Below are 57,671 nucleotides of genomic sequence, written 5' to 3' on the forward strand. Positions count from 1 at the left end.
AGCCCCCCTCAAGATGAGATTTCCCAATTAGTAAGACCCCTTGAAGACGACGAGGTAGATAGGTTGGAGGTGGAAGCACAGCAATGTGTGGAGCTGACCAATACTAATCGGTCGAGGGCTTATCCTATTGATTCAGAGCATGACACTTTCGCATTCAGTTTTCAAGGTTCAAACCTTGAACTTCATATTGGCTTTAGCCAATGCTGTTTGGTGGCGATGGCGGAGGGGTTCCACGCGTACCCATCCCGAACACGACCGTTAAGCCCTCCAGCGCCGATGGTACTTGGACCGCAGGGTCCCGGGAGAGTAGGACGTCGCCAAGCAATTAAAGACCACTGTTGAGACATCTCGACGGTGGTCTTTTTTTATATTTCTTGCTGATTAGGTGATGAATGGAGAATAACAAACAATCTCATACTATCCATAATAGTAATAAAATTGTTCGCCTGGAGTGGACATTTATTTGTTTGTACATGAATAGGAATCAAATGAATTACGAATTACCAAAACAAGACGCTTATCCTTGACAGCCTCATACCGCTTTGCTAAGATTGCAATAATATATTTTTAGAGACGACGTTAATCAGAGGACAAGCCCTGTATGATAAGGAGTTTGGACAATGAATGCGCCAATACAATCAAGGGAGGAACTTTCTGGTGTGGGAATCTAAGTTTGTGAAGGAAGGCTTAACTTTTGACGATGTGCTGTTAGTACCTCGTAAATCGAGTGTACTGCCACGGGAAACAGACGTATCGACAATTTTGAGCGATAAGGTTAAATTGAACATTCCATTTATGAGTGCAGGTATGGACACAGTTACCGAGGCTCCATTGGCAATTGCAATTGCTCGCGAAGGCGGTATCGGTGTTATTCATAAAAATATGTCGGCTGAGCAACAAGCCGAAGAAGTGGATCGCGTAAAGCGTTCAGAGAGCGGCGTTATTACTAATCCATTTTCGCTTTCTCCAGATCATACTGTAGAAGACGCGGATCGTGTAATGGCGAAGTATCGCATTTCTGGTGTCCCTATTGTGGATGCAGAAAATAAGCTTATAGGTATTTTGACGAACCGGGATCTTCGTTTTGTTCATGACTACAGCATTCAGATTAAAGAAGTGATGACACATGAGAACTTGGTAACAGCTCCTGTCGGCACTACGCTTCAAGAAGCAGAAGTGATTTTGCAGCAGCACAAGATCGAGAAGCTTCCATTGGTTGATGAAAGCAACACGTTGAAGGGACTTATCACGATTAAGGATATTGAGAAGGCAATCCAATATCCGAAAGCTGCGAAGGATGCTCAAGGACGTCTTCTGTGTGGTGCAGCAATCGGTATTTCCCAAGATTCATTCGAACGTGCTGAACTGCTTGTACAAGCTGGTGTTGACTTAATCGTTGTTGACTCCGCTCATGGCCATCATATCAATATTATTGAAGCAGTACGCAAGCTACGCGGCTTGTACCCTGAGTTGACTATCGTAGCAGGGAACGTAGCTACTGGTGAAGCAACTCGTGATTTGATTGAGGCAGGAGCTTCTGTAGTTAAGGTTGGTATTGGACCAGGTTCCATCTGTACGACTCGGGTTATTGCTGGTATTGGCGTACCACAAATTACAGCTGTATACGACTGTGCGAGCGTAGCTCGTGAGTACGGCATTCCTGTTATTGCGGATGGCGGTATTAAGTACTCTGGTGATATTACAAAAGCAATCGCTGCAGGTGCAAGTGCGGTTATGCTCGGAAGCTTGTTTGCAGGTACAGAAGAAAGCCCTGGTGAATCTGAAATTTATCAAGGCCGCAGCTTCAAGGTATACCGCGGTATGGGCTCGCTAGGCGCAATGAAGCAAGGCAGTAAGGATCGTTACTTCCAAGACAGCAGCAATGAGAAGAAGCTGGTTCCAGAAGGTATTGAAGGCCGTGTAGCTTACAAGGGGCCTTTGGCTGATACGATCCATCAATTGCTTGGCGGATTGAGAGCAGGTATGGGTTACTGTGGTACGAACACTCTGAAAGAGCTTCAGAATGATACTCATTTTGTGAAGATATCTGGCGCAGGATTGCGTGAAAGTCATCCGCATGATGTACAAATTACGAAGGAAGCTCCTAACTATTCCATGTAATTGTGTTGCATTTACGGAAAATGTCGACAAGGAAAGACAGGGTATTACAACCCTGTCTTTTTTTTGCGTGTCTGGCTATGTTAGAATAGCTATGGGACTCAACAGGAGAGGAGTTGTACGTAGTGTCTAAGCAACATACAACATTGAAACATAACAAATGGAAACGAGCGGTCGCTCTGGTTACCGCATGTCAAATATTAAGCTTCGCCTTATTGCCATCAGCAGGAATGGTGGCAGCTGAGGCAGCTGCTCAAACTCAAACGCAAACGAATCAAGTAGCGGCAACGAAGGGGAACAGCAATCAAGTTATTACGGATAAGTCTAAGCTTGATTTGAAGCTTCGCTCCGCGGTTCTTATGGAAGCCTCAACGGGTAAGATATTAGTCGATATTGACTCGGAGATCTCGTATCCTCCAGCAAGCATGACGAAGATGATGACAGAGTACATTGTCATGGAGAAAGTGAAGAATGGCGACTTGAGCTTCGACGACGAGATTGTAACGAAGAAGAATGCGTCCGAAACAGAAGGATCCCGCATCTTCTTGGCAGAAGGGGATACGCATAAGGTTCGCGATTTGTATATTGCGATGGCAATCGGTTCTGCCAACGATGCAACGGTAGCTCTAGCGGAGCATATTGCTGGCTCTGAGGCTGAGTTTGTAAAAATCATGAACGAGACAGCAAAGCGTCTTGGTATGACGAAGACACACTATATCAACTCTACTGGATTGGATTGGGCAAGCATGCCTGAAGGCTTCCGCCCAGCTGAAAAGGCAGAGACGATGATGTCAGCAATGGATGTGGCCAAGCTGGTGCGTGCAATCGTTAATGATCACCCTGAATTCAGTGAGTATACGAAGATTCAATCCTATAAGTTTAGAGAACGTGACAAAACGCCAATCTCCAACTTGAACTGGATGCTTGAAGCCAATAAAGATGTCGTGAACTTCAAGCGTTATGCTTATCAAGGCTTGGATGGAATGAAAACAGGATTTACTGATATTGCGCAATATTGCTTCGCAGGTACGGCAGTACGCGATAATATGCGACTGATCTCGGTTGTAATGGGCGCGAAAGATAAAGGAGCACGGTTCGAAGAAACAGCGAAGCTGCTTAATCACGGTTTCGAGCATTTTGAAATAAAGAATGAGATTGCACCGAAGAAGACTGTAGCAGGTGTAGAGACAGCTCCAATCAAAAAAGGTGTAGATACGGAAGTGCCAATTGTTGCTGAAACAGGCGTTTCGTTCGTAATTCCAAAAGGAGCGACCACAGAAGGAAAAATTACACAAGAAGTGAATCTGAAGCCGGCAAATGAGCTTGTTGCCCCTATTAAGAAGGGTCAGCAAGTGGGAACAGTGACGTTCACTTACAAGGACAATGGTGCCGAGCAGAAGAAGACTGTGAACATGATTGCAACAGAAGAAGTGGAGAAGGGCAGCTGGTGGCGTCTATTCTTCCGTGCAATTGGGGAATTCTTTGCAGATTTGTTCAAATCTATCAAGAATTTGTTCTAGTTTCGCAGTATTGGTCATAGGAATTGGCTTTCGTCTGTGACAAAATCAATTGTCTATTCGAATGACGATCATGTAAAATAGAGGGATGAAACTGTAACAATCGAAAATGACTGACTAGTGGCGGGGGGCAATCGAAAATGGAAACAGGTACAGCTCGAGTAAAACGTGGTATGGCAGAGATGCAAAAGGGCGGCGTCATTATGGACGTCATGAATGCAGAGCAAGCGAAAATTGCTGAAGCAGCAGGCGCAACAGCAGTTATGGCGCTTGAACGTGTCCCATCTGATATTCGTGCAGCTGGTGGCGTAGCTCGTATGGCAGATCCAACAATCGTAGAAGAGGTTATGAAGGTTGTATCGATTCCAGTTATGGCGAAGGCACGCATTGGTCATTACGTAGAAGCCAAAGTATTGGAATCCCTTGGCGTAGATTACATCGATGAATCGGAAGTACTGACTCCAGCAGACGAAGTATTCCATATTGACAAAAATACATTTACCATCCCATTCGTATGCGGCGCTAAAGACTTGGGTGAAGCACTTCGCCGTATTAGCGAAGGAGCAGCAATGCTTCGTACGAAGGGTGAACCGGGAACAGGCAATATTGTTGAGGCTGTTCGCCACATGCGCTTGATCACTAGCCAAGTTCGCAAAGTTCAGAGCTTGTCGAAGGACGAGCTGTATGCAGAAGCGAAAAACTTGGGTGTAGCGTATGACTTGCTGTTACATGTTCATGAGACAGGTAAGTTGCCAGTCGTGAACTTCGCTGCAGGCGGCGTTGCAACACCAGCAGATGCAGCATTGATGATGCATCTGGGCGCTGACGGCGTATTCGTTGGCTCTGGTATTTTCAAATCCGACAGTCCTGAGAAGTTCGCTCGTGCGATTGTGGAAGCGACAACTCATTATGAAGATTATGCTCTAATTGCGAACGTATCCAAGAACCTGGGTACACCGATGAAGGGGATTGAAATCTCCAAGCTTGCGCCATCTGAGCGTATGCAGGATCGCGGCTGGTAATTATAGAAGCAGGGCAGCTGAGGAAGCACCGTGACGGTGCTTCCTAGTCGGCGTTAAGCGCTCTGTATCCTATCTATAGGTGTTAGTATAGCCTCAGGGGAAAGAAGGGACTTCACGGATGAACATCGGAGTATTGGCGCTGCAAGGCGCGGTAGCAGAACATATGCGCAGCTTGGAGGCGGCAGGAGCCCATGCGGTAGCCGTGAAGCGGCCAGAACAGATTGATGAGCTTCAGGGGCTTGTCATTCCCGGTGGAGAGAGTACAACCATTGGCAAGTTGATGCGGAAGTATGGCTTTATCGAGGCGATTCAGGCATTTGCAGCAGCTGGCAAGCCGATCTTCGGCACATGTGCGGGACTGATTTGCTTGGCGGAACGAGTGGAAGGTCATCAAGGCTCAGAGGAGCCGCATTTGCAGCTGATGGATATGACGGTAATGCGCAACGCATTCGGACGGCAGCGTGAAAGCTTCGAGGCAGATTTAGATGTGAAAGGGATCGAGCAGCCTGTACGTGCGGTTTTCATTCGCGCACCGCTTATCCAATCGGTCGGTGAGTGTGTTGATGTACTCTGCGAGGTGAACGGTGAGATTGTAACAGCAAGACAAGGCTCGCTTCTAGCTTGCTCGTTCCATCCGGAGCTGACATCAGATGTTAGCCTGCACAGCTATTTCGTTGATATGGTTAAACAGGCTGCAAATGTAGCAGGATAAAGAATAACAAACACTTTGACTCTCCTGATGCTAGGAGAGTTAAGGTGTTTTTCTCGGATATACGGTATAATAGTGAAATAGTATGATACGGATCGAATCAAATCAGCCCAGCGTATATCGTGAGGGGTGTTCATCCGTTTCTGGCAGGAGGGTCAATCGGTGCTAGATATCAAATTGTTAAGAAGTGATTATGGACGTGTAGTAACAGCACTCCAAAATCGAGGCAAATCGGAAGAGATGATCGCGGACTTCCCGGAGCTTGACGCACGTCGCCGCGAAATGCTGCAAGAGACCGAGCAGTTGAAAAATCAACGCAATGTCGTGTCTCAAGATGTAGCGAAGAAGAAAAAAGCAGGCGAGTCAGCCGACGAACTTATTGCGCAAATGCGTGAAGTAGGCGATCGGATTAAGGAGCTCGATGAAGAGATTCGTGGTATTGAAGTACAAATGGAGCAGATTACATTATCCATTCCAAATGTACCTCATGAAAGTACACCAGTAGGTAAATCAGAGGAGGATAACGTAGAAGTTCGCCGTTGGAGCGAGCCTACCGCATTCTCCTTCGAAGCAAAGGCGCATTGGGATATCGCGCAGGATCTCGGCATCTTGGACTTCGAATCAGCTGCGAAGGTAACAGGCTCTCGCTTCGTATTCTACAAGGGGGCAGGAGCTCGCTTGGAGCGTGCCCTAATCAGCTTTATGCTGGACGTGCATACGATGCAGCATGGATATGAAGAAGTGCTCCCTCCGCTTATCGTGAACCGTGACAGCTTGATCGGTACAGGTCAACTGCCGAAGTTCGAGGAAGATCTATTCAAGCTGGAAGGTACGGAGTATTACCTCATCCCCACGGCAGAAGTTCCTGTAACGAACCTCCACCGCGATGAGATTCTGACGGACGAGCAAGTTCCTCGTTATTATACAGCTTACAGCTCTTGCTTCCGTTCTGAAGCAGGCGCATCTGGCCGTGATACACGCGGACTTATCCGTCAGCATCAATTCAATAAGGTTGAGCTGGTGAAGATGGTTAAGCCAGAGGATTCTTATGCTGAACTGGAATCACTGACGAACCAAGCAGAGAAGATTCTACAGCTGCTTGGCTTACCGTATCGTGTGATGGCATTGTGCACAGGAGACATTGGATTCAGCTCTGCGAAGACGTATGATTTAGAAGTATGGCTGCCGAGCAGCGGTACGTACCGTGAGATTTCGTCCTGCTCGAACTTTGAGGACTTCCAGGCGCGTCGTGCGAACATTCGCTTCCGCCGCGATACGAAATCCAAGCCTGAGTTCGTGCATACGCTGAATGGCTCTGGCCTTGCGATTGGACGTACTGTCGCTGCGATTATGGAGAATTACCAACAAGAAGACGGTTCCATTGTGATTCCGGAAGCATTGCGTCCTTATATGGGCGGATTGGAATCCATTCGCCGCAAATAATTGAAAGATCATAGTTGCATTGTTGTAATGCCTATGATATAATAAAGACTGTCCGACTCGAATCGGGCAGTCGAATATGGAGAGGTACCGAAGTGGTCATAACGGGGCGGTCTTGAAAACCGTTAGGGTGCAAGCTCACGTGGGTTCGAATCCCACCCTCTCCGCCATAACTTTTACATGTAGAACCCGCATCCTTGGTGATGTGGGTTTTTTGCTGTATAAAATGCCTCTGCTGGCCGCAAACTGTAATTGAATAGTGGAGGTGTAGCTCTTATGAATCAGGAAGAACAACCGCAAGTCGATCAATCGAGGCTTGTGGATGCATGGCAGCAAACGTTGCCGGCGAAGCTTGAGCCTGGCGATAAAGCCACAGTACTGCCTGACGGCGCCAATCCACAGGCACTCGTTATTCATATCGATACAGCCGGCCGCCAAATGTACTCATTCGATTTCCATTGCGCTTATGTGGATTCGCGCGAGGTAGAGCTCAATCTCATCGATGTCGAGAAGAGTGGGGTTCATATCGATGAGCGGACTGAGGTTGTGCAGGAGCTTGTACAGAATTATGTGCGTCATATTCATGAATGCGCGCAAGCGCTGCATGATGTAACCCATCACGGCTTACAGTAGGAGGGATGAAGGTGACGAAAGCAAAGGATGGTCTGGACAAAAATTTGAGCAATGTCGTCAAGGACTTGGAGCAGGCACCGGTCAATAGTCATCATGCCCAGCAGTTACAGCAGGATCACAATGATCGACGCCATCAGGATGCACTGAATCATGATAAGCCGACGGACTTAGAACACTTATAATGACGGAGGAGTGTGCGTGCAATGAGCAAGCCAAGAGCAGTCCCTGTACCTAACCAGGAGCAATCCAGCCGGCATCAAGCAGGTAATGAACGGAATGCGATGCAAGAGCCATTGTCAGGGTCTAAGAAGACGAAGATGGCGAATCACGTCAGCCACAACAATCCTGAGGGATAAGATAACCGGGTACAAGCAACACGGATTTTCCTTGCAAGAGTGAGGAGAGTCTGTGTTTTTTTATGCAAATAAATAGGGTATGTTGAAGTTCGAATTAGTACTATTATTATTAATATTTACCAATAGGGTCCAACAAGGAAGTGAATTCCGATATAATAATGAGTGTAGTGTATTTAAGGCTTATATAGAGAGGTGAACGCGGTGGAGCATCTGACAACGAACACCAGTGCAGACAGCAACAGTTCTAAGGGGAATCATGCATCGGCTTCGCAGGATATGGATCAGTTTGAGGCAATTGCCCAATTGGGAGCACTCGATTCTGCAGCTATTGCCAGTGTGCAGCAGTATCAGCACACGAAGATCGGCCTAATCAAGCTTCTCAAGCGAATTATCTTTATTGTCATTGGGTCAGTCTTAATGGGTGTCGGACTTGAGCTATTTCTTGTTCCGAATCAAATTACAGACGGTGGAGTAACCGGCATTTCGATTATTTTGTCTTATGTAACCTCAGTGCCACTCGGTGTTTTTCTATTTCTACTTAACTTGCCCTTCCTGATTATCGGCTACAAACAAATTGGCAAAACCTTTGCCCTATCCACATTACTCGGCGTCCTAGTGATGTCGCTCAGCACGACGCTGCTTCACGATGTAAGTGCATTTACAGAAAATACGTTCCTGGCTGCCGTATTTGGCGGGATTATTCTCGGTATTGGCGTGGGGCTCGTCATTCGCTATGGTGGTTCTTTGGACGGTACAGAGATTATAGCAATTTTGCTTAACAAACGTTCTCCCTTCTCCGTCGGCGAGATCATTATGTTCTTCAACTTGTTCATACTCACGAGTGCGGGCTTCGTATTTGGCTGGGATCGTGCGATGTATTCCCTCATTGCCTATTACATTGCATATAAAATGATCGATATTACCGTTGAGGGATTGAACGATTCGAAGGCGGTATGGATTATTAGTGACAATCACAAGGAAATCGGCGATGCGCTGCTTAGACGTCTCGGTCGGGGCGTTACGTATATGAAAGGCGAGGGCGGCTTCTCCGGAGATGAGAAGAAAGTGATTTTCACCGTCATTACCCGATTGGAGGAAGCGAAGCTCAAGGGGATCGTAGAGGAGCATGATGAGCATGCGTTTCTTGCAATCGGCAACATTCATGACGTTAAGGGTGGCAGATTTAAGAAAAAGGACATTCATTAAGCAGTGAAAGATAGGACGAAGTTCATAATTCTATGTACAGGGTCGCGAAATATGTTTCAAAGGAACTATTTTCATTATCATACGTATAAGTTAATATATACTGGGTAATTTTAGCTCACTTATTATGATGAATAGGGGTTGAAGAGATTGAAGAGAGGTTTAAAAGGGGCATTAGCACTCATATTTGCTTTAGCACTAATTATTACGGGTTGTGGAGCCAAGTCTAGTCCGAAGGAATTAATTGAAGGTTCTCTAGGCAAGTCCTTCGATATGAAGTCCTATGCATTCAATACATCGATTAAGCTTGAAGATCTTCAAATGGATAATGGTGGAGCAATGGATCCAAATGCACAGATGGTCTTGAACATGCTGAAAAATGCTGAGCTTAGTGTAAATGGTGTAGTTCAACAAGAGCCTATGAAGATGGAAGCGAATCTCGAAATCAGCCTTAAAGGCGATATGGAAATGAAATTTTCTCTCCCATTGACTATGGATGAAAATAAAATGTGGGTAAAAATCCCGAATATTCCGATGTTGGCTGGCCAAATTCCAGATGAGTTGATCGGCAAAACAATTGAGATCGATTTAAAGAAAATGGCAGAGCAATCCGGCCAAGAGCTTCCTTCCGCGAAGGATATGAAGGCAATGCAGAACCTCTCGAATGATATGTTCAAAGTATTCCTCGGCAAGTTCGATGAGAAAATGTATTTCTCTACAGTAGAGAAAAAAGACGCTGGTCTTCCTGAAAATGTAGATGCAAAGCAAATTGTGAAGTTCAATGTTACCAATGAGAACTTGGAGCAATTCGTTACAACCCTTGTTAAAGAGGCATTGCCTGCACTAGCAGATGTAATGGGTAAGGAAGAGTACAGCAAGCTGTTTAAATTGGAAAAAGACCAAGTTGAGAAAATGAAGCAAGAAATGAAAACAGATGACAGCGAACTGAAAAAGGATATCGAAGAAATGAAAAAGTCGCTGAAGATTAACGAACTGAGCGTCACTACTGCGATCAACAAAGATCAATATCCTGCATATCAAGTAATTGTAGCTAACTTGGATGTGACTGGCGACGATGGTGTGAAATCGAAGGTTGCCGCTCGCTTTACGACTGAGTTGAGCAAGATCAACGAGAAGGTTGAATTCAAGCCTGTACCAACCGATGTTCTGACAATGGAACAATTGCAGCAAATGTTCGGTGGATATTAAGATATAGTCATTTGCAAGACCGCCGCTCCTAGAGAGTGGCGGTCTTTTGTTATGCGCGGAATAGTTAGAAGAAGCGGAGGAGGTATGCAAATGGGATCTATTATGGGCAAGACATGACTTGACGCTTCATTCTGTAATGTATATGGTTTACATATACAATATATAAGGTGTGTGGCCACAATGATTCACATTCGTATCGAATCATCGACTGACGAGCCGATATACGAGCAGATTGCAAGACAAATACGAACTGGTATATTCAGTGGTGATTTTAAGCCTGGAGATGCGCTCCCTTCTATACGACAACTGGCTAAGGATTTGCAAATTAGTGTCATTACAACGAAGCGTGCTTATGAGGAACTGGAGAGGGAAGGGTTTATTGACAGCATGGTTGGCAAGGGATCCTTCATCTCGGGCGCAAATCCACAGCTGATACGTGAGCAGCGTCTGCATCAGATGGAGATGATGATCGAAGAAGCGGTGAAGGACGCTAAGGCACTGAACGTATCCTTGTCTGAATTAATGGAGCATATTCGATTGGTCTATGAGGAGAGTGATTGAATTGTAAAGGAGAGAGTGACAACAAATAGAATTTGTTAGAAAGGACTTATAATCGTGAGCAATAGGAGCTTTATCAACCGTGCAGATTTCATTCTAGAACGGAAGCAGTGAAGCCGCATTGCTCAACTTCGTTGATTCTGCGGCTTCTTTATGCGTATTGATTAAGCTTTGCCGCGCAGACGGCGGAAGAATTGCGTTAACATTGATGCACATTCTTCTTGCAGCACGCCCTCAATGACTTCTGCACGATGGTTGAAGCGGGGCTCTTGAAGCAGGTTCATCAGTGTGCCTGCGCAGCCTGCCTTCGGGTCGGTCGTGCCGTATACAACGGTAGGCACTCGGGATTGAACGATTGCCCCGGCACACATCGGGCAAGGCTCCAAAGTAACATATAAAGTGCAATCAAGCAGCCGCCAAGCTTGAAGATGCTCACTCGCCTCTCGAATCGCGATCATCTCGGCATGTGCAGTAGAGTCAAGCGATGTCTCTCGCAAATTGTAGCCGCGTCCAATAATCTCATTCTGATGGACGACAATAGCGCCAATGGGAACCTCTCCAATTGCCTCGGCCTTGAGGGCCTCTTCAATGGCCCTACGCATCCAGTATTCGTGCTGGCTGATTTGTTCAGGTTCAATCGATTGTATTTCCAACTTCAGCTTCCTTTCTCGTATCCCTGCCTCTATGGTATCCAGCGATCTTGTATTAGACGCAAATATGTGTAAAAGTCTAGTCGTTATTCATCGAACAAATATTCGTTGTTAACAGTGTGTGTATAAAATTGTGGATAACTATATGGATGTACACAGTATTATACACATCTTATCCAAAACTGTTCACATTATGTGCATAACCTGTTGATAACCATATGTTATACACATGAAGCAGGGGTCCGAACTTAATCGATATTATTATACCTTCTTCCCACAATAATCGCCAAAACAATGGACAAATCGCCCTATATTACGATATGATTCGAAGAGATACTCCAACGAAATCCAACATTTGTCAGGATATCCGACATTATCTCCGTATGTTTACTCTGATACTGATGGATAGGCCTGATAGAGGTGAAGCATGAGACTTTCCATCAAAGCGAAATTATCTATTTCTATAGCTTGTATCGTGTTTGTCGTCCTTCTGCTTCATATGATCCTCACTTACAACATAACCAAGGATAAGCTTGTTGAGGAAATTCAGCAGCGAATGAATGCGATTGCTCAGCAGATCAACGTGTCCGTACAGCAATCCCGCATGGCGGCGAATTCATTCGAAGAGCAGTTGGCAGAGAAGCTGCACATTGCGTCTATGTATGCTGCGGATAAGCTCCCGCCTCGAATTGATAGCATAACGAACGAGCAACTGCAGCAAATAAGCGCTGATATTGGAATATCCCACATTTCCCTCTTGCACAAGACGCCGAACGGTGACGATATCACGATTAATCGATCCTCTGATCCGAAAGAAATCGGCATGTCGACGAGACAGTGGGGGTATTGGTATCAAGCTTTCATTCAATTATTTGAGGATAAGCAAGTATGGATTGCGGAAGGGCAGAAGCGCAAGTATTTTTGGTCAGGTCCGTTTGATGTGTCTTCATCCAACCCTGAACATCTTGATAAATGGGGATATTATTACGATGGTAAGCGGGATTATATAATTAATCCGTTTATTCGCGATGATAAGGTTGAAACCTTCTTCGAACTGACAAAGCCGAATATCTTAATTGAGCAGACATTGAGTGCTCAATCCAATATTGTGGAAATCGCAGCTCTTAATATTAATAATTTTAAAGATGAACCCACATTCAAAGTTCGCAGCGATGGTGTACAGGTGGTTGACGAGAGCAAGAGCCGTGTCTTATACGGTGAATACACCTTGAATCATGAGCGTGATGAAGAATATATTCGAAATGCGCTGGAGCGGAGAAAGCCTCTGTTCTATGAAAGTGATTTTGGCAGTAGAACCATCATTAAAGGGTTCATTCCAATCAGCGGGGCGACTTCCTATGTATTGAACATATCCATGGATGCAAGAGCGGTCGTAGAGGCACTCCATGACCAGTTGATGCGCAATGTCGCGGTAGGCATTGTGCTATTGGAGATTGTTCTTATCGGAAGCTATATGCTGTCCGGCATATTGATACGTCCACTTCAATCGATACTGAACAAAATCAATATGATTTCGGTAGGCCATTTCAATACGCAATTGAATATTGATCGTAAGGATGAGCTTGGAATACTGGCTCAGCGAATTAATACGATGGCGCGGAATTTGGATGCTTCAACAGAGCGGCTGCGCATGTCGTATCTGGAGAACCGCGCCATGAAAGAGCATCTGGAATCATTCATTAACCAATCGAATGATGCTATTCATGTGACAGATCTGAAGGGACAAATTGAGCGAGTGAACCAAGCGTTCGTTGATATGTTTGGCTGGACCTCGGAAGAGGTGCTAGGCAAGCAACTATGCAATATTCCAGAGGACAAGGTGGATGAAGAGCACCAAATTCATGAAGCACAGCGTCATGGCGAATATGTGAGCAACTGGGAGACGACGCGTCTAACGAAGGACGGGCGAATCCTGGATGTTAGTGTCAGTACCTCACCAATGTACAACGAGGGCGGGGATTGCATCGCTTGGGCAAGCATTACGCGAGATATGACCAGCCGCAAGCGGATGGAAGAGCTGTTGCGACGTTCTGAGAAGCTGACGACGGTCGGTCAATTGGCGGCAGGTGTTGCGCATGAGATTCGCAATCCACTAACGACGTTGAAGGGATTCTTACAGCTGCAGCAGCGTACAAGAGCTCTGAATGACAATCACATGGATATGATGCTGGCGGAGCTGGAGCGCATCAACTTAATTGTAAGCGAGTTTCTCGTATTGGCTAAGCCACAGGCAATTCAGTTTCAGCCGAAAGATGTACGCCGAATTGTTACGGACGTCGTCGCTTTATTGGACAGTCAAGCGAAGTTGAATAATGTATATTTTGCAACCCAGTTCGATGAGTTCGTGCCCTTAGTGAACTGTGAAGAGAACCAGTTGAAGCAGGTATTCATCAATGTGATGAAGAATGCAATGGAAGCAATGCCGGAAGGTGGCATGGTCGAAATTGCTGTGCAATCGCGGTACAAGGGGCAGGTCGTCGTGGTGATTCGGGATCATGGCATCGGTATACCAGCGGAGCACTTGTCGCAGCTAGGTGATCCATTCTTCACGAGCAAGGAATGCGGAACAGGTCTTGGACTGATGGTGAGTCAACGAATTATTCACAATCACCGGGGGTTGATAGACATTGCAAGTGAGCAGAACTGTGGAACAGAAGTAACCATCTCGCTACCCGCCATTGGGATGGAGGACGCAGGTGGCGGAGATGATGCTGCGTCACAGCCAGCACTAACCGCAATCTCCTCATAAGGATTATAATAGTAAGGGGTGCCTTGATCAGTGACATTTACGTCTAGATCAGGGCACCCCTATTTGCAGCCTGCGTTATCCTATCTTCCACCGATCAGTTTTGATCGGTAAGTTCATTTGCGTTTGCAGCAGCATTATTTTTGTCTGTATACTTGCGAAGAATAGATACCTCTACACGGCGATTCTTCGCTTGACCTTCGGCACTATCATTGTCGGCTACAGGGTGGTATTCACCCATCCCAACTGCCTGGAATTGCTTTGGATCGATTCCAGAACGCTCAAGAACAACCTTCATGAAGCTGAGTGCCCGTGCCGAGCTCAAGTCCCAGTTGGAATCGAACCGGCTGTTGCGGATAGGGCGATTGTCTGTATGCCCACTAATGACGACGGAGAAGCCTTGATACTGCTTCATCATGTCGCCGACAGTAGCCGCCAGCTGTTTGGAATCTGGTTTTAAGTCCGCTTTACCGGAATCGAAGAGTGCGCTGTCTTTGATCGTAATCTTCAATTCAGAGTGATTGAGCTTCGTGTTCAACTGATCCGTTAAGCCATTGTTGGCGATATACTGGTTCATCTTGTTCTGAAGCTGTTCAAGCTGCTGCTGCTCCTGCTTGGCATGCAGCATATACTCATCTCGTTCACGATTGCGAGATTTCGTGTAATTATTAGGCGTCGCATCGACCATGCTGGATTTTGATCCATCTGATCGAATGACTGCTGACTCATTTAAGATTCCAGCCCCCCCACCGCCAGAGTTCAGCGCTGCGCTGAAGGCTTGGCTCATTTGCTCAAACTTCTTCGCGTCAACGGCTTGCATGGCGTACAACACAATGAAAAGGGCGAGCAGCAGTGTCAATATATCGGCATAAGGAATGAGCCATGTCTCATCGGTATGCTCTTCCTTCGGCGGGGTACGCAGTTTCTTACTCAACGCTTGCCCCCTCCTTAGTACTCATAAGAGAACGCTCTTGTGGAGTCAAGAAGACAGAGAGCTTCTGATTAATTGCAATCGTGGATACACCCGATTGAATGGACAAGAGCCCTTCAACCATCATGAGACGGATTTCAATTTCGCTGTGCGACAAGCGCTTCAGCTTATTGGCAATTGGATGCCACAGCACATAACCAGAGAAAATACCCATCAGAGTAGCAACGAAGGCCGCAGCAATCGCTTTTGCCAGATGTTCCATCTCAGACATTTGCGATAAGGCAGCAATCAGACCGATAACGGCACCTAATACCCCCAGCGTTGGAGCATACATGCCGGCTTGGGAGAAAATAAGAGCGCCAGAATGATGTCTTTCCTCAGTTGCGTGAATGTCTTCCATGAGCACGTCACGAACGAAGTCCTGATCATTACCATCAATAATCATCCGCATTCCGTTGCGGAGGAATTCGTCTTCAATTTCGTCAATGCGCGTTTCCAAGGCAAGCAAGCCTTCGCGACGTGTAATCGACGCCCACTCCATGAAGAGCGAGATCAATTCGACACGGTCAACTAAATCTTGCTTCTTGAAGAGAAGGCCGATTAGCTTCGGAAATTTCTTCAGTTCCTTCATCGGAAAGGCAATGAACAGGGAGCCCGCAGTACCAACGAAAATAATCATAATGGCTGCTGGGTTGGCGAGATTAGAGATAGGCGCGCCCTTAAAGTACATCCCTAGCGTGACGGCAGCAAGGCCGAGCACGAGACCAATGATCGTAGATTTTTCCATAATTCCATACACACCTCATCCATGAGTATAATGGTGCTTCCTGCGTGCGTATTCGACAGCGTGAGCCGAAATACGTGAAAAAAAGATGCAATATTCTTTTTATCGGCAAAAGAGGTCATTTTATTTAATGAACGATATATCTCTAGTCCAAAAGGTGGAGGGAAAAATAGGATTGACAGGAAAGAGGCGTGCAGAATAGAATGTCTTCTAAATACTTAGTAAATTAATCGGATTATATGGTTATTTGGAGTGAGAGGAGGTAATCTACCATCGCGGGCGCCCGGTATCGTGGGGAAAAAGATGGCGTGTGGTTCATGATACAGCCTGTTCATTCAAACATCATTGAAGTGATATTCGTCGAGAAGGAATTGCTGCTTGCTGAATTTCATTATGAAAGGGGGACTTACGATGTCTAAAACCCAATTATATGCATTGGATAACTTGGCTATCGGGACTGAGGCGAAGTCATCTGAGTATCATGCCAATGGGCATCCTCGTTTACAAGCAATCAAATTTTTTATTTCATGGATCTGCCTGATGGCGATACTGGCAGGATGCACTTCGGGTGGAACTGGGACAGTAGGCGGCAATGGAGCAGAAGCCAATGGTTCTGCCAGCGATAAGGGGAAATCTCATCAAGTGATTCGCATCGGCTATCAGAAGGGCAACACGCTGAACGTACTCAAGGTGAACGGCAATCTGGAAAAGCGGCTGAAGGCAGATGGCTATGATGTCGAGTGGAAGGTATTTGCTGGAGGGAACTTCTTGCTTGAGGCATTGAGCAGCGGCAGCATTGACTTCGGGCATGCAGCGGATGGCTCTGGTGTCTTCGCTCAAGCGGGCAATAAACCATTTGTGTATGTAGGCAATGATCTTCCGAATCCTGAAGGGATAGGCATTGTGGTGCATCCGGAGTCAGGAATCAAGTCGATTGCCGACTTGAAGGGGAAGAAGCTCGCAGTGGCCAAGGGAGGCAATCATCACTACTTGGCAGTGCTGGCGATAGAGAGGGCGGGGCTGAAATTGGAGGATGTCCAATTCGTATACGTCAAGGATGCCTCTGAAGGGCGAGCTGTATTTGAGACGAAGCAGGTGGATGCACTTGGCTCCTGGGATCCCTTTTTTGCAGCAATACAGACGGATCTGAAGCCGCTCACGCTCACGGATGGCCAAGGTTACTCTCCGAATCGTACTTTCTATTATGCCAATGAACACTTTGCCAAGGAGAAGCCTGAAATAATCCGTACCATTCTTGAGGAGATCCAAGTGTCTGATGAATGGGCGAACTCACACAAGGACGAAGTGATTAAGCTATTGTCGGAAACACAGGGAATTGAAAAAGAGGCTATCGAACTCGTCGTTAAGCGCCGTACGTACGGAGTGGAACTGTTCAATTCTGCTATTATCGACGCACAGCAGCAGCTGGCGGATACGTATTATCGGATTGGATTGATGCCGAGTCCGATCAAGGTGGCGGAACGGATGCCACTGGATGCACCGTGGGCTGTGAAAGGCCCTGTTGCCAGCAAGTGATGAGGAGGAAATTACAATGCGCACGACAGATGCGGCTTCACCCATCAATCCGGCCAATCGAGATGTAGAACCTTTAGGGACGAATATTGTTGGCACCGATGCTGCTCGGTCAGTGGGGTCAACAAGACGTGGACAGTCTTCACGTACCGTTCGATCAATATCCCCTGATGTGCGGGGCACAGCGGATACGAAGCGGGTGAGCCACTTGGATGGAGCGGATCAGCGGCGTGGAGGGAGATGGGGGAGTAAGCTCGCCTCTGCCATTGTGCCATGGCTGCTGCCCCTATTATGCCTAGCGCTCTGGCAATGGGCAGCCTCGTCAGCGATCGTGTCGGCGCAGCTGCTGCCTACACCCATGAAGGTGCTGAATACCTTATGGGAGCTGACCTCAAATGGAACACTTGCCTATCATATTGGTGTTAGTTTACAGCGGGCACTTATAGGCTTCCTTATTGGGGGAGGGATTGGTTTTCTATTTGGCGTACTTAGCGGCAGGTATTTGGCTTTCTATCGATTATTCGATACATCGATACAGATGCTGCGCAATATTCCTCATTTGGCACTTGTCCCACTCGTTATCATTTGGCTCGGTATTGATGAAGGGGCTAAGATCTTTCTCGTCTCTCTAGGCGTCATGTTCCCGATTTATGTGAATACGTACCATGGCATTCGCAGTGTTGATCCAGGCGTTGTGGAAATGGCGAAAGTGTATGGGCTGCGATCTGGCTCATTATTTCGGCATATTATACTGCCCGGTGCACTGCCATCCATATTTGTCGGCTTGCGGTATGCGCTTGGCGTAATGTGGTTGACGTTAATTGTCGCAGAGACGATCGCTACGGATGCTGGTATAGGTTATCTGGCGCTCAACGCACGAGAGTTCATGCAGACAGACATCATTATTCTGAGCATCATGCTGTATGCGGCATTCGGTAAAGCAGCCGATGTGATTGCGAAGCTGTTGGAGCGCAAGTCGCTTCGTTGGAATGCAGAGCAACGAACGTGAGGTTGAACGAAGCAGCCCCGCTTGCAGTAGGTATCGGAAGTAAGGGTGATGAGATTCATTAGGTGTGGAGCATGCTTGAATGTGGAGGGAAGGAGGCGTTTAAGAAATGGGAGGATATCAAGCTATGCGCCCGTTAGCGCAAACAGGATGGCCGCTCCAAGCGAATGAGACCGCACCTGATCAAGCTGTTGCAGTAGGGGCAGAGATTAGGATTAGTGGGGTCAGTAAATTTTTTGGAGAACATCAGGTTCTTGATCATATCGATGTAACAATTACGGAGGGGCAGTTCGTTGCAGTTGTTGGTCGCAGTGGCTGTGGAAAGAGTACGCTGCTTCGTCTCCTGGCAGGGCTGGAGACAGTGACGGAGGGCGAACTACTGATTGATGGTGAGCCAATCCATGGCATTCAGGGCAGCACTACGGTGATGTTCCAAGAGAGCAGGCTCATTCCGTGGAAGACGGTGATCGATAATGTTGGAATTGGCTTGCAGGGGGATTGGAAAGGAAGAGCGGAGCAAGCGCTGCAGCAGGTCGGACTCGATAGTCGCCAGAACGATTGGCCTAGCACTCTCTCTGGCGGGCAGAAGCAGCGTGTAGCGCTGGCAAGAGCGCTGGTACGGAAGCCAAGGCTGCTGCTGCTCGATGAACCGCTCAGTGCACTTGATGCGTTGACGAAGCTGGAGATGCAGCAGCTGATTGCCTCCCTCTGGGGAACCCAGCGGTTCACAACTCTGCTTGTTACGCATGATGTGAATGAGGCTGTACGGCTTGCAGATCGTATCGTGCTTATTGATCAGGGGCGGATTGCGCTGGATGTTGCCAATCCATGCGCAAGACCGCGACAGGTAACCGATCAGGAGTTTGGAGCATTGGAGCGGCGAGTATTGGAACGGATTTTTGCTGGCAATTGTTTATGAGGGAGTTAGAGATAAGGTGACGGAGGGGGAACAAGTGTGGCACAAGGTGCAGGACATACGCTAAGAGAACGGGGAGATGAACAAAATGGCGTGGAAACGGAGCAACAACATCTCCAGAAGCAGACGGTGGCTCCGGATTGCAAAGTAAAGCGTGGTTTGCTGCAGGTGGAACAAATTGTGAAGCATATGCATGAGGATGCAGCAGAGCTGGATGCGAAGCACGGGCTGCCTGCGCATCATGTAGCGAAGCTGAAGGAAATCGGCTATCCAGCTTGGAATGTGCCGGAAGAGTATGGCGGTCAGGCCATGCCGCTTACCGCATGGCTGAAGGCTCAGGAGCTGCTTGCTCAGGCAAATCCTTCTGTAGCGCTTGGCATGGGATGGCATATGAGTATTGTACATGAGTTGGCAGAGCGCCGAACTTGGCCGGAGGCAACCTTTGCAGACGTATGCCGCCGCATTGCTCTTGAGGGAGGGCTGTTGAATCGCGCCGTCATGGAGGTGGGGGGAGGCAGTCCTTCCCGTGGGGGCAAGACGCGCACAACAGTCAAGCCAATCCCTGGTGGTGGTTATGTGGTGGACGGACGCAAGACGTTCACAACTTTCGCGCCGCTGCTGGAATGGTTTATTGTGACGGCAACACTTGAGGACAGTGAGGAAGTCATTGAACTGCTTATCCCGCACGACAGTCCGGGTGTGTCCATTGAATGGACATGGAATATGGCGGGTATGCGGGGAACAGCAAGCCATGATCTTGTGCTGGAACAGGTGAGAGTATCAAAGGATGCGTTCCTATATAAGCATAATCAGCGTGATCGTTCGCTGCCGAACCCTTATTTGCTTCATATCCCAGCTTGCTACCTGGGCATTGCAACAGCTGCCCGTGACGAGGCGATTGCCTTCGCTACCTCGTATACGCCTCCGTCGTTGTCGGAGCCTATTGTGAGTACGCCGAACGTGGAAAGGCATTTAGGAGAGATAGAGCTTGAATGGATTGCAGCCAGAAGATTGCTATATAGCGTTGCGAAGTCATGGGAGTCGGGCGGAACTGAGAGAGCGGAATTGCGAGCTGCCGACCTTGCGGCTGCCAAGGTATTCGTCGTGCAGGCTGCACAATCGATTGTCGATAAGGCGATGCGAATCGTCGGTGCACATAGCCTCCGATTGGATCATCCGCTGCAGCGGATGTACCGCGATGTACGATTCGGACTCCATAATCCCCCGATGGAGGATGTCGCATTGACCCAGCTTGCGCGTGCATCGGTTCAACAATGGCAAGCGAGAAATCAGTCTTAGCTGAACCGCTGGATGGATCACGATATGAACGTGAACGGTGATGACTTTTTGAGCAAGGAGAGGTGATTGCCATTGAGATATGCATCAGTATCGGCAGGAGCAGATCGAATAGGTCTGCTCCTTGTTCTGTTGCTGATTGGGGGGAGGAGGAATGTGTTCTTGCAGCAGAATTGCCGAGACAAGCGTACTTGGATACGCCATGTATTACTTAATTAGGCCAGCAGTTGAAGCTTCCGCATACCGCTCTGACAGCGGAAGAACTGATTGAAGCAGTAGCCAGTTCGTGGGGGAATAATTAAGTTTCAACGATATTCTTCCTTTCCAAGTCTGGATCTTAATGAAATAACAAGAGCGCGCTTATTCTGCAAAGATGGGTGCGCTTGGTACAATCGCTATTCGAGTGAATAGACGTTCTATGCTACAATACGGAATACATAGTTGATTCGAGAGGGGCAGCGTAGATGGGCGTTTCATTCGGGAGACCATATGATGATATTTTAAAAGAATTGACGAACGCAATAGGACTGATTCCGGACGGGTATACGTTTTTCGAAATGACCGAAGAAGACTGGGCTGAGCTTGGACAAGCAGAACGCCAAGAAGTGTTGGAAGCGCTCGCAGATGATGTGTTCTATGGGCTGGGAGAGGATCGGCTGTTGTTCATCGGAAGCGGCAGCGTACAGTATGATCCCCAGTTCCACAACATCGAGATTGTGGTGGAGAGCGATACGGTGGCCACGATTTCTCTAATCTAAAATTTCGCAAAAAAACGAAGAGCTGCCCGTACCGGGCAGCTCTTATTGTTCATAGGTAAAGGATTGCTCATGGAACAGCCAAGCATCATATAGGTAGACTACTCTGCTGGATTCGCTTCGGGCTGATACACCATGCAGTGGAATTCCCCCATTCCTTCTGGCGTAGGCCGTTCATACGTATCTGTAATGAGGAATCCAGCTGTTTGATAGGCGCGAATTGCGCGATGGTTCCAGGTAAGCACCTCGAGGTCGATTTCATCCTCGGGGTGACGGCGTGCGGCATCACTCACGATGGCTTGTACGAACGCAGCCCCCTTTCCATGACCAAGCAGATCAGGGCGCATGCCTAATCCGATGCGTGTTACTCCGACCAGCGGAAAATACTGTGCGAAGCCGATAAGTTCCTCGTTCCGGTTCTTGACGGATACATATTGCTTGCGGCGAATGTCGGAATCACCCATCTCAATCCCCAGCGCCTTCATCTGTTCCCACGGAAGGAATCCATACAGCTGATACGGCGGTTCGTATTTCCAGGTGCAGATATCCTGCGCCTCTTCCTCGGTCATGGGGTGGACGTGAAATAATGGTTCTGGCTGTGCAGGATGGTGATGGCCGGACATCGAATGATTATGATTAGGTGATGATGATGGATCATGAGGCGAACTCATTGGTCTGTTCTCCTCCTTCGCGGCGATACAAGACGTTATCGCGTGGATTTCCTCCCATTGTGACATGGGAAGGAGAGTTTGGCAAACGGGTGTCTTACGATTTGAACGACAATGGCTGGATTACATAAGCAAAGTACAAATGGATTCGGGAGGTATAGGGACATGCAGGAGTATACGGTAATTGTATCTGTGGAAGAAGCAGCGAAGCTGATTGAAGAAGGGCAAGCGGCAGTAGCGGACTGCCGGTTTTGGCTAACAGAGCCGGAGCGTGGACAGGCAGCGTATGAGGAAGGACATCTTCCGGGGGCCGTTTATTTTGATTTGGATCGGGATCTGTCATCACCACGTGGGGTACATGGCGGACGTCACCCATTGCCAGAGATTAGCGAATTGCCACAGAAGCTTGGTGCAAGCGGCATTGACCGTACTACGACGATAATTGCTTATGATGATCAAGGTGGAGCCATGGCTAGCCGCCTGTGGTGGCTGCTGCAATATATCGGTCATGAAGGCTATGTTTATGTAATGGACGGCGGATACAGTGCATGGGTGGAAGCGGGACACTCTGTGTCGGCAGAAGTCCCTGAAATTGCAACACGCAGCTATGAACCACAGGTTCGTCCGGAGCTTGTTCTACATGTTGATGATATTCGGGAGCGACTCGGAAGACCGGGTGTCGTCATGGTTGACTCTCGTGAGGCTGACCGCTATGCGGGACGCATTGAACCTATTGATGCGAAGGCGGGGCATATCCCAGGCGCGGTGAACCACTTCTGGCGCAATCACCTCGATGAAGTAGGACAGTGGCTGCCTGTGCAAGCACAGCGCGAGCAGTGGGAGCCGATCGTGCAGGGTGCGGAGGAAGTCATCGTCTATTGCGGATCTGGCGTAACGGCATGCCCGAACCTCTTGTCCTTGTGGCAATCGGGAATTAAGGGTGCGAAGCTGTATGCAGGAAGCTGGAGCGATTGGAGTTCTTACGCGGACAATCCGATTGCAACGGTGGAGGAGTAAGAGCTGGGGGCCGCGTCGGACGTAGGTTTTGGGGCTGCGACAGGTTTTAGGCAAGAAACCGTTGTAGCCCTATTTTGATTTTCCGAGGTACTGCTTGCAAACAGAACCCATCGAAAGCCGTTCCAGAAACCCCGGAGCCAGTCACAGCAGAGCAGTCGGGTCTGGTGGTTGTCGAAGGATTGCCCCAAGGTCCATTTAAAAAAAATGGGTGTTGTTTTATTCTGAAATTGACTGATCCAATCAATCAAAGAAATATATTAAAGTCATTCAAAAGGGGGGGCTGGATCTTAAGGGTTCAATTACTCGTTCGACAGTTATTTCGCATGACGGAACAAAGCTTGGTTACCAGAGCATTGGCCGTGGCCCAGGACTTATTGTAGTTCCCGGAGCGCTTACGACTTCGGAAGAATTCAAAACATTCGCACGTCATTGTTCAGATTCTTTAACGGTCCATATCCTGGACCGCCGGGGGCGCGGGGGGAGCGGGCCAAACATTCTTATCGCGAGTACCCAAATGGTTTGCTAAACGTAATTTACGCATAGGAATACGCGGGGAGCATTGGAATCGAATTTTGCACCTTTTACCTGAAAATCTGAATGAGCATAGGGAAGTGCAACGTCTGGCGTCCACTTACCGTAAATACGCGGCAGTTCATGCGGACGTACTCTTAATGTCTGGCTATAAGAGCTCGGAGTCCGTGCATCAAATGATCCGTGAATGGAATCAGACGATAATGGGGTCACAAATGTTGGCGATTCCAAGATTGTACCATCTATCTCCAGAGAACGGTTATTCGGCCATTCAAGTGGCACAGCCAGTTAGGAGTTCTTCTTAAGCAAAACTGAAAAAGGGAGTGAAGATGATTGTCACCTTTAAGTGGAGAGCAGTTGCATTAAATACGCGATGAGCGCAGAGGACAAATTATTCAAGCAGCCGTTAACGTATTTTCCAGGCGGGGGATTATCGGAACGAAGATGAGTATGATCGCTGCTGAAGCCGGGGTCAGTCACGGTCTGGTTTACCACTATTTTAAAACGAAAGATGAACTGTAAGGTTATCGGATTCCTAACGCTGATTTTGTCTTGCGGACAATTATCAATTATAGCTCATGATAAGTTTTGATTTTTGCAAACAAGCCGTCAACAAGCTGCAAACAACAGCGTTGTATCCAACCCGGCCCCGCCCTCCACGGTTTTATTGCTTCACAAGTCCTCTCAAGCGTTACCAAGGCTAAGGAGGCGCAGTAACTGATTCATACTTCATCTCATTCGTGGAAATAAAGTAAAGAAAAATCCTCTTTACAAGCGGAGGAGGTCTTTCAGCTTTGTTAAACCAGAGTAGTTCTATTTCTCACCACCTCGGTATGTTCACCATAGAGACTATTTTAGGATATCTATTGGATTATCTGGGGCAAATAAATTCAGCTTGTTTCGACATTCGTCCATTTCGAATAGCACCTTCTGCCGCATATTGAAGAACGCCCAGATCGGACCTCTGTCAGTCTTGTTCTGTTTTCCGTTTACAAATGTTCTGTACAACTACAAGATTGCATCTTAGCAGCTCTACGAGGGAGATGCACAAATATGCTGATAACGGATGAATCTACCGCTAGTCGTATTGTAGAAAATAAACATTTAGGGGAGTACCAGCGACATTAAGTGGGGTGAGTACTATGGTTATCTTTAGAACTGCTACAGTAAAAGATTTGAATAAAATAGTTCAAATGCTTGCCGACGATGAATTGGGCAGAATAAGAGAACGATACGAGATTCCCCTTCCTGAGAGCTATTTAAAAGCGTTTGAAGCAATTGATTCAGACCCAAACAATGAACTGATTGTTTCGTGCCTCGGTGAAGAAATTATTGGTGTTCTACAAATTACCTTTACTCCTCATATTACACATCAAGGTAGTTGGAGAGCTACGATTGAAGGGGTTCGGACGGCATCTTCAGAAAGAGGGAAAGGTATTGGGAGCAAGTTAATTCTATGGGCAATTGAACGCGCTAAAGAGCGAGGATGCCATATTATTCAGCTAACAACTGACAAAAAGCGAGAAGATGCATTTCGCTTTTATGAGCGGATAGGATTTGAAGCGACTCATGAAGGGTTAAAAATGAAGCTTTAAATCAATTACACGAGACAATCATTCAATACCCAAATGAGGAAGGCGTTATGGTACATTGGTGGCTACTGAAATAATTTTACGATGAGGCACCCGAGCGTCGTGTGTATTCATTAAATAAAAGCGAAAAGGCCGAAACCCCACACAAAGGGAATTCGGCCTTATGGACAGTCTATTCCGTATCCTGCCACACATTGAACTTGTTTCCGTCCGGATCTTTGAATTTGAATTGCAAACCACAGCTTCCTTGGTCGCTTAGCGGTTCGACGTAGACTCCGCTTTCGCGAAGTCGTTTATGGACCTCTACGATATTCACAACCTCGAATGTCAGAGAGAACATTTCATATTGGTCGCCTTCCCATTGATCCGTCATGAAGTTTGCTGTTCTCTTCTCTTTCGTTTCCAGCAGGAACAACCATTGCCCATTACCAAGCACAAGGATGGCTCCTTCGGCAGGCCCACGGGGACTTACTGTCAGTCCTAATGTCTCTTTATACCACTTGGAGGCAAGTTCCACGTTAGATACAGGTAAGTAGTTGTGAGAGACTCTCTTTAACATCGGTGTCTGTGTTGCCTGTTGCTCCTCTGTATTGATTAACTCTTTTTCGGCCATAAAAGCTCCACCTCTCCTCCTAATTCGCATTTCTATATATAGACGATCTGACTTCGTCAAAGCCGTCGTACTTAAACATTGTTTTTTCGTCTATTTTCAACCGCATGATACGAGTTACCGTCAGGGTCATAAAAAATGAAGTGTTTGCCGATAAAATGGTTCGTATTGATCGACTCCAACTTGACTTCGTCATGTTGCAGCTTATGCCATAGTTCCTCTATATCGGACACCTCGAAGGCCAATAAAGGTAAATCACTTGATAGATGGGTATGGCATTCCAGTAAATATAATTCATGTCCAGACTCTACTAATAGATTGCCGTGTCTGCTGATTCCCAGTTGAAAATGACGTACGAACCAGTCTAATACTCGCTCTCGATGAAGGACGGGAATGTAGAAATGACCTGCGCTTCTTAATACTCGTTCCGAGACTTTCTGTTCGAATTTCCGATCTAGACGCTGCATGCGGAAATAAGGCTCGAAATCGCCAGTGAGCTGACGCTTTAGCGTTGCTCTGGCCCGCCGAATACGGCTTTCCACGGCGGACAAGGAAATATTCAGGAACTGACCGATTTCCTTCATTGGCCAATCGCTTAAATAGTGCAGCATAATGGCCATTTTACTTGTCTGCTCTAAACTTTGCAGGGCATTCCAAATCGTTTCTTGCATTATATGCTGATCTAACCATGTATCGACATTATTAACAGAGGGGGAAATCGCATCGTCGTAAGGTAAAGTTAGTTTTTTCTTTTTTACGAAATCGAGACTTGTTCGATAAACGATGGCATATAACCAACTGCCCAATTTCGAAGGATCATCTAGGGTGTGTAGCCCACGATAGCATTTCACAAAAGCTTCCTGCGTTGCATCCTGTGCTTCATGAAAGTCCCCGATAATGCTGAAGGCAACGGATAACATAGCGTTGGAATATTGAAGCACGATATGGCGAAAAGCATCGAAATCACCATCTCTAGCCTCAGTTATGAATCGATGAATATCGACCCTCTGCTTATCTTCATCCATACGAATCCCCCTTAAATTGAGACATACACATCCCCGTAGAACGTTTTTACCAAATATACCATGGAAATATTGTGGGAAAGTTATCAATCTGTTAGGGAAATTAGAGAGCTGGAGCGATCGAAGTACTCGAAGTACTTGGACTGGTAGTCATAGAAGAGCCCGCGGTTAACGAGGGTTCTTTTTTGTTGGGCGTATAACGCGAGACTTTTCAAAGAAACTTAAAATAAATAAAGTAAACACCTTGTAAAAATTGGGAAGATAGTTTAATGTTTTATTGACCAAATAATAAATTAATAGTCATTAAAAAGGAGGGGGATTATGCCTAAGATTGTCACCGAGCATGAAAAACAAATGGTTAGGGAAGCGATGTATACAAAAGGGATCGAGCTGATTCGCAAAAAGGGGATAAAGCGAGTGACGGTGGAGGACATCACCACAGCGGCCAACATCGGTAAAGGATCCTTTTATTCCTACTACCATTCCAAAGAAGAACTCCTTTATACGATTATCAAACAGAACGAGAGTCGAATGTTTGAGAGAGTAGAATCCATTCTATCTGAAAAAGTAAATGTGAAAGAGAAGATTGTAAAGGCATTGAAGGAGATCTATCTGGCTGGAGACAGTATTGTCCTTTACGTGTCTCCATCAGATTTCGAGTATCTGCTTCGCAAGCTTCCGGAAGGGGTGTCCGACTGGGAGGCCTTGAAATCAAACGACTATTTTAGCAGGACACTATCGCTTTGCGGCATTGATGAATCAGAATGCGAGATGGATGTGCTAGCTTATTTAATGAATGCACTCCATTATATCGGTTCGGCAGATATAACTTTTGGTGAGCGGGGGAAAGAGAAGGCCCTGGATATACTCGTCCATTCTATTGCCGACTATATGGCAGGGGGAGTCCGGCGTTGAGAGAATTCCTAATAGACTGTAGACCGTCATAGGGGATTGGTTGCAAAGGTTTGCTTGAGCAGAGGCGAGGTTATATCGATTATTGGAGGCAGCTATGATCATATTATGGATCGTTATTTTAGGTGGACTGCTTATTATGTTAGGAATGGCTTGCTTGGTTTTGTTTGTCCAGTATCAGAAAAAGAAGAAGGCCAATCAAATTCGGATTGCTCCCACGAGCAATGGCATTGATTGTAGGGAGTTCGTAACGATCGGCGGCATTTCACAATATTTGCACCATCGAGGCCAGGACATTGACAATCCTGTACTTCTATTTTTGCATGGCGGCCCGGGGGAGACGATATTGCCATTCGCCCAAGAGTTTCAGATCCCATGGGAGAAGCACGTTACAGTTGTGCATTGGGATCAGAGAAACTGTGGCAAAACCTATTTCAACAATGATCCGAAACAAGTCACGCCGACAACCACGGTTGATCGTATCGTTCAGGACACTTATGAGGTTGTACAGTATTTAAAAAATAAGTACAGCAAAGAGAAGATTATCATTTTGGGACATTCATGGGGATCGGTACTAGGTAGCCTGTTCACTAAAAAATACCCTGAGCTTGTACAGGCTTATATCGGTGTCGGGCAGATTGTTAATATGATTGATAATGAACGTGTCGGTTACGAAAAAGTACTAGAGTCGGCAAAAGAAGCGGGCAACGAAAACGATGTTCGAGCTCTACTTCGTTTGAAGCCCTACCCTCCAAATACATTTGATGGTGAAATAATTAGGAAGCTTAAAAAGGTTCGTAAATTTCAAAGTAAATATAAGTTAGCGGCTGGCCCAACAATTGAGTTGATTGGCAATGCTTTAAGCTCTCCATTTTATACATTCAAGGATATGCGCTATTTCTTTATCTCTGGGGCATTTGGAGATGGACAACGTCATATTTGGAAGTATTTAATGGAGTCGTTCGATTTGGCGTCGATGGGTGCTGCATTCCAAGTCCCTGTTTTTTATATACATGGCGAGCGGGACTGGCAAACACCTTATCCGCTGGCACGGGAATTCTATTCGACCATTAAAGCACCGCTCAAGCAATTTTACTCCATTCCGGATGCGGGGCATATTGCCATGCTTGAACGAAAGGAGATATTCAACGAGGCGTTATTTGATATTTTGGAGCGAGCGAATAGTATGATGACGACGGAGTAAGTCAAAATTACATATCGGGAGAGATGGGTGTAACCGGCATACGAAGCAGCGGTGAAGTATATAGCTCCACCGCTAAACGTATTGCTGCCGCGCTGCCGAGGCAGCTCGCTATGATAGACATGACAAATCTCGCCTCATGTGTAAGGCCGTCTCGCACCTTATTCAGGTGTAGGGGAATCGGCCAGAGCGTTATATTGGATAGACGCTCTGGTCAATAGGGCTGTCGGAACGATTAGGCGTTGTTGGATACCTCAGCGCCGGCAATCTCTTCTTGATTTTCTTCTTTTCTTCTCCAGCCCATAATGGCCGGCCCTAGCAGTATAATCCCGAACTTAGCTACCTGGAAGACTACTCCGGCTGGAGACGACTCATCCTCATCACCGACGGTCTTTCCGGTCTTGGTTGTGATCTCGCCACTCGTCAGGTTGATGGTATACCCGACGATGCCTTTGTATCCAGTCGTTTCCATCAAGTGTTTATCAAGGAATTCATTGACCGCACTCTTAATCTCCGCATCGCTACCAGTGAGGATGCCTGCTTTTGTCAGATCGGTCTGGAGATCTTTTTTCAATAGCTCCATGCCAGTGAACAGATTAGCAGCAATGGCTGCAATGCCGAGCAGGACACCGAGCAAGACAGCGGTGCTTTTCTTTTTGGACACCCATATCATAAGCAGATACAGCAATCCAGCTAGAATTAACGGGTATACCGGGACAAGATCTGACCATTGGTTAGTTACCCAGGCATAAGCGCCTCCAGCCACAATACTTGCGACCAGGGCGACGATTACTTTGACAGCGTTCACTTCTCATGACCCCATTTCATATCTTTTCTTTTTTAAAGCCATTCTGCTACCCTAGTCCCGCATACAAAGGTATGCCATCTTTCGATTTCCCCGATTATTGTTCAGAAGAGATGGAGCTGCCATGGAGGATGAATTGTCCATTATCTACATCGTCTATCGGCAGTTATAACCAAATATATTACAGTCGGCGATTGAAATGAAGCCATTTATTACCATAATTTCCATACAGGACAATTTTCAAAGAAGTTTAGATAAATTCTTTTCAACATCAGGTTCATAAATAGGTATTAATTCCATTATTGGATTGGAAATTGGGTGACCTTTAAGTTGCGGTTGGGCTTGCAAAGCTGATTTGAGGTACGTGAATCTGGCGTCTGGTCATATTCCTACTAAATGATGGATGTATTGCAGTATGAATAAGAATAGGAAGGAAGGCAGCGAAAAGAGCCATGTTCATATCTCTTACATAACATGTAGTTGTCGAGACTACACACGAGTAAGGTGGATGTGAAATGGCTCAACACCAGATTTGCTACTGCTTCGTATAGTATGTTTTTAACCTAAGGGGCCAACGGGTTCCCTGTTGTCACTCAACATATAAGTTCATGCGTCAGTTGATGCTACAGGTACAAAGGGGAATCATAATATCTCTAATTGTTGCGTGATATCTTCACAGATGCGATGAGTCAGCAGTGACTTCGCTCCACTGGATAGAAACTCGTCTCCGCTTTTCACACAGCTGATGAAATGGTCGATCATATCAACAAACCCGCGGCGATAGAGAACAGGAGTCCAATCCCCGAATGAGGACTGCTGTTCGGTGTTGTTTATATACGTTGTCGTATGAACGCAATTATGGACGACGATCTTCTGCTGACATCCCATGACTTCCAGTCGTTCTTCCGTTACCCCCGTTTGTCGGTGCATCATTGCGAGCCCGGTCGTCTTCTTGCCCACCAAGTTAAGGACTAAGTAACGCAATAAGCCATCCTCGACCTTGCCGTTGACCGTAATCGTCTCTGGTTCGCCTACATAGTACAGCAGCGTGTCTACCACGTGGATGAAATCATCAAAAACCGTCTGCCGGATTGGCGACAAGGGGCCGATCCGATTCTTTTGCATGAAGGCAGTTTCGATTGCCGGAATGGTTTCTTTTGCGCTTTTGTACATCGGCATGAACCGACGGTTAAATCCGACCATGAGCTGCACGTTATGCTGTTGAGCCAGAGAAACGATTTCCTCCGATTCATGCAGCGTATAGGCGATGGGCTTGTCTACGAATACATGAATTCCCGCAGTGATAAGCTGACGCAACATATCTACATGTGATTCCGTTGAAGTATGTACGAAAGCGGCATCGATGTTAGATGAGATCAATTCCTGCACGGTAGAGAATTGGTTGCGAATACGATATTGCCGACCAACTTCATCGACCACTTCTAGATTGCGGCTGGCAATGGACAGTTCAATATCCGATCGGGTTCCTAGTACAGGCAAGTATGCTTTGCGTGCGATATCACCGATACCGATCATGCCGATTTTCATATTGGTTCCCCCTTCATAACTATAGATTCCGTTTATTCCATATGAATGAGTACAGTATAGCCTGAGACGCAGGTTTTAGGCTATATGTTTTAGACTAAGCGCCCAGGAGGCTGCTCTATTCTATTCACGAGAAGCTCTAGCTCATCCATCAAATCCGGAATCCACGCATCTGAACCTGGGATTGTATCGGTTCCGCCATACACAAGCCATTTCAGCGTTTTTACAAGCCAGCATACCCCGCCGACGTTCACCTGCCATTCAAGCTGATCCATCGAACAATTCTGCTCCATTGCGCTATGGAAGGCGGACAACATCTCTTCCCTAGGGACATGACTATATTCTCGAGCTTCATCAATGAGACAATGCAAGTCGCCTAAATGGGGACTTAGATACGAAATCGACCAGTCAATCGGCATAATCTGTGTCCCCTGAATGAGCAAGTTCTTTGCATGATAATCATGGTGTACGAGTGTAAGGGGCTGAGTGCGATACAGTCTCTCCAGCTGTTGCGGCAATATGTCCTGCAGTTTGCCGAGGGCAGGATGGCTAGCTAGACGAGGCGAGTGAAGGAGATCCTTCGCAAGCGACAGGAAATCGGCAGCTGTCTCGGTGCATTGATGAATGAGACTGCTCGGAATATTCTGCTTGATATGCATTGCAGCTGTATCCCGAATTCTGGCTAACGCTCTTGCAGCTTCCAGAAAGAGCGCTGAGCTGGGACGCTGCTCCAAATTGTACTGCCCAGCATCCTCCATAATCATGACCGCACTGCGTTCCGATTCATAATATTCAAAAATGCGAGGGGCTGATATGTGCAAAGGTTTCACGAGGCGACGGTAATTGGCGGCTTCTTGAGCCATTTCTTTGCCGCCCCATTTCAATATGCGAGTTTCACCTGTACGTAAAGTGATGCGATACACTTCGGATAGCGCCCACTTTCGTAAAAGTGCCCACTCGGTTACTTCAGCTAGCAAAGGGATTCTGTTGGTATAGGCAGATAGACGTTCTGGAATCATGTGCATCCTCCTGCATGATTGGGTTCATCTTACAGAGGAGAATTTTACACGAAAACCCAAAAAAATATAGACTTATAATGACCGGTTTGCTATGATGTTGAATAGGGTCTCGATACTTTTCGAGATCCATTTTTTGTTAATTGTGAATCGGGAGATGAAGAGATGCAGGGCTATAATGTCATCATGGTTTACAATAAAGAACTCGACAAATTATTGATGTGCAAACGATTAAAAGAACCGTACAAAGGACTAAGTAATCTAGTCGGCGGTAAAATAGAGGCTGGCGAAGCAGGAATCGAAAGTGCTTATCGAGAGCTGGCGGAAGAGACGAGCATTTCCAAAGGGGATATCACGCTGCACCACCTGATGGACTTCACGTACCACTATCAAAAATGTTATGTGGAAGTCTATGTGGGCAAGTTGAAGCATGACGTCTCGATTCATGGCGATGAGAATGAATTGTACTGGTCGGAGCTGACCCACGATTTCTTCGATATGACCTTGTATGCAGGAGAAGGCAATATCGGTCATATGATCGAGCAGGTGAATATGTACAAGGATACAATTTTAGGTGATTGAAAAGGAAAAGACGAAGGCAGGCGCTACATGGCGTGTTCCTTCGTCTTTTTCTATACTAGAAACCAAGTTTGTATCTGCTCCTATTCACAAAAGCTGTGTTGTGGCTTACATCTTGACATCGAACACATGGGATTGGAGAATCTCTAATGCCCGCTGTATGTCCTTCAAGTCTTCTTCTGAGGAATTCTTAATTCGCTCGAAGAAACGCTCGCTAATCCGCCCAAAGGCCTCATCCATCATGGCTTGTCCAGCTTCCGAAAGTTGGATCAGCTGCTTGCGTCGATCATCCGTGGACTCTAGCTTTTCACATAGGTTCTTTTCCGTTAATTTCTTCAGTTCTCGGCTCGTATTTGGCATAGACATGTGCATGCAATCGCTTATTTGGCTTAAGGTAACAGGTTGGCTGACCGCGATATATTCCAAAATACGATATTGAACGGGTGTAATATCCTCTGGCTTAATGTCCCTCGTTAATTCATGCGTCACTTCGTGCACGGAGGTTGTAAAGCTCACGAATTGATGAAACAGAGCTTTCTTGTCCACAAAATCACCTCTTACCTGAACACGATAACAAATCAATTATCAATAAACAATTATCATTTGACAACTATATGGGCAGGTTGGTATCATTTAGTTATCAAATGATAACTAACTGGTGGTGGGAAGATGAAGGTGTTAATCGTATATACGCATCCGAATCATAGTAGTTTGAGTTACGCCTTTTTACAACAAGTCATACAAGGATGTACAGAGAATAAGAACGTGGAAGAAATTCAGGTTCTTGATTTATATGAAGAGGACTTTGATCCAGTACTTGTGTTCCACAAGACGAAGCGGAGGAGAGATATGCACCTCGATCCGACCCTGGAGAAGTATCGTGAGCAGATACGCTGGGCGGATAAGTTGGTGTTTGTGTATCCGATCTGGTGGCTGCGTCCGCCTGCGATGCTGCTCGGCTACATTGATCAGTTATTTGCTTCTGACTTCGCCTATCGAGACAACGGGGGCTTACTGCCTGAAGGGCTGCTGAAAGGGAAATCGGTTGTTTGTATATCTACAATGAAGGGTCCTACCCTGTATCCGTTTTTCTTTTATCGCAATGTACATAAAGTGTTGATGAAAAGGGCTTTGTTTCAGTATGTAGGTATCAAAAAAGTGAAGTTCTTTGAATTCGGGAATATGGAAATTCCGAAGGGCAAACATGACAGAAAATTAAATAATATTCACCATTATTTCAAATTTATGTATCATTAAGAATCCGAGCAGAGTTCATTTTGTTAAGGATGACGAATAAATTAATAAGTTTTGAATGTCTCCTTACAGACGGATCTAATGTTGAAATTAACCGCTGTAAGCTATAAATGGGGAGGTTCAATTCTTATGAGATCGTTTGAACTGTTGTCAGTCGTTATTAATATGTTGTTGCTTGGTTGGCTGCTATTTGCAAGGAACAAGACAAAGCAAATGCTGTTCATTAGTTTCATCATATCTGCCATATTCGTGCTGCTGCATGGACTCGTTGAGGGACTGCGTTGGCAGATGGTTCCGGCCTATGTGATAACGTTTCTGCCGATCTGTATCCTTGCAGCACGATATCTCTTCAGATCGAAGGAAGTTAAGGGGGATAAATCCAAGGTTCAGCAAATTCTTCTAACTATGCTGGCAGTGCTATATTCCCTCATCACTGTGTTTCTGCCTCTCTTGTTCCCGGTGTTCACATTCGAAGAACCTACAGGTCCGTATAAGATTGGGACAGTAACGTATGATTGGAAGGATGAGCGGCGTGAAGAAACACTTACCCCAGCAAAGGGCGACAAGCGCGAACTGATGGTGCAAATTTGGTATCCAGCTAGTTCGAGTGCACAGGGGAAAACCGCACCCTATGTACCTAATCCAGATGTGTTCGTAAATGCGTACAGCCAAACTTTCGATATGCCTAAAATGTTTTTTACAAGCATGAAATTCGTCAGGACACATGCGATCGAAAATACCGAGATATCTGGTAAAGAAGCTGCTTATCCAGTACTTCTGTTTTCTCACGGAATGGGTGGGCACAAGAGCCATAACACCTTCCAGATCGAACAATTGGTCAGTTATGGGTATATCGTTGTGGGTATTGATCACACATATAATAGCATTGCATCGGTGTTCGATGATGGCCGCGTTGCGAATTTTATTCCCCAGGATCCGTCAGTTGAACACTTGGATGAACTGAACAAGGTATGGGTGGAGGACGCCAAATTTGTACTCAATCAAGTGGAGAAGCTGGCGCAGGGCGATCCAGACCATCGCTTTACAGGAAGAATGGATATGAAGAAAGTCGGTATGTTCGGTCATTCCTACGGCGGAGCAACCAGTGTTCAAATGCTGATGTCAGACGCAAGAATTAAGGCAGCTATTAATTTGGACGGCGGCTTATTTGGTCAGCTCCGGATTCCGGAAGGCGGGGTGAAGAAGCCGTTGTTGATGATGAGTGCGGATAGAACGCTTGCCGGTGCAAACCAGCTAGCAGCTGCACAAGGTACAGCGAGAAAAGCTTTATACAAGTACTTTGGTGACATATTTGAACGATACAAGCATGTTGCAGCAGGCGGGAACTACTGGATGAAAATTAAAAATATGGATCACCTAGCCTTCTGCGACTTCTATCTGTTATCGCCTCTACTCGAAAAGGCTGAAGGGGTAAATTTACGCCCTGCACATCGCCTCATTAACGAATATTCACTTGATTTTTTCAACCACTACTTAAAAGGAAAGCCATTCGAGAAGATGGAACAAAACCTTGGGGACAATCGGGAATTTACACTGGAGAGAGGCTAAGACAGACCGAAGCAGCACGTACAAAAACAAGATGATGAGGAGGCAGTTCCCGTAATGGGCGCTCCCTTAGATAAGCGATGCTGTTCACATCCCACTGTAAGGATGAGATATCAAAGATATTACATTTCATTAATTTACCAAATACGCAAGGGCATGATATAATCCATGACTAAGAAAGGAATGAGAACGATGTAGTTGTCGAGAGGGATACGGTCGATCCGCGCTCAAGATCTCCGCCCTCGTATGAGGGAGTAAGTGAACACCACATATTGAGGGGGAGCGAATATGGTATTTCATATTTGGGAAGGAAAAAAAGTAAGATTGCGCGCCATAGTCTCAAGCGATTGGGAGAAATTCCACAACAATGACTATGATACGGAAACTGCACGATTATGCGATGAGGTTCATTTTCCAAGATCCGAAGAGGGTGCGCGGATATGGACGGAACAGCGGGCGGCTGCAGTGCCGGAAGGCGATCAGTTTCGGTTTGCCATTGAGACGATTGCGGGTGAAATGGTAGGCGGAATGAACACGCATGGCGTAGATAAGCGGAATGGCACGTTCAAGTACGGCGTATCGATCTTCCGGGAGCATTGGCGCAAAGGTTATGCATCGGATGCGGTTCAGGTTTTGCTGCGTTACTATTTCGAAGAGCTGCGTTATCACAAGGTGATTGCGCATGTATATGCGCACAACGAGGCATCAATTGCGCTGCACGAGCGCCTAGGGTTCCAGCAGGAAGGAAGACTGAGAGATATGGTCTTTACGAAGGGGAAGTATCACGATGAACTCATTTATGGCTTAGTGCGCAGTGAATACGATGCGATGCAGGGATGAACCTGGTCACCGAATAGGTACGATTAAAGATAAATGAGGAAAGCCATAGAGTGGTTGCCTGTGGGAAGGCAGCGCTCTATGGCTTTTTGATGTTGTGTATTTATTTTTAAATAAACAAATTAATGCCTGATTGATCAGCCTTGCCTAAATAGTAGCCTACGCCGCCGATGGTAACGCCGTCGATGAGCTCCTCATGGGCGATGCCCATGACATCCATCGACATCTGGCAAGCGACGATTTCGACACCCTGCTGGATCGCAGATTCAATCAACTCTTCTAGCGAAGATACATTGTTATTGTTCATCACCGAGCGAATCATTTTTGGCCCGATGCCCATCATGTTCATCTTCGACAAGCCCAGCTTCTTGCTTCCTCGTGGCATCATCGCACCGAACATTTTGCCGATGAAGCTCTTGTTAACGGGAACCTTGTTCGGCTTGCGCAAAATATTCAGACCCCAGAAGGTGAAGAACAGAGTCACTTTCTTTCCCGAAGCAGCAGCTCCGTTCGCAATAATGAAGGAAGCAATTGCTTTATCGAGATCGCCGCTGAACACGACCATGGTACTGCGATCCGAGGATACACTGCGATTGTCTGCCTGTTGCAAATCCTCCGAGGAGGTAGGCGGCAGCTTGCGTATATGGGCTTCAATCGTCCCATCCGTGTGTTTCTGAACATGCAGCAGCTCCTGCTTGCTCATGCCCGCCCAAGCTTGAATATCCTCATAGAAGCCGGGATCGGATGCATTTACTTTCAGCACTTGACCTTCCTGCATCACATCCATCTGCTGCTTGACTTGCATGAGCGGCCCCGGGCAGCATAATCCACATGCGTCCAAGGTACGATCGAAGGAATACTGCGCATCTTTCGGTTCGTTGCTCTCTTTTACTGGATTGCCAGTCGTGTCTTGGTCTGGCCTGGCAGGCGGCATAACCTGTCCAGGGGTATATTGTGCATGCTGGTATGTCTTATATCCACCCGTTAAGTTTTTCACCTTGAAGCCATGCTGACTTAGAATGCGTGACGCCGTATAACCGCGCAAACCAACTTGGCAGTAGACCCATATTTCTTTCTCCCGATCGAGCTCATTCAGACGGCTTCTTAGTTCATCTACAGGAATAGACAGGGAGTTAGGAATATGACCGTTCTGATGCTCCATATCCGTACGCACGTCAATAAGCATCGTAGCTTGTGGGTCGCGCTGTTCCAGATCGGCAGGCGTAAACGCGTTCACAGCTCCTGTCCATATATTCTCGGCAGTATACCCGGCCATGTTCACGGGATCTTTAGCGGAAGAATACGGTGGTGCATAGGACAATTCAAGCTCCGTAAGATCGGTGACGGTGCCGCCTAAGCGTATAACCGTAGCAATGACGTCCATCCGTTTGTCAACGCCGTCATAGCCGACAATCTGGCTGCCTAGTACGTTGCCTTCCTCATTAAAGATCAGCTTTATTGTCATTGGCTTGGCACCTGGATAGTACCCGGCATGGGAATTTGGATGCACATAGGTAACTTTGTATGGCAACCCTAATCGTTGCAATGTTTTTTCGTTATTCCCTGTTGCAGCACCCGTTAATCCGAACACCTTCAGGATAGATGTGCCTTGCGAGCCTTTATAGGCAGTGCCAATTCCGCTCACATTGTCTGCTGCGATGCGCCCTTGCTTGTTGGCTGGCCCTGCGAGCGGGATCACTGTCTTCGTCCCATTGACGAAATCGACAACCTCAACCGCGTCTCCTACGGCATAAATGTCCTTTACATTGGTCTGCAAAAAATCATTCACGATGATATGACCTCGTGGTCCCAGTTCAATGCCGCTGTCCCGAATAAAGCCCGTGTCAGGCACTACCCCGATTGCAAGAATGACCATGTCGCTTGTGAGCACTTTGCCGCTGGCCAGCTGCGTTTCAATCCCGCCGTTCGTATCACGGAATGATTGAACGCGGTCATTCACAATAAGTGATGTACCGTGCTGCTCCATCTCCTTAGACAGAATACCGGACATTTCTGTGTCAAATGGAGCAAGAATCGCTGGTCCAGCCTCCACCAACGTGACATCCAGCCCAATTTCGCGCAAATTCTCGGCCATCTCCACCCCGATGAATCCACCGCCAATGACGACAGCAGAACGTGCGCCTTCTTCTGTGACGCGCGTCTTCACGCGATCCGTATCCGGAATGTTGCGAAGCGTATAAATTCGCTCGCTCTCAATACCCGGAAGCGGCGGACGTACCGGCTTCGCACCAGGGGACAGAATTAGGGAATCATACGTTTCTTCGTACTCCCCTTTCTCTTTGCTGCGTACCCGTACCTTTTTTGCTTGCGTATCAATGCCGATGACTTCGCTGTGCACGCGCACATCGATATTGAACCGGCGGTGCATTGCTTCTGGTGTTTGTACGAACAGCTTGTTGCGGTCTTGAATCGTATCTCCGATATAGTAGGGAAGCCCGCAGTTGGCGAATGATACATAAGCATCCCTCTCGAACATGACGATGTGGGCATCCTCATCCAGTCTGCGCAGACGTGCTGCGGCAGAAGCCCCTCCAGCTACTCCTCCAACGATCAGTACCTTTTTGCTCATGATGTCTCCTCCCCGAAAAAAGCTTCAACGAGCTGTTTTACCTTCTCGTTCTCTACCCGATAGTTCACTTCTAGGCCGTTGCGATGTGTGGTTACAATGCCCATGCTGCGCAGCTTCTGCAGGTGTTGGGATACCGTCGATTGCGGCAAGCCTAGGCAGTCCTGCATGAAGGATACATTGCAGCTTCCCTTATCCAGCAGCCCCTTCACGATACAGAGGCGAACAGGATGTGCCAGAGCCTTTAACAGCTCGGCAGTATCATTAAAACGTTCATAGTCGTTATTCATATCATGTCTCCTTTGATTTGTAGGAAAGTGAACAGATGGAATGGTTCATGTTGTGCATGAATTCATGCACTTAATAAATCCTCATGCACTTAATAAATCGTTATATCGTTATATTACGATATTAATATATAAGGGAAATAAAATCAACACAAGAGGTTGAAACTAATAAATGGAAAGGGAGGTGCCGGATTCAGCGTTATATTGTGCAGAAGGTGACAGCCTTACCCGAACAGGTATGCTAGAATGGACATAAATACTAAAATAATGTGGTGATAACGATGCAACTAAACGATATTGAACATAACATACGAGTGATTCGTGAGCGTATCGAGCAGGCGTGCAAGCGCAGTGGGCGCAATCCCGAGGAAGTGAAGCTGATGCTCGTTACGAAGACAGTTCCGGTTGAACGAATTCAGATGGCATTGGATGCAGGGGAGAACTTAATTGGGGAAAATAAAGTGCAGGAAGGGCTGCAGAAGCGGGAGCCGCTTACCTCGGCTAATCCGTCGCTAGACTTCCACTTTATCGGCCATTTGCAAACAAACAAGGTCAAGGATGTGCTCAAATTCGCAACATGCGTTCAATCCGTTGACCGCATGAAGCTGGCTACGGCACTCCATGAGCGGCTGCAAAAGGAAGGCCGCACGATAGATATCCTTATCCAAGTGAATACGTCGTATGAGGATAGCAAGTTCGGTGCTGCCCCAGAGGATGCACTCGCATTAATTCAAGAGGTAGCCAAGTTGGACACGCTCCGCATTAAGGGGCTCATGACAATTGGGCTGTTCACTGACGATCAAGACAAGGTGCGCAAATGCTTCAAGCTGCTGCAAAATATCCGTCGTGAAGCAGAGGAGCTTGCATTGCCGAATGTCAGCATGGAAGTTATGTCGATGGGGATGTCCGGAGACTTCGAGACGGCAATCGAGGAAGGTTCAACGCTGGTACGTGTGGGCTCTGCAATTTTCGGCAAACGTATTTATCCAGACAGTCATTATTGGAATGAAAACTCGAAATCCGAATAAATGGATGAAATAAGGATGGAAGGAGAGAGCAGTGGGGCTCTCTCCTTTTTTATTTTGAAATTTCAACGGGTAATGTAACTTCGAGCTCGGGGATATATTTGATGAGTGGTTGGCCGTCTGCTCCAAGCTTGAATTGGGGTTTATCATGGTGGTTGATAAGACTTATATAAGGTTTGATCGTAATAGACGTAGGAATAGGGTCGTACGGCTGATAAAGCAAATTGAACAGGATCGTTTTCCCGTTATCCTCATGCAGTCCTGAACCGTTTAGCAATTTGACTGTGCGCCCCTTATCATCGTAGATTTCGAATCCAAACGGTAGATCGTTGGCCGTAAGCGGATCGTCTTTCGATATTTCCAGCCTTGCAGCAAGACTCGTCGTAACCGGCGTCAATTCTACTTTATTGTACTTAATGGTGAATGGACTGCTAGATTTCGAAATGTTTGGCTTCATGACGACTGAATCATTTGTTTGCATGGAAACGGGAATCGTCATTTGATAGGGCTCCTGTATGTCTGACACGGTAAGCTTTACCGTTAAATCGAACTTGTCGGGCAAGGATATTCCTTCTTGATTTCGCATATCAGAGAACATAAGGATTGCCGAATTTTCATTTTCCCCTGGGACAGTAATGATGCCAACCGAGTGCTGGTTGTATGCATAGTCGGCAATACTTTTTCCATCAATAAGGAGTTGAATATCACTCAAAGATTCCATCAAGGTATTGCGGCTACTGCTCTCCTGCAACCCTGATAGGCTCGATCGTTCAATACCAACTGCCACTCGTACTCCGTCATAGGCTGCTACCGGAATCGAAAGTGTCAAACCATGATGGGTTAGGCTCTGCTCAGATGAGGTGACAAGTCCTTTTTCGTCGGCCGCCTGCAGACCTAAATCTCCCGCAAAACGAAAAAGACTGCTCACGCCCGGCACATGTCTCATTGACTCGGCTACCGTGGGAGACAGAAAGGAGCCCCCTATTAATAAGACGAATGCTGCGGCTGCTGCAGCAATCGATGTGACAATGGAACGAACTGCTGTACTACGACGTGTTGTACGTGAGGCATCAACAAATAGAGACCCAGTGTCCAATCGGCTCATAATTTGCCCCGTAAAATCAGGATTTGTCGGCGTCTGGCGAATCCATGCCTCTAATTGTTCACTATCTACACCGTTACGATGGCTTGATGACATGCTTATGAAGACCTCCTTCCTCTGTGAATGGATTGGCTTGATAGCGAAGCAGCTTTTTCCGCAAACGTTCATATTTTTTGCGAATTGTCGATGGCTTTAAATCCATAATCTCGCTAATTTCATCGAAGCTATATTCTTCCACGGCCCTTAACAACAAAATATGCCGCTCTTCTGCAGAAAGCTTGTCCAGCAATTGATAAACCAGATCTCCATACGGAAGTTCTTGATCATTGATTTGATCTCGTTTCAGCAGGGACAGTATTTTTCGGAGCCTGCTTCTACGGTTCAAAATATCCAAGCAATGATTGTAGGCGATCTTATATATCCAGGCTGAAAAAGATACCTGAGGCTCGAAAAGGTGTATACGTTGAAAGCCTTTAATAAATATGTCCTGAACAGCGTCCTCGGCTTCTTCCTTGCTGCCCAACAAATAGTAGCAATATAAATAAATTTGTTTCTGAAATCGATGGATGATAAAGGTGTACGCTTCTTTATCTCCGCACTTGACTTGAGCAATGGCATGTTCTAAAGTCCCAACAGTTTGATATTCTGAGCTGGATGGCATAGCCGTATGGATCCTCCTTTCATACAGCCCGGCTTAATAACACCTTTTTATTGTATAACTTCACTTTCGGGTGATAAGAGCACTTTTTCAGTACATTATTTTTCGGCTTTTTTGCTTTTTGCTTTCTGCAGTGCTTCTTGTCCCTTCACTTCCAACACGGCTATCGCTTCCTCGACGGTCTGCTTATCATCAATAATCGCTTGCAGTTCCTCTGATAAGACAGGTTGGAATAATTGATTGAACTCTTTAGAAGCGGCTGTACTGCCTAGAGATTCCTCAAAAGAAGGCGTTGTTTTGGGCGTAAGCAGATAGAAAGGTTCTGTGCTTTTGCCTTCAATATCTTTGAGCACACCAGGGCGTGCAGGCAATTTTCCATTTGCCGTCCGTGAAGCGGCCGAAGCCATGTCCGCGCTATTTACGAACTTGACGAACTCCCAGGCCGCCTGCTTATTTGGTGAGTCTTCGGATACCGCATAAATTTCCGAGACATGTACATTTGCCGATTCATCTGGGGAGGAAGGGTCAACAGGCATTGTGACGATATCCCATTCGAACGATTTCGATGCACTGTCGAAGAGAGCTCGTGCTTTCAATTCTTTTGTAAGCCAAGGCCCATTGATTGTCATCGTAGCCTGACCTCTATAAAAGGCTTCGGCCTTCTCCTCGCTATTTTGATTTGAAGCCTGCAGGTAGATAAATTTATCGCGTACGGCATTTGTTACGAGTTTGATTGCTTCTTTCCAACCGTCTGAGTTGATAAGCAGTCTGTCTGCCTTTGCATCGAGTAATCGTAACCCGGAGGAAGACGCGATCTCCTGTAACATCTGCTCCACACCGTAGTCCTGATATAATCCAACTATTTTCTTTTCGCCAGTGCCCGTGTTGGTGAATCTTCTCGACAGTTCAAACAATTGCTTCCAGGTCATCTTGTTCGTCGGCATATCAATATGATGCTGCTTGAACAAATCGCGGTTGAAATATAGGACATCCGCATAAAAAGACGGAGCTAATCCGTATAACTTGCCATCTCCTTTCCCTCTAATCATTTCGATAAGTCCGGGAGAAATTGCGTCGATATCGAATTTGTCCTTCGCAATCATAGTTTCGATGTCGTACAGCCGTCCCTGCCGCGCATAATCTTCGAACAAATTCTCGTTTAGCAGCAGCACATCAGGTTTGTATGTCTCAATTAATTTTTTCAATTCTGCATGATCGTCCCAAGCGCCATTTTGCTCGCGATTTGCGAGCACGTTATTCATGCTAATGACATCGAATTCGATTTTTGGGTTCTTCATCTTGAAGAGATTCCCGTAATCGTTATAGAACGACGGTTCATCATGGTACATGACTTTGATTTTTCCACTTTCCAAGTTCTCATTTTGTTGTTGTTCCCCGTAACAACCGCTAAGCAAAGGAATGATCAGTATCAGTGCAATTCCTAGCTTCCACATCTTTTTCATGCTATCTCTCCTTTTCTGCCTATACAACGGACAGACATGCCGTTTTGTGACGGGGCTGCAAAAATTATGGCACAGGATAAATGGTTGCTTTAAAAAGTGGCCTTGAAGAAAATGAGGCTCGCAGCAATTCGAATACTGCCACCTCATTTCTGACATTTGTCATATGTAGTTGGTGACATCGTACACTAACTGGCTCAAGCGTGCCTGCCGTACAATACAAACATAAGCGATACGGCAACGGACAACCGAGATTGAGCAGCGCAGCATCGTTCAGCTTATCTCGAAAGATTGAACTAATTAGCCGAAAGCTGTACATAACACAATGATCGCATCACAGAACCACATACGATTCCTAATTTAATGACGAAGGATGATTATAGATGACATACGCAATCGAATGTACGAACCTAGTCAAGCAATTCGGCAACTTCCACGCCGTGAACCATATCGATCTTCGCTTCGAGCGCGGACAGATCAGCGCGCTGCTCGGCCCGAACGGTGCGGGTAAGACAACGACGATTTCCATGATCCTTGGGTTGCAAAAGCCGACATCAGGCGAGATTAAGGTGCTTGGCCAGCCCGCAGGCACAAGGGAACTGCGGCACAGAGTAGGGGCGCTCATGCAGGATGTGAAAGCTCCTGATGGCTTGAATGTTGCAGAGGTATTGAATCTGTTCCGCAGCTACTATCGCAACCCACTCCCACTGTCCAGACTGCTTGACCTATCAGGTCTGCACGGAGAAGCGAAGCGGCGCGCAACATCGTTATCCGGTGGACAACGGCGCAGATTGGCCTTCGCGCAGAGCTTAGCTGGCAATCCAGAGCTTGTCCTGCTTGATGAGCCGACGGTCGGCATGGATGTGGAAGCGCGTGGTCGCTTCTGGGATACGGTTCGCGCTCTGTCGAACGATGGACGGACGGTTGTGCTTACGACACATGACTTGGAGGAAGCAGATGCAGTGGCGGATTATATCGCGATCATTGCGGCAGGTACGGTAGCGGCCAGTGGAACCTCACAGGAGCTCAAGTCACAAACGGCGCTGCGGACGGTGTCCTTCCGTCTTCAAGTCGAACAGCAGGACGAAGCGCTGATGCAGCTTCCGGGAGTCGTAAAGGTCGAACGTGCATCAGGTCGGATTCGTCTTCACGTCCGCAGTACAGACGAAGTGTTGTCCGTACTCTTGCAATCTGGTTGGGGAGTCAGCGATATTGATATCCAATCCGCTAGGCTTGAGGATGCTTTCCGATCAATAACAAAATCTCATGAAGCTGCACGTACTCAAGCAAGCGTATAGTTGAGGACTGAAAATAAAAGATAGAGGCAGAGAGTGCCTTAAATCATCATATATAGGGGGAATTGATCGATGTTACAAGCACAAATCAAAGCAGAAAGTTTACGAATTATGCGCAGTCCATTCTTCTTGTTGTTCTCACTTGTCATGCCAATCGCTTTCTATTTCTTATTCGCTAGTTTAAATGGCGCATCGAAGTCTATTGAATCGACCACCTATGGCGCCTTCTCACTTATGTCGATGACAGCATTCAGCTTGATCGGCACAGCAATGAGTCAGTTCGGTATTCGCCTTGCTTACGAGCGTCGTGATGGATGGACACGTCTGCTTCGCCTGACACCACTATCTCCGTCGGTATGGATTGGCGCTAAGATCGTATCGCATATGTTGGTTCATTTGCTTGTCATTCTCATCATTTTCCCTGCAGCCTACTTTGCCTATCACATTGAGCTGACGGCTGTACAATGGGTGACATGCGGATTGTGGCTGTGGCTTGGAAGCATTCCATTCCTGGCGATCGGCTCTATTTTAGGAACGATGAAGAGTGCGGATGCCTCCATTGCGGTCGCGAACATTTTGCTCATGGGATTTGCCATCATGGGAGGCTTGTGGATGCCGCTGAAGACATTGCCAAGCTGGATGCAAGTTATTGGAGAATGGCTGCCATCCTACCGCTATGCACATGGTGCATGGAATATGCTCGCTGGGGGAAGTCCTGCCCTGCTGGATTGGGTAATTCTTCTGGGCTGTGGCATGATCTTCATGGTAATATCGAGTTATATCTTTAACAGACGGGAAGCGATGTAAGTGAACGTAGTCAAGAAGAGATTATTTCCCGAAAAAGAGGGAGCGGAGCCTTACATCTCCCTCGTCAACTTATGCGTGCCTATCTTTTTCCTGCTGCGTGAGACTCCGACCAAGTTATTGGTGGGGTTCACGCTGCTTCTGTTTCTAGTGATCGCATTTTGGATGCAGTATCGGCACGAGAAGCAGGCATTGCTGTGGTTGGCTGCTCAGGCTGTAATTATTCTCGTATTCATCCTTTTCTATCACCCTATGTATGCTTATATGGTGTTCATGATCGCCCAGATGATAAGCAGGCAGAAGACCTCAATTATTTTAGGAACAGCTGCCGTCATGGCGGTAGGTATCTTAATCGGATTGTCTCAACGCTTGGATACGGTAGCCGTATGGTCTTCCCTACATACCCTGCTGCTTCCTCCATTATTCGGTGTGCTCGTCATGCCATTTATCATGCGTGCCGCTGGGCAATACAAGCAGATGGCGGAACGATTGCAGGCAGCGACCTCACAGCTCGAGCGGATGGCCCAGCAGGAAGAGCGCCAGCGAATTGCACGCGAATTGCATGATACACTTGGACACACGTTGTCCTTGATCACGCTTAAGAGTGAAGTGACAGAGAAGCTTATTACACGGAATCCAGAGCGGGCCATCGCTGAAGCAAGGGAGATTCAAGAAACATCGCGTGCGGCGTTGAAGCAGATGCGCCAACTCGTAACTGAAATGAAGATCGTCAAGCTTGCAGAGGAATATGAGCATGGAAGGCAGCTATGCGCTGCCGCAGGAATTGAGCTGGAATTTCAGGAACGCAGCGAGGGAATTAGCCCTTCAGCAGCAGCCCCAAGCATTGTGGACCGATTGCCATTATCAGCATTGCAGGAGACGATTCTCGCCATGTGCTTCCGGGAGACCTTAACGAATGTCGTCAGGCACAGCCGGGCGAAGCATTGCTCGGTTCGGGTTGAGGTGGAAGAGGCAAGGGTTCGATTGGAGATTGCAGATGATGGCATCGGAATTGATGAGCACCAGCTTAAGCAATCAAGTGGGACAGGCATGGCCGGACTGAAACAGCGGCTTCAGCTTGTGGACGGGACGCTTGCTATAGAGTCTGGTGCCCACAAGGGAACGGCATTATCGTTAGTCATTCCGCGTGTAATCCGCGATGGGAAGGGGAAAGGTACATCATGATTCGAGTGATATTAGGAGAGGACCAACAGATGCTGCGAAGTGCACTCGCCACCTTGTTGTCGCTTGAGGATGATATCGAAGTGATTGGACAGGCCGAGAATGGCAGTGTAGCGCTGTCGCTTATAGAGGAACTTCAGCCGGATATCGCGGTATTGGATATTGAGATGCCGCTTATGACGGGGCTGGATGTCGCGGATGCAGTCAAGAAGAAGGGGCTGGACTGTCGGATTATTATGCTGACGACCTTTGCTCGCTCAGGCTATCTCCAGCGTGCAATGGCATCCAGTGTAGGCGGTTATTTACTCAAGGACAGCCCAAGCGACGAATTGTCGGATGCCATTCGCCAGGTATATGCAGGCAAGCGGGTGATGAGTCCCGAATTAACGTTGGCTGCGTGGGAAGACCCTTGTCCGTTATCCCCGAGGGAGAAGGAAGTGCTGTTGCATGCTGAGAACGGACTGTCCATGCAGGATATTAGCGCCAAATTGTTCTTATCCTATGGAACGGTGCGCAACTATATGTCGGATGCGATTAGCAAAGTAGGAGCGGGTACGCGCATTGAGGCGATTCGAACTGCCAGGGAGAAGGGCTGGCTGGATTAAGAACTGCTGCTGGAATATATGCAGAAGATACTTGATAGAGAATTGTCGGCTCAATTAGCATCCAGAAAATAAATGGGTAAGTGCTTCATTCTCTCTAAGTGAATATTTAGCTTATTTTCAGTTTCATTTCAGGAATTACGAACATACTATAGCCATCCCTTACATAAGGAGGTGGAACCTATGAAACGCAATTCAACCGTAGCAGCGTGGACGTGCCTAATGCTTCTCTTGATGGCTTCACCTGCAGCAGCGCAAAGCAGAACTGCGCTAGATGCTGCTGCAGATAAGAGCAGGGAGCAAGCTGCTGTACGAGTGGTCACTTCATCTCAGGCTGTAGTACAGCCGAATCAGCAGAGCACGGAGACAGATAAGCAATTAGAACAAGTACAGGCACAAATGAAGGAGCTTCGTGCAGAAATGAAACAGCTGCGCGAGAAGAAGCTTCAATTGCTCGCTAAGAAACATGGAATTTCGACAGAAGGCAAGAGCAACAAGCAAATTCACCAGGAATTACGCGAGAAATTAGGCATAAAAGGACGACTGTTCCACGAGAAACATCATAATAATGGGAAGCATGTCGAGGATCGTCAGACTCAGCTTCAGCACGAGGAAGAAAAGCATCGAGCGGAGGCGGATGGGCTCACACCAGAAGAGATTAAGGCGAAATTCCAAGAATCGAATGGGTCAGTCAAGTAAATCAGAAGCGTCTATGCGAAAATAGTGAATATCCAGACAAGATATCGGGACATGCGCACAAGCGCATGTCCTTGTGTCGTTAATGGCGATGAGAATGGTTGAAACCGAAAAAGAAATATTTCGTAAAGATAGATAAAAGCACGAATCGTTGACATGCAGAGATGCATAGGATAAAGAAGTTGGATTTGCGCGGATAATGAGGGTAACATGAAACAACCCGACGAAAAGGCGCGTAGCGCTTCTCATCGGGTTATGTAGTCGTTCATATCATTATTAAGAGTGCAGTAAACAATCAAACTATTGATATTATTGATTTTCAGTAGCGATAGAAGAAAAATCATTCTCGTTCATTACACGACGAGCACCTACATAGCGCTTCTCGTAGTAGTCCATGCTAAGGCTGTCGATGCGTGTACCCTTGCTTGTCGAAGCGTGTGCGAATTTGTTGTCGCCTACGTAAATGCCGACATGCGATACACCGTTGCCGCCGCTTGTGTCAAAGAAGACCAGGTCTCCTGGACGAAGCTCGTCTTTGCTAACTTTCTCACCAGAGTCAAATTGCGACGAAGATGTGCGAGGAAGATCAATTTCGAACTTGTTGAACACGTACTTCGTAAATCCGGAGCAGTCAAAGCCTTTCGTTGTTGTACCACCATACTTGTACGAAATGCCAAGCAAACCTTCAATCGTGTTGTCCATTTTGGATGCTGCGAATGTGCTGCCTGCACTGAACGAAGTAAACAGAACGCTCAGTCCGAGCACCGCTGTAACTAGCTTCTTCTTCAAAGGGAAAGCTCCTTCCGTGCCTGCGAGGTTAGCTGGAGGGTTCGGTTGAAGGACCCCTATGATCCCTGTGTTACAAGATCAATTCACCCGTAAAAACTGGTTCCCCCGCTTTCCGGTCCGCCCGGAAACTCGGCATTCTGGTTTTGGGATTATGTATTGCTGCGTGCGATAGTAACAATTTTGCAAGAGTTAGTGCCGCTTTCATGACAAAGTTGTAATAAATCTAGATTTATTGTAACAGACGGAAATTCCTTTGACAAATATTTTTTGTCCTTGACACGAAAAAAACTTGTCAGATCAGCGTTTTTTTCGCCGATAGACAAGTTTTTTAATTCATTTTGTTAGGTTACGCTGCTTCAATATCATCGTAACCCTTTGTAACTTTGTAACTTTGTAACTTTTTAACTCTGTAACTAAATTGCGTTCGATCAGAACCCCCATTATTTCATCTGTTGCTCTGCTTCCTGCCAGACAGCGTGGCGTGCAGACAATCCCCACATTTTAAGTATAGTCATAATGGCAGGCAATGCCTGTTGAATAATGAGTGCGGTAATTCCGGTGAACACGGCCGCCGCCGTTGTGGACAATATGCCTACGCCAATAGTGATACCAATAAAGAGAAGTGACAATCCTAGAATGGGAAGCAAGCGACGAGTTCCGGCTGTCACAGATCGAATTAACGGTGTTTCTGAGGCAGCGCCGAAGTTAAGGAATAAGAACAATTGATGAACAAGCCAGCCGCCAATGAACCAAGCGATTACAAACGGTGCCACTGCCACGAGTAAGGAAGACAGAGAAGCCGATGTGGACAGGGCATGGGCCGCATAAGGAACGAACCATATAGCGGGTGCGATAATGAGCAGTGTCTCGAGTAGATAGAGGACAAGCATTGGCTTCCAAGCGAGCTTGATCCCTTGGAAGAAGGCAAGCCCCTGCTGCTTGGGCCGTGACATAGCATGGAATACACCCGCGTGAATGAAGGGGGTAAGCAGCATATGGACGGCAACGAATCCGAGGATAGCCCATAAGTAAGGGAAATAGTCATTCGTCTTCATTAGATAGAACTGGCTTTCGGTCAGAAAGAGCTGCCTGCTCATCTCGGTAGGTGCTGGATCTGGGTAACGGCGCAGGATAGGTGTTACCACTCCATCGACGAAGCGATAGAGGAAGAACCCCCATAACAGTTGGTACAAGAATAGAATGACCCATATATAGATGTGCTCTTTGCACCAATTCCAGCCTGAACGCACATAAGCCTTCACACTATCACCACCCCAAAATGTTCGTAACAGCTTCGATTACCTTGATGACGGATAAATTAACTCGTGTACGGACAGGTTCATCGACATGAGCACGCATATAATTATTGATGTGCTTGTTCTCAACGACAATCGAATATAGAGGATCAACCATGACCCAGCTGAGCGGCGCTTTATGGGTGACGGTATATTGGATGCGGTCTCCCTCTCCATTCCATCCCTTGCGAGTCGTCGTGCCATCCGAGAATCCGAATACGATCGGAATGGATGGATAATTGGCACCGAGCTTGCGGATATAGACAGTCGCTTCATATTGGGTAGACCCATTCGATTCAATCGTACGTGAATCAATGTTCTCCACGGCGAAGTCTGCCATCATGCCGTTGTACACATATTGTTGGAAGAAATCATTCCACTTGCGGTTAGTTACCTGCTCAACAACTCGCTGAAAGTCTGATGTAGTTGGGTACTTGAAACGGTACTTCTGCGTATAAGTTCTCATAATGCGGCTCATCATTTTTTCCCCGACCTGCTTCTCGATTGCAAGCAGCACCAGCTTGGCACGCATGTACACATTTTCCGCATAATGATTTTGATTTTTGTAGCGCCATGCATTCAGCTTCAGTGGAGCTGGATCTGTGATGTAGCTGGCTTGTATTGCGTTATTTGGAAGTACTCCGAATTCTTGCTCCATCAGCTTGTCTTCTGCATAGGAAGTGAACCCTTCATCGAGCCATGCTTCCTCGAATTCGTTTGAGGCGAGAAGTCCATAAAAGTATTGATGTCCAATCTCATGAACGACGGTACGTTCCAAATCGTAACCTGGACTCTCATCTTCTGCACCGAATGCTGTAATCAAGGTCGGGTATTCCATTCCTCCAGCTCCGTTGCCCAATTTAGGAGGCACGATAATGGACAAGGTAGAGTACGGGTATTTGCCGTACCATTCGCTGAACTTGGACAGCGCCGTCTTCGCAGCGTAGAAATAACGCTCCTTCAAATCTTTATGCTTCGGGTCTAAATATAACTTGATACGAACCCCTGGTACTTGGCTAGAAGAGAACGGCTCTTCAAAATAGACAAAGTTTGGAGATGCGGCCCACGCAAAATCATGAACATCATCCGCATAGAATTGATAAAATTTCTTTCTGTCTGCTATCGTAGGGGTTTTCGTTGGAAAGCCTGTAGCGCCTACGATGTAATTGTCGGGTACTTGAATGCGTACACTGTAAATGCCGTAATTGGAGTAAAATTCGGAATTACCGTGATATTGGTGCAGATCCCAGCCTTCTGATGCCCGGCCGCGTACCCCTGCCTTTTCATAGGCAGCAATCTTAGGGAACCATTGGCCAGCCATCACGAAATTATCGGCGTATCCCATACGTGCAAATATTTTCGGCAGTTTTACTTCAAAATCCATGCGAAGTGTGACTTTCTCTTGACTTCGTACTGGCTTGGTAAGACGCAGCTTCAGAAGCGTCTCATCCTTCGCGTTTCCGTCATCTGGCTGAATGTACTGTACCCGGTTCATTAGGGACATACCGTCAACCGTGGATAACGATTTTAGCGTCATGCTGCCATATCCATCCGCAGGGAACTTGTCTTCCCGCAATTTTCCGCCAGACTCCTTCATGAAGGTGGTATCGGGCGAACGGAAAGCGTTCGGATACATGTGGAAGAACAGTTCATTGACAGTCGATCTCCCAGGATTGGTCCAAGTTACGGTTTGCTTGCCGATAAGGGTATGTGTAGACTCATCCAGTTTAACTTCAATATGGTATTCGGCAATACGCTCACTCAGTACCTCCGCATTGGGGGTCTCCACGGCTTGCTGCGTAATGGGTTCCTGAACCGCCTGCTTGTTCACCTCGGGTCCAAGGGACGGAACGGATCCAGACGGCCAGAACCGAACGAGGAGGAAGCTGCAGGCGGCTAGGAACAAGGCAGTGAATAGAAGCCGGCGATATACATTGCTTCGGGTCATACGTTTTTACCTCCCGTTGACAAGCATCTACAGCATGTATATGTTGGCTTTTTGCAGATTATTAGCTAAAATGAAAATGATTTTGAGTACGTGGTAAGGAAGGAGCGCATGACGAAATGGAATCTTCAGATAAGAAAGTAAAGAAGCCGCTGGCATTGAACGTAATGAGCAGTGGTAAGCATAAAGGATTCGGTTCGGGTAGTATCGATCTGAACAACGTGTCGCCCGTCATCATCGATGAAGGAACGGCGTACATCGATCTAGGCGCGATGCATGCGAAGAGTAAGGTAGAGCGTGGAATTAAGTTCTCTACGAATAAAGAGGATGTTCCGAATGGCCGCCAATGCTGGATCGTATGGGTGGCAGTCGATCGTTCTGCGGAAGGTGCGTTCTACGGCGGCTTGGCTGCTTGTGAAATGCTGATCGACACGGAGGCGAAGCGCGGCTGGAAGATGCTCGCAGACCACGTCAATCGGATGGACTATGCAATGAAGCGCCGCGTGCTCGTCGAAGAGCTGAATACAGAAGACAAGGCAGCGCTGCGTGAGCTGCTTATGACGCACAATGCTGAGTGGTGGGAGCGTACGCCAGAAGAAGTGAAGGCACAGCTTGCCTAGCATAATCATTTACATCTAAAGAAGGCCGCTATTCCGATCTCGTGATCGGTGCAGCGGCCTTCTATTATTATAGAGATGAGTTTTGTTCCTACTCATACCTAGCAAGCGACTCATTACAACAAGGTGATTTAGGCGCGATATACAGGCATCTTCTTCACCTGTGCGACTCCTGTTTCGATTGCGACCTGAGCAATCGCAGATGCAACGCTAGGCACGACACGCTTATCGAGCGGGTTCGGAATAATATACGTTGGGCTGAGCTCTGCATCGGTAACAATAGCCGCAATACCGCGTGCTGCCGCCAGCTTCATATCATCCGTAATATCTGTAGCGCGAACATCGAGTGCGCCGCGGAAGATGCCAGGGAAAGCGAGCAGGTTGTTCACTTGGTTCGGGAAGTCCGAACGACCTGTACATACTACTGCCGCTCCAGCAGCAAGCGCTTCGTCCGGGAAGATCTCCGGCGTTGGATTCGCCATTGCGAATACAATCGGCTTCACATTCATGGAGCGCACATGCTCCTGCGTCAGCACCTTCGGTGCGGATACCCCGATGAATACATCTGCTCCGCATACAACATCGGTCAGCGTACCGTGTAGATGTCCGCGATTCGTTACCTTCGCCATGTCTGCTTGCGCAGGATTCATCCATTCCTCGCCTTCACACACGACACCCTTCAGATCCACTAGGGCAACATGCTGAATGCCTGCCTTCAACAGCAGCTTCGCTATGGCAATTCCAGCAGAGCCGGCGCCATTGATGACAACGCGTACGTCCTCCATCTGCTTGTCTACCACTTTCAGTGCATTGATTAACGCAGAGAGCAGCACGATAGCAGTGCCATGCTGATCGTCATGGAAGACGGGGATATTCGTTTCTTCCTTTAAGCGCCGTTCAATTTCGAAGCAACGTGGTGCCGATATGTCCTCCAAGTTAATACCGGAGAAGGTAGGCTCCATATTTTTGACGATGTTCACGATCTCATCTACACTTTGCGTGGATAGACAGATTGGGAAGGCATCGACATTGCCGAACTGCTTGAAGAGCATGCACTTGCCTTCCATGACCGGCATAGCCGCATAGGGACCGATGTCGCCGAGGCCGAGAACGGCCGAACCGTCTGTCACAACGGCAATCATGTTGCCACGTGACGTATACTCGTTGGCAGCATTCACATCATTTGCAATCAGGCGGCATGATTCAGCCACCCCTGGTGTATATACAAGGCTCAGATCCTCTGGGGATGTCACCTCAATTTTGCTAGTCACTTCAATCTTGCCGTGCAGCTTCTTATGAAGTTGTAACGACTCTTCTTTGATGTCCAGTGCGACTGGCATACTACAATCAGCTCCCTGTTTATCATTCCAAGGAGACTCGCTGCTGAACATAAGCCCCGCAAGCCCCATGCTACCATTGTGCTACGTTAGTGGGGAAAAGGGAAATACGTTCCGCATATAAGCTAATAAATTTTATTTATAGTAACGAAATGGAAGTTATGTCCTCTGTTATTTATCCGTTCGGCGTTATGCTTCTTGAAGTGGGAGCTGGCGCATGCACTCGATCATGCTGAGGCAGTCTTGCGACAGATGATGTCCTTCCTTCCAGCATAAATAAATATAGAAGTACAACGGATCCTCAAGTGGTATGGCTACAAGACCAGGCATATTTTTGACCGCCATAGAGACGATTAGGGAAATGCCTGCCCCACTGGCTACCATCGACTTAACGGTTTGAATTTCATCTGATTCAAATACAATATTCGGCTTGAATCCGTATGTTCCACAAGCGAGCATCAGTTGTTCATGATGTACATAAGCTTCCGTCAGCACGATAAAATGTTCATGCTTGAGTTCAGCAATGGATATGGACTCTCGAGTCGCGAGTGGGTGAGTGTCAGGCACACACACGTTTAAGTGATCCTCATAGAGCAGCACAGAATGGAGATCGGAGATTGGTTCTTGATCTGCCTGTCCGATAATGCCTAAATCCAGCTTACCCTCTTGCAGCAGCTCTGTTGTAATGCGAGAACCGTACTCGGTTACTTTAAATTGCACATGCGGATACCGCTTCCTTATGTAAGCGAACATGGAAGGGAACAGATAGGCTCCGATAATTGGCGGCAAGCCAAAATGAATGTTGGAGCTGTTATAATTACGAACCTCTACAATAGCTTCATCAATTTCAGACAAAATGTTATCGACTCTGGCTAGAAATAACGCCCCTTGCGGCGTGACATGCACAGCCTTCTCCTTCTTATTGCGTTCGAGCAATTGCACACCTAGAAATTCCTCCAGCCGATTTACAGCGGCTGTAATGCAAGGCTGGGACACATACAGCTGTTCAGCTGCTTTTGTAAAGCTATGCTGTTCAGTAACGGCCTTGAAATATTCAAGTTCCCGCAAATTCATGATGCTTGGTTCCCTCCGATATGATAATCCGATGCGAGTCCTATTCTACAAGAAACGAAGACGTTCATCGATGGATAAAGATTACAAAAGAATGAACTTAGGTATAACCATTGTACATCAAGATGATCCTAAGGGAAGCAAGTAGGGGTTGGGCAGGGTATCCAGCTGTCCCTTTACCGATATTCTAAAATGTGGTAATATATATGAATAACATGTTCTTCGGACTGAAGAACAGGAACAGGAGGTGAGGTAGGAGATGAATTTCAATACGCCGAACATTCGTATTAGCCAACTGCCAATGGCAATGTTTGGAATTACTCATGATGTAGCTCTCAACGGGATACGTGTGTCCATTTTTACGAATACGACAATACGGCGTGAAGACTCTCCTGCCTTAACCTGATCGGATTTAGGTTTATTTAGGGCTGTAGGGATTTTTCCCTGCAGCCTTTTTTTGTTCCAGATCGGGAGGCAGCGTCTTGCTCACGCCCCGAGGGGGATATCGACATGATCATTAGCCTATGGCATGTGAAAAAATATTACGGAGCAAACTTGGTGCTCTCAGATGTGTCATTTGAAGTAAAAGACGGAGAAAAAGTCGGGCTGATTGGCCGCAATGGAACGGGGAAGACAACAATTTTGCAGATGCTAAGCGGGGCATCCACACCGGATCAAGGGGATCTGTTTATCCGCAAAGGCGCGACAATTGGATTGCTCGATCAGGTACCTTCTGCCCATGAATCCGCTTCTGTATATGATGTATTGGCTGAGAGTTATGCGGAAGTGCGCCGCCTAGAGCAAGAAATGAAGCAAGTGGAAATGACCATGTCAGACCCTGATGTCTCTGCAGATGAGAAGAAACTGAACCATATTCTGCAGCAGTATGGACAGATGATGGAGCAATTCGAGCGGGCAGGCGGCTATGAAATGGAGGCCTCGATTCGGCGGATCAGTGCAGGACTCGGGATCGCGGAAGAGCAATATAGCCGCCCCTTCTCCTCGTTATCTGGGGGAGAGAAGACGAAGGTCGGTCTGGCAGCGCTGCTACTGAGGCAGCCTGACATTCTGCTGCTTGATGAACCAACGAATCATTTGGATATGGCGGCCATCGAATGGCTGGAATCCTTCCTGCTGGCTTATTCGGGAGCGGTAATGATTGTCTCGCATGATCGTTATTTCCTGGATCGAGTTGCAGGCAAAATGATTGAGATCGAAGATGGGGAAGCGTTCATTTATCATACGAACTATTCCGGCTATCAGAAGGAGAAGGAAGAACGGCTGCTGCAGCAATTCGCTAGCTATCAAGAGCAGCAGAAGAAGATTAAGAAGATGCAGGATACAATTAAGCAGCTGATCGAATGGGGGAATCGTGCGAATCCGCCGAATCCAGGATTTCATCGCCGGGCAGCATCGATGCAGAAGGCGCTCGATCGTATGGAGAAGCTCAAGCGTCCGATATTGGAGCGGAAGACGATGGATTTGAAGCTGAAGCAGGAGGATCGTTCTGGCAAGCAAGTGCTCGTGCTGGATGGGGTTACGAAGGCATATGGGGAGCGCAAGCTGCTTAGCGGGGTGAACGGGCTTCTGCTGTACGGCGAGCGTACAGCATTGCTTGGCAGCAATGGTGCTGGGAAGAGTACCTTGATGAAGATGCTGCTTGGCCAGGTTGATCCAGATGGCGGAGATCTCCGAGTCGGTTCGCGTGTGGAGGTTGGCTATTTGGCGCAGGAGGAAGCTCCGCCTTCCGAAAATAAGACGGTTCTTCGATATTTCTGTGAGGAAGTGGCCATGGAAGAGGGAGAGGCTAGGGGAGAACTGGCTAGATTCCTGTTCTATGGAGCGGATGTGTTCAAGCGAATTGCACAGCTGTCAGGAGGAGAATGGAGCAGACTTCGATTGGCTCTGCTCATGTACCGGAAGCCGAATTTGCTCCTGCTCGATGAACCAACCAACCATTTGGATATCGACTCCAGAGAAGCATTGGAGGAAGCGTTGGAGAACTTTCCAGGTACACTTCTGGTTATCTCGCATGATCGTTATTTCATTAATCGGGTTGTAAGCAAGCTGTGGGTGCTGGAGCAGGCAAGATTGTCTGTGCATATTGGGAACTATGATGAATGCCGGGATAAGCTGCAGACCTGGATGGATCACTCACGGCAGCTGGGGGTGGTGTCTACTGGTGCACATACGGATGTGAACACGGTAGAGAGGAAGTCGCAGCAGCAAGATTCGAAGGCAGGCGATCCTGCTAAGAGACATGCAGATGACGTGCTTCCGAAGCAAGTGACGCGGAAGGGACAGACTGCACCCCAATGGGAGCGGGACATTGCGCTAGTAGAGGAGCAGCTGCGACAACTG

General features: G+C 47.1%; 55 protein-coding genes, 1 tRNA gene, 2 rRNA genes, 1 pseudogene and 1 riboswitch (1 of these 60 running past the window's edge). Of the genes and pseudogenes, 39 read left to right on the forward strand and 20 right to left on the reverse strand.

The genetic code is table 11. The features are described from left to right. The 14 genes from M3661_RS25840 to M3661_RS25905 all read left to right on the forward strand — a co-directional run. Positions 1-127 (forward strand): 23S ribosomal RNA (locus tag M3661_RS25840); the annotation flags it as partial. Positions 128-206: 79 nt separating this feature from the next. After that, positions 207-323: ribosomal RNA gene (rrf, locus tag M3661_RS25845) — 5S ribosomal RNA — on the forward strand. A 334-nt stretch (positions 324-657) separates the two neighbouring features. After that, positions 658-2,121: an IMP dehydrogenase gene (gene guaB / locus M3661_RS25850; RefSeq protein ID WP_021253505.1), complete on the forward strand. Its 1,464-nt coding sequence runs from the start codon at positions 658-660 to the stop codon at positions 2,119-2,121. A gap of 122 nt (positions 2,122-2,243) precedes the next feature. Then, positions 2,244-3,638, forward strand: a complete 1,395-nt coding sequence (locus tag M3661_RS25855; RefSeq protein ID WP_065292527.1) for a D-alanyl-D-alanine carboxypeptidase family protein — start codon at positions 2,244-2,246, stop codon at positions 3,636-3,638. Positions 3,639-3,775: 137 nt separating this feature from the next. Beyond that, positions 3,776-4,657: a pyridoxal 5'-phosphate synthase lyase subunit PdxS gene (gene pdxS / locus M3661_RS25860; RefSeq protein ID WP_021253503.1), complete on the forward strand. Its 882-nt coding sequence runs from the start codon at positions 3,776-3,778 to the stop codon at positions 4,655-4,657. 118 nt (positions 4,658-4,775) lie between these two features. Beyond that, positions 4,776-5,369: a pyridoxal 5'-phosphate synthase glutaminase subunit PdxT gene (gene pdxT / locus M3661_RS25865; protein WP_065292526.1), complete on the forward strand. Its 594-nt coding sequence runs from the start codon at positions 4,776-4,778 to the stop codon at positions 5,367-5,369. Between the two features lie 159 nt (positions 5,370-5,528). Next, positions 5,529-6,809, forward strand: a complete 1,281-nt coding sequence (gene serS / locus M3661_RS25870) for a serine--tRNA ligase (protein WP_021253501.1) — start codon at positions 5,529-5,531, stop codon at positions 6,807-6,809. Positions 6,810-6,887: 78 nt separating this feature from the next. Beyond that, positions 6,888-6,976, forward strand: a tRNA-Ser gene (locus tag M3661_RS25875). Between the two features lie 106 nt (positions 6,977-7,082). After that, entirely contained in the window at positions 7,083-7,439 is a 357-nt protein-coding gene (locus M3661_RS25880; RefSeq protein ID WP_021253500.1) for a hypothetical protein, read from the forward strand. A gap of 11 nt (positions 7,440-7,450) precedes the next feature. Further along, positions 7,451-7,621, forward strand: coding sequence for a hypothetical protein (locus M3661_RS25885; protein WP_162833944.1), 171 nt, complete (start codon positions 7,451-7,453; stop codon positions 7,619-7,621). A 21-nt stretch (positions 7,622-7,642) separates the two neighbouring features. Then, positions 7,643-7,795: a small acid-soluble spore protein P gene (locus M3661_RS25890; protein WP_028532403.1), complete on the forward strand. Its 153-nt coding sequence runs from the start codon at positions 7,643-7,645 to the stop codon at positions 7,793-7,795. Between the two features lie 201 nt (positions 7,796-7,996). Next, positions 7,997-9,001, forward strand: a complete 1,005-nt coding sequence (locus tag M3661_RS25895) for a YitT family protein (RefSeq protein ID WP_021253498.1) — start codon at positions 7,997-7,999, stop codon at positions 8,999-9,001. 147 nt (positions 9,002-9,148) lie between these two features. Beyond that, positions 9,149-10,207, forward strand: a complete 1,059-nt coding sequence (locus tag M3661_RS25900; RefSeq protein ID WP_251489859.1) for a hypothetical protein — start codon at positions 9,149-9,151, stop codon at positions 10,205-10,207. Between the two features lie 183 nt (positions 10,208-10,390). After that, on the forward strand, positions 10,391-10,768 hold the full coding sequence (locus M3661_RS25905; protein WP_028532406.1) for a GntR family transcriptional regulator: 378 nt from the start codon (positions 10,391-10,393) through the stop codon (positions 10,766-10,768). A gap of 161 nt (positions 10,769-10,929) precedes the next feature. Here M3661_RS25905 and tadA read toward each other — a convergent pair whose 3' ends face one another. Next, positions 10,930-11,418: a tRNA adenosine(34) deaminase TadA gene (gene tadA / locus M3661_RS25910; protein WP_072731789.1), complete on the reverse strand. Its 489-nt coding sequence runs from the start codon at positions 11,416-11,418 to the stop codon at positions 10,930-10,932. 424 nt (positions 11,419-11,842) lie between these two features. Here tadA and M3661_RS25915 point away from each other — a divergent pair, with 424 nt between their 5' ends. Then, positions 11,843-14,185: a sensor histidine kinase gene (locus tag M3661_RS25915; RefSeq protein ID WP_251489861.1), complete on the forward strand. Its 2,343-nt coding sequence runs from the start codon at positions 11,843-11,845 to the stop codon at positions 14,183-14,185. A gap of 94 nt (positions 14,186-14,279) precedes the next feature. On the opposite strand, the gene M3661_RS25920 is transcribed toward M3661_RS25915, so the two are convergent. Together M3661_RS25920 and motA are read right to left on the reverse strand one after the other, a co-directional pair. Next, positions 14,280-15,116: a flagellar motor protein MotB gene (locus tag M3661_RS25920; protein WP_065292522.1), complete on the reverse strand. Its 837-nt coding sequence runs from the start codon at positions 15,114-15,116 to the stop codon at positions 14,280-14,282. Next, positions 15,109-15,900, reverse strand: coding sequence for a flagellar motor stator protein MotA (gene motA, locus M3661_RS25925; RefSeq protein WP_021253492.1), 792 nt, complete (start codon positions 15,898-15,900; stop codon positions 15,109-15,111). The genes M3661_RS25920 and motA overlap by 8 nt, the downstream gene beginning before the upstream one ends. 537 nt (positions 15,901-16,437) lie before the next feature. Here motA and M3661_RS25930 point away from each other — a divergent pair. The 5 genes from M3661_RS25930 (at position 16,438) to M3661_RS25950 (ending at position 21,406) form a co-directional block, all read left to right on the forward strand. Further along, the gene (locus M3661_RS25930; RefSeq protein ID WP_397376562.1) at positions 16,438-17,433 is read left to right on the forward strand and encodes a sulfonate ABC transporter substrate-binding protein; all 996 of its coding nucleotides are present in this window, start codon (positions 16,438-16,440) and stop codon (positions 17,431-17,433) included. A gap of 205 nt (positions 17,434-17,638) precedes the next feature. Further along, complete coding sequence (locus tag M3661_RS25935) at positions 17,639-18,439, forward strand: ABC transporter permease subunit (RefSeq protein WP_251489937.1); 801 nt, start codon at positions 17,639-17,641, stop codon at positions 18,437-18,439. A gap of 106 nt (positions 18,440-18,545) precedes the next feature. Continuing rightward, positions 18,546-19,355, forward strand: a complete 810-nt coding sequence (locus M3661_RS25940) for an ATP-binding cassette domain-containing protein (RefSeq protein WP_251489865.1) — start codon at positions 18,546-18,548, stop codon at positions 19,353-19,355. 36 nt (positions 19,356-19,391) lie between these two features. Beyond that, the gene (locus M3661_RS25945; RefSeq protein WP_251489867.1) at positions 19,392-20,651 is read left to right on the forward strand and encodes an acyl-CoA dehydrogenase family protein; all 1,260 of its coding nucleotides are present in this window, start codon (positions 19,392-19,394) and stop codon (positions 20,649-20,651) included. A gap of 461 nt (positions 20,652-21,112) precedes the next feature. Continuing rightward, positions 21,113-21,406, forward strand: coding sequence for a hypothetical protein (locus tag M3661_RS25950; protein WP_251489870.1), 294 nt, complete (start codon positions 21,113-21,115; stop codon positions 21,404-21,406). 98 nt (positions 21,407-21,504) lie between these two features. Here the strand turns inward: M3661_RS25950 and M3661_RS25955 are convergent, their stop codons facing one another. Further along, positions 21,505-22,026 carry a GNAT family N-acetyltransferase gene (locus M3661_RS25955; protein ID WP_251489939.1) on the reverse strand — a complete coding sequence of 174 codons (522 nt, stop codon included), beginning with the start codon at positions 22,024-22,026 and terminating at the stop codon, positions 21,505-21,507. A gap of 210 nt (positions 22,027-22,236) precedes the next feature. On the opposite strand from M3661_RS25955, the gene M3661_RS25960 reads away from it, so the two are divergent. The 4 genes and pseudogenes from M3661_RS25960 (at position 22,237) to M3661_RS25975 (ending at position 25,214) form a co-directional block, all read left to right on the forward strand. Further along, positions 22,237-23,088 carry a sulfurtransferase gene (locus M3661_RS25960; protein WP_251489872.1) on the forward strand — a complete coding sequence of 284 codons (852 nt, stop codon included), beginning with the start codon at positions 22,237-22,239 and terminating at the stop codon, positions 23,086-23,088. 611 nt (positions 23,089-23,699) lie between these two features. After that, entirely contained in the window at positions 23,700-23,924 is a 225-nt protein-coding gene (locus M3661_RS25965; RefSeq protein ID WP_139070709.1) for a hypothetical protein, read from the forward strand. 61 nt (positions 23,925-23,985) lie between these two features. Continuing rightward, a pseudogene (locus M3661_RS25970) lies at positions 23,986-24,138 on the forward strand (TetR/AcrR family transcriptional regulator); the annotation flags it as partial. A gap of 623 nt (positions 24,139-24,761) precedes the next feature. Beyond that, complete coding sequence (locus M3661_RS25975) at positions 24,762-25,214, forward strand: GNAT family N-acetyltransferase (protein ID WP_065292517.1); 453 nt, start codon at positions 24,762-24,764, stop codon at positions 25,212-25,214. Between the two features lie 169 nt (positions 25,215-25,383). On the opposite strand, the gene M3661_RS25980 is transcribed toward M3661_RS25975, so the two are convergent. Together M3661_RS25980 and M3661_RS25985 are read right to left on the reverse strand one after the other, a co-directional pair. After that, on the reverse strand, positions 25,384-25,824 hold the full coding sequence (locus tag M3661_RS25980; RefSeq protein WP_251489874.1) for a VOC family protein: 441 nt from the start codon (positions 25,822-25,824) through the stop codon (positions 25,384-25,386). A 71-nt stretch (positions 25,825-25,895) separates the two neighbouring features. Further along, positions 25,896-26,846, reverse strand: coding sequence for a sigma-70 family RNA polymerase sigma factor (locus M3661_RS25985; RefSeq protein WP_251489875.1), 951 nt, complete (start codon positions 26,844-26,846; stop codon positions 25,896-25,898). 318 nt (positions 26,847-27,164) lie between these two features. Here M3661_RS25985 and M3661_RS25990 point away from each other — a divergent pair, with 318 nt between their 5' ends. Continuing rightward, on the forward strand, positions 27,165-27,758 hold the full coding sequence (locus M3661_RS25990) for a TetR/AcrR family transcriptional regulator (protein WP_251489877.1): 594 nt from the start codon (positions 27,165-27,167) through the stop codon (positions 27,756-27,758). Positions 27,759-27,852: 94 nt separating this feature from the next. Next, positions 27,853-28,959, forward strand: a complete 1,107-nt coding sequence (locus tag M3661_RS25995; protein ID WP_251489879.1) for an alpha/beta fold hydrolase — start codon at positions 27,853-27,855, stop codon at positions 28,957-28,959. A gap of 232 nt (positions 28,960-29,191) precedes the next feature. On the opposite strand, the gene M3661_RS26000 is transcribed toward M3661_RS25995, so the two are convergent. The 3 genes from M3661_RS26000 to M3661_RS26010 all read right to left on the reverse strand — a co-directional run bounded on the left by M3661_RS26000 (position 29,192) and on the right by M3661_RS26010 (position 32,325). Beyond that, entirely contained in the window at positions 29,192-29,764 is a 573-nt protein-coding gene (locus M3661_RS26000; RefSeq protein WP_251489881.1) for a hypothetical protein, read from the reverse strand. Between the two features lie 639 nt (positions 29,765-30,403). Next, positions 30,404-31,309, reverse strand: coding sequence for a Gfo/Idh/MocA family protein (locus M3661_RS26005; protein ID WP_065292514.1), 906 nt, complete (start codon positions 31,307-31,309; stop codon positions 30,404-30,406). 89 nt (positions 31,310-31,398) lie between these two features. Further along, positions 31,399-32,325 (reverse strand): phosphotransferase family protein, encoded by a 927-nt coding sequence (locus M3661_RS26010; RefSeq protein ID WP_065292513.1) that lies wholly within the window; start codon positions 32,323-32,325, stop codon positions 31,399-31,401. A 162-nt stretch (positions 32,326-32,487) separates the two neighbouring features. Between M3661_RS26010 and M3661_RS26015 the strand changes: the two genes are divergently transcribed. Continuing rightward, the gene (locus M3661_RS26015) at positions 32,488-32,904 is read left to right on the forward strand and encodes an NUDIX hydrolase (RefSeq protein ID WP_065292512.1); all 417 of its coding nucleotides are present in this window, start codon (positions 32,488-32,490) and stop codon (positions 32,902-32,904) included. Positions 32,905-33,009: 105 nt separating this feature from the next. On the opposite strand, the gene M3661_RS26020 is transcribed toward M3661_RS26015, so the two are convergent. After that, entirely contained in the window at positions 33,010-33,447 is a 438-nt protein-coding gene (locus M3661_RS26020; protein ID WP_065292511.1) for a MarR family winged helix-turn-helix transcriptional regulator, read from the reverse strand. A 123-nt stretch (positions 33,448-33,570) separates the two neighbouring features. Between M3661_RS26020 and M3661_RS26025 the strand changes: the two genes are divergently transcribed. From M3661_RS26025 to M3661_RS26035, 3 genes are all read left to right on the forward strand, one after another. Beyond that, positions 33,571-34,158 carry an NAD(P)H-dependent oxidoreductase gene (locus tag M3661_RS26025; protein ID WP_251489889.1) on the forward strand — a complete coding sequence of 196 codons (588 nt, stop codon included), beginning with the start codon at positions 33,571-33,573 and terminating at the stop codon, positions 34,156-34,158. Positions 34,159-34,284: 126 nt separating this feature from the next. Continuing rightward, a complete protein-coding gene (locus M3661_RS26030; protein WP_251489891.1) occupies positions 34,285-35,724 on the forward strand; it encodes an alpha/beta hydrolase family protein in 1,440 nt (479 codons plus the stop codon). 285 nt (positions 35,725-36,009) lie between these two features. Further along, entirely contained in the window at positions 36,010-36,561 is a 552-nt protein-coding gene (locus M3661_RS26035) for a GNAT family N-acetyltransferase (protein WP_251489893.1), read from the forward strand. Positions 36,562-36,667: 106 nt separating this feature from the next. On the opposite strand, the gene M3661_RS26040 is transcribed toward M3661_RS26035, so the two are convergent. Together M3661_RS26040 and M3661_RS26045 are read right to left on the reverse strand one after the other, a co-directional pair. Next, positions 36,668-39,148, reverse strand: coding sequence for a DsrE/DsrF/DrsH-like family protein (locus M3661_RS26040; protein ID WP_251489895.1), 2,481 nt, complete (start codon positions 39,146-39,148; stop codon positions 36,668-36,670). Continuing rightward, positions 39,145-39,435: an ArsR/SmtB family transcription factor gene (locus M3661_RS26045; protein WP_021253467.1), complete on the reverse strand. Its 291-nt coding sequence runs from the start codon at positions 39,433-39,435 to the stop codon at positions 39,145-39,147. Before M3661_RS26045 ends, M3661_RS26040 begins: the two co-directional genes overlap by 4 nt. Before the next feature lie 278 nt (positions 39,436-39,713). On the opposite strand from M3661_RS26045, the gene M3661_RS26050 reads away from it, so the two are divergent. Then, positions 39,714-40,460: a YggS family pyridoxal phosphate-dependent enzyme gene (locus M3661_RS26050; protein ID WP_065292506.1), complete on the forward strand. Its 747-nt coding sequence runs from the start codon at positions 39,714-39,716 to the stop codon at positions 40,458-40,460. A gap of 49 nt (positions 40,461-40,509) precedes the next feature. Here the strand turns inward: M3661_RS26050 and M3661_RS26055 are convergent, their stop codons facing one another. The 3 genes from M3661_RS26055 to M3661_RS26065 all read right to left on the reverse strand — a co-directional run bounded on the left by M3661_RS26055 (position 40,510) and on the right by M3661_RS26065 (position 43,680). After that, complete coding sequence (locus M3661_RS26055; RefSeq protein ID WP_065292505.1) at positions 40,510-41,655, reverse strand: DUF4179 domain-containing protein; 1,146 nt, start codon at positions 41,653-41,655, stop codon at positions 40,510-40,512. Further along, the gene (locus tag M3661_RS26060; RefSeq protein ID WP_065292504.1) at positions 41,636-42,220 is read right to left on the reverse strand and encodes an RNA polymerase sigma factor; all 585 of its coding nucleotides are present in this window, start codon (positions 42,218-42,220) and stop codon (positions 41,636-41,638) included. Before M3661_RS26060 ends, M3661_RS26055 begins: the two co-directional genes overlap by 20 nt. A gap of 95 nt (positions 42,221-42,315) precedes the next feature. Further along, complete coding sequence (locus M3661_RS26065) at positions 42,316-43,680, reverse strand: ABC transporter substrate-binding protein (RefSeq protein WP_251489897.1); 1,365 nt, start codon at positions 43,678-43,680, stop codon at positions 42,316-42,318. 380 nt (positions 43,681-44,060) lie between these two features. Here M3661_RS26065 and M3661_RS26070 point away from each other — a divergent pair, with 380 nt between their 5' ends. The 5 genes from M3661_RS26070 (at position 44,061) to M3661_RS26090 (ending at position 48,259) form a co-directional block, all read left to right on the forward strand. Next, positions 44,061-44,975 carry an ABC transporter ATP-binding protein gene (locus M3661_RS26070; RefSeq protein ID WP_065292502.1) on the forward strand — a complete coding sequence of 305 codons (915 nt, stop codon included), beginning with the start codon at positions 44,061-44,063 and terminating at the stop codon, positions 44,973-44,975. A 69-nt stretch (positions 44,976-45,044) separates the two neighbouring features. Further along, positions 45,045-45,779, forward strand: coding sequence for an ABC transporter permease (locus tag M3661_RS26075; protein WP_021253461.1), 735 nt, complete (start codon positions 45,045-45,047; stop codon positions 45,777-45,779). Beyond that, on the forward strand, positions 45,780-46,961 hold the full coding sequence (locus M3661_RS26080) for a sensor histidine kinase (RefSeq protein ID WP_251489899.1): 1,182 nt from the start codon (positions 45,780-45,782) through the stop codon (positions 46,959-46,961). Further along, positions 46,958-47,563, forward strand: a complete 606-nt coding sequence (locus M3661_RS26085) for a response regulator transcription factor (RefSeq protein WP_251489901.1) — start codon at positions 46,958-46,960, stop codon at positions 47,561-47,563. Before M3661_RS26080 ends, M3661_RS26085 begins: the two co-directional genes overlap by 4 nt. Positions 47,564-47,743: 180 nt before the next feature. Then, complete coding sequence (locus tag M3661_RS26090) at positions 47,744-48,259, forward strand: serine protease (protein WP_251489903.1); 516 nt, start codon at positions 47,744-47,746, stop codon at positions 48,257-48,259. Positions 48,260-48,565: 306 nt separating this feature from the next. Here M3661_RS26090 and M3661_RS26095 read toward each other — a convergent pair whose 3' ends face one another. The 3 genes from M3661_RS26095 to M3661_RS26105 form a co-directional block, all read right to left on the reverse strand. Next, complete coding sequence (locus M3661_RS26095) at positions 48,566-49,045, reverse strand: C40 family peptidase (protein ID WP_065292498.1); 480 nt, start codon at positions 49,043-49,045, stop codon at positions 48,566-48,568. Positions 49,046-49,048: 3 nt separating this feature from the next. Continuing rightward, a riboswitch (cyclic di-AMP (ydaO/yuaA leader) is annotated at positions 49,049-49,190 on the reverse strand. Positions 49,191-49,485: 295 nt separating this feature from the next. Beyond that, the gene (locus M3661_RS26100) at positions 49,486-50,307 is read right to left on the reverse strand and encodes a hypothetical protein (RefSeq protein ID WP_021253456.1); all 822 of its coding nucleotides are present in this window, start codon (positions 50,305-50,307) and stop codon (positions 49,486-49,488) included. Between the two features lie 4 nt (positions 50,308-50,311). Then, positions 50,312-52,288, reverse strand: a complete 1,977-nt coding sequence (locus tag M3661_RS26105) for a M1 family metallopeptidase (RefSeq protein WP_021253455.1) — start codon at positions 52,286-52,288, stop codon at positions 50,312-50,314. A gap of 116 nt (positions 52,289-52,404) precedes the next feature. On the opposite strand from M3661_RS26105, the gene M3661_RS26110 reads away from it, so the two are divergent. After that, the gene (locus M3661_RS26110) at positions 52,405-52,905 is read left to right on the forward strand and encodes a YwhD family protein (RefSeq protein WP_021259752.1); all 501 of its coding nucleotides are present in this window, start codon (positions 52,405-52,407) and stop codon (positions 52,903-52,905) included. 128 nt (positions 52,906-53,033) lie between these two features. Here M3661_RS26110 and M3661_RS26115 read toward each other — a convergent pair whose 3' ends face one another. Then, entirely contained in the window at positions 53,034-54,242 is a 1,209-nt protein-coding gene (locus M3661_RS26115) for an NAD(P)-dependent malic enzyme (protein ID WP_065292880.1), read from the reverse strand. 186 nt (positions 54,243-54,428) lie between these two features. Next, positions 54,429-55,313, reverse strand: coding sequence for a LysR family transcriptional regulator (locus tag M3661_RS26120; protein ID WP_021253452.1), 885 nt, complete (start codon positions 55,311-55,313; stop codon positions 54,429-54,431). Positions 55,314-55,569: 256 nt separating this feature from the next. Between M3661_RS26120 and M3661_RS26125 the strand changes: the two genes are divergently transcribed. Both M3661_RS26125 and abc-f read left to right on the forward strand, forming a co-directional pair. Further along, on the forward strand, positions 55,570-55,716 hold the full coding sequence (locus M3661_RS26125) for an RAxF-45 family protein (RefSeq protein WP_251489905.1): 147 nt from the start codon (positions 55,570-55,572) through the stop codon (positions 55,714-55,716). Positions 55,717-55,820: 104 nt separating this feature from the next. Beyond that, on the forward strand, positions 55,821-57,671 hold the 5' portion of the coding sequence (gene abc-f, locus M3661_RS26130; protein WP_251489907.1) for a ribosomal protection-like ABC-F family protein. It continues 132 nt past the right edge of the window; only the first 1,851 of its 1,983 coding nucleotides appear in the window; it begins with the start codon at positions 55,821-55,823; its stop codon lies off the right edge, out of view.

This window comes from Paenibacillus sp. MER 180 (assembly GCF_023713665.1).
GTDB classification, from domain to species: domain Bacteria; phylum Bacillota; class Bacilli; order Paenibacillales; family Paenibacillaceae; genus Paenibacillus_B; species Paenibacillus_B suaedae.

Coding starts and splice junctions, on each gene's coding strand:
- pdxS (WP_021253503.1), top strand. CDS start 3,776: ATGGAAACAGGTACAGCTCGAGTAAAACGTGGTATGGCAGAGATGCAA.
- pdxT (WP_065292526.1), top strand. CDS start 4,776: ATGAACATCGGAGTATTGGCGCTGCAAGGCGCGGTAGCAGAACATATG.
- M3661_RS25880 (WP_021253500.1), top strand. CDS start 7,083: ATGAATCAGGAAGAACAACCGCAAGTCGATCAATCGAGGCTTGTGGAT.
- M3661_RS25890 (WP_028532403.1), top strand. CDS start 7,643: ATGAGCAAGCCAAGAGCAGTCCCTGTACCTAACCAGGAGCAATCCAGC.
- M3661_RS25915 (WP_251489861.1), top strand. CDS start 11,843: ATGAGACTTTCCATCAAAGCGAAATTATCTATTTCTATAGCTTGTATC.
- motA (WP_021253492.1), bottom strand. CDS start 15,900: ATGGAAAAATCTACGATCATTGGTCTCGTGCTCGGCCTTGCTGCCGTC.
- M3661_RS25930 (WP_397376562.1), top strand. CDS start 16,438: ATGGCGATACTGGCAGGATGCACTTCGGGTGGAACTGGGACAGTAGGC.
- M3661_RS25940 (WP_251489865.1), top strand. CDS start 18,546: ATGGGAGGATATCAAGCTATGCGCCCGTTAGCGCAAACAGGATGGCCG.
- M3661_RS25950 (WP_251489870.1), top strand. CDS start 21,113: ATGGGCGTTTCATTCGGGAGACCATATGATGATATTTTAAAAGAATTG.
- M3661_RS25955 (WP_251489939.1), bottom strand. CDS start 22,026: ATGTCCGGCCATCACCATCCTGCACAGCCAGAACCATTATTTCACGTC.
- M3661_RS25960 (WP_251489872.1), top strand. CDS start 22,237: ATGCAGGAGTATACGGTAATTGTATCTGTGGAAGAAGCAGCGAAGCTG.
- M3661_RS25975 (WP_065292517.1), top strand. CDS start 24,762: ATGGTTATCTTTAGAACTGCTACAGTAAAAGATTTGAATAAAATAGTT.
- M3661_RS25980 (WP_251489874.1), bottom strand. CDS start 25,824: ATGGCCGAAAAAGAGTTAATCAATACAGAGGAGCAACAGGCAACACAG.
- M3661_RS25985 (WP_251489875.1), bottom strand. CDS start 26,846: ATGGATGAAGATAAGCAGAGGGTCGATATTCATCGATTCATAACTGAG.
- M3661_RS25990 (WP_251489877.1), top strand. CDS start 27,165: ATGCCTAAGATTGTCACCGAGCATGAAAAACAAATGGTTAGGGAAGCG.
- M3661_RS25995 (WP_251489879.1), top strand. CDS start 27,853: ATGATCATATTATGGATCGTTATTTTAGGTGGACTGCTTATTATGTTA.
- M3661_RS26005 (WP_065292514.1), bottom strand. CDS start 31,309: ATGAAAATCGGCATGATCGGTATCGGTGATATCGCACGCAAAGCATAC.
- M3661_RS26010 (WP_065292513.1), bottom strand. CDS start 32,325: ATGATTCCAGAACGTCTATCTGCCTATACCAACAGAATCCCTTTGCTA.
- M3661_RS26015 (WP_065292512.1), top strand. CDS start 32,488: ATGCAGGGCTATAATGTCATCATGGTTTACAATAAAGAACTCGACAAA.
- M3661_RS26025 (WP_251489889.1), top strand. CDS start 33,571: ATGAAGGTGTTAATCGTATATACGCATCCGAATCATAGTAGTTTGAGT.
- M3661_RS26030 (WP_251489891.1), top strand. CDS start 34,285: ATGAGATCGTTTGAACTGTTGTCAGTCGTTATTAATATGTTGTTGCTT.
- M3661_RS26035 (WP_251489893.1), top strand. CDS start 36,010: ATGGTATTTCATATTTGGGAAGGAAAAAAAGTAAGATTGCGCGCCATA.
- M3661_RS26040 (WP_251489895.1), bottom strand. CDS start 39,148: ATGAGCAAAAAGGTACTGATCGTTGGAGGAGTAGCTGGAGGGGCTTCT.
- M3661_RS26045 (WP_021253467.1), bottom strand. CDS start 39,435: ATGAATAACGACTATGAACGTTTTAATGATACTGCCGAGCTGTTAAAG.
- M3661_RS26050 (WP_065292506.1), top strand. CDS start 39,714: ATGCAACTAAACGATATTGAACATAACATACGAGTGATTCGTGAGCGT.
- M3661_RS26055 (WP_065292505.1), bottom strand. CDS start 41,655: ATGTCATCAAGCCATCGTAACGGTGTAGATAGTGAACAATTAGAGGCA.
- M3661_RS26060 (WP_065292504.1), bottom strand. CDS start 42,220: ATGCCATCCAGCTCAGAATATCAAACTGTTGGGACTTTAGAACATGCC.
- M3661_RS26065 (WP_251489897.1), bottom strand. CDS start 43,680: ATGAAAAAGATGTGGAAGCTAGGAATTGCACTGATACTGATCATTCCT.
- M3661_RS26070 (WP_065292502.1), top strand. CDS start 44,061: ATGACATACGCAATCGAATGTACGAACCTAGTCAAGCAATTCGGCAAC.
- M3661_RS26075 (WP_021253461.1), top strand. CDS start 45,045: ATGTTACAAGCACAAATCAAAGCAGAAAGTTTACGAATTATGCGCAGT.
- M3661_RS26085 (WP_251489901.1), top strand. CDS start 46,958: ATGATTCGAGTGATATTAGGAGAGGACCAACAGATGCTGCGAAGTGCA.
- M3661_RS26090 (WP_251489903.1), top strand. CDS start 47,744: ATGAAACGCAATTCAACCGTAGCAGCGTGGACGTGCCTAATGCTTCTC.
- M3661_RS26105 (WP_021253455.1), bottom strand. CDS start 52,288: ATGACCCGAAGCAATGTATATCGCCGGCTTCTATTCACTGCCTTGTTC.
- M3661_RS26110 (WP_021259752.1), top strand. CDS start 52,405: ATGGAATCTTCAGATAAGAAAGTAAAGAAGCCGCTGGCATTGAACGTA.
- M3661_RS26115 (WP_065292880.1), bottom strand. CDS start 54,242: ATGCCAGTCGCACTGGACATCAAAGAAGAGTCGTTACAACTTCATAAG.
- M3661_RS26120 (WP_021253452.1), bottom strand. CDS start 55,313: ATGAATTTGCGGGAACTTGAATATTTCAAGGCCGTTACTGAACAGCAT.
- M3661_RS26125 (WP_251489905.1), top strand. CDS start 55,570: ATGAATTTCAATACGCCGAACATTCGTATTAGCCAACTGCCAATGGCA.